This window comes from Scytonema sp. UIC 10036 (assembly GCF_009725235.1).
The window spans coordinates 1-57,419 of record NZ_WJFC01000041.1 but is presented as its reverse complement, the minus strand read 5'-3'; the positions used below and the strand labels follow the sequence as shown (position 1 = coordinate 57,419).

The 57,419-nt window shown below is 41.8% G+C and carries 61 protein-coding genes, 1 tRNA gene, 1 pseudogene and 1 CRISPR repeat array (1 of these 64 running past the window's edge); of the genes and pseudogenes, 26 read left to right on the top strand and 37 right to left on the bottom strand.

Translation table 11 applies throughout. From position 1 onward, the window contains the following. From F7734_RS63650 to dnaA, 4 genes are all read right to left on the bottom strand, one after another. Positions 1–43 carry the 5' portion of a hypothetical protein gene (locus F7734_RS63650; protein ID WP_347566247.1) on the bottom strand. 47 nt of this gene lie to the left of the window's left edge, so 43 of the gene's 90 nt are visible here — the first part of the coding sequence; its start codon is at positions 41–43; its stop codon lies beyond the left edge, outside the window. Continuing rightward, complete coding sequence (locus F7734_RS20405; protein ID WP_243146983.1) at positions 39–203, bottom strand: hypothetical protein; 165 nt, start codon at positions 201–203, stop codon at positions 39–41. Before F7734_RS20405 ends, F7734_RS63650 begins: the two co-directional genes overlap by 5 nt. A gap of 232 nt (positions 204–435) precedes the next feature. After that, positions 436–1,602 (bottom strand): DNA polymerase III subunit beta, encoded by a 1,167-nt coding sequence (gene dnaN / locus F7734_RS20400; protein ID WP_155746387.1) that lies wholly within the window; start codon positions 1,600–1,602, stop codon positions 436–438. 505 nt (positions 1,603–2,107) lie between these two features. Then, positions 2,108–3,469, bottom strand: coding sequence for a chromosomal replication initiator protein DnaA (dnaA, locus tag F7734_RS20395; protein WP_155746406.1), 1,362 nt, complete (start codon positions 3,467–3,469; stop codon positions 2,108–2,110). Between the two features lie 217 nt (positions 3,470–3,686). Between dnaA and F7734_RS20390 the strand changes: the two genes are divergently transcribed. Both F7734_RS20390 and def read left to right on the top strand, forming a co-directional pair. Continuing rightward, complete coding sequence (locus F7734_RS20390; protein WP_166482028.1) at positions 3,687–4,874, top strand: HhoA/HhoB/HtrA family serine endopeptidase; 1,188 nt, start codon at positions 3,687–3,689, stop codon at positions 4,872–4,874. 43 nt (positions 4,875–4,917) lie between these two features. Next, entirely contained in the window at positions 4,918–5,460 is a 543-nt protein-coding gene (def, locus tag F7734_RS20385) for a peptide deformylase (RefSeq protein WP_155746386.1), read from the top strand. A gap of 20 nt (positions 5,461–5,480) precedes the next feature. Here def and F7734_RS20380 read toward each other — a convergent pair whose 3' ends face one another. The 3 genes and pseudogenes from F7734_RS20380 to F7734_RS20370 all read right to left on the bottom strand — a co-directional run bounded on the left by F7734_RS20380 (position 5,481) and on the right by F7734_RS20370 (position 8,557). Next, a complete protein-coding gene (locus tag F7734_RS20380) occupies positions 5,481–6,809 on the bottom strand; it encodes a glycosyltransferase family 4 protein (protein ID WP_155746385.1) in 1,329 nt (442 codons plus the stop codon). 1,025 nt (positions 6,810–7,834) lie between these two features. Continuing rightward, a pseudogene (locus tag F7734_RS20375) lies at positions 7,835–8,279 on the bottom strand (type II toxin-antitoxin system VapC family toxin). Then, the gene (locus F7734_RS20370) at positions 8,276–8,557 is read right to left on the bottom strand and encodes a type II toxin-antitoxin system prevent-host-death family antitoxin (protein ID WP_155746384.1); all 282 of its coding nucleotides are present in this window, start codon (positions 8,555–8,557) and stop codon (positions 8,276–8,278) included. Before F7734_RS20370 ends, F7734_RS20375 begins: the two are co-directional and overlap by 4 nt. A gap of 282 nt (positions 8,558–8,839) precedes the next feature. Here F7734_RS20370 and F7734_RS62140 point away from each other — a divergent pair, with 282 nt between their 5' ends. Beyond that, positions 8,840–8,980: a hypothetical protein gene (locus tag F7734_RS62140; protein ID WP_207714156.1), complete on the top strand. Its 141-nt coding sequence runs from the start codon at positions 8,840–8,842 to the stop codon at positions 8,978–8,980. Between the two features lie 134 nt (positions 8,981–9,114). Here the strand turns inward: F7734_RS62140 and F7734_RS20360 are convergent, their stop codons facing one another. The 3 genes from F7734_RS20360 to F7734_RS65420 all read right to left on the bottom strand — a co-directional run bounded on the left by F7734_RS20360 (position 9,115) and on the right by F7734_RS65420 (position 11,081). Then, on the bottom strand, positions 9,115–9,978 hold the full coding sequence (locus F7734_RS20360; protein WP_155746383.1) for a CPBP family intramembrane glutamic endopeptidase: 864 nt from the start codon (positions 9,976–9,978) through the stop codon (positions 9,115–9,117). A gap of 305 nt (positions 9,979–10,283) precedes the next feature. Then, positions 10,284–10,754: an AbrB family transcriptional regulator gene (locus F7734_RS20355; protein WP_038084075.1), complete on the bottom strand. Its 471-nt coding sequence runs from the start codon at positions 10,752–10,754 to the stop codon at positions 10,284–10,286. 195 nt (positions 10,755–10,949) lie between these two features. Next, the gene (locus F7734_RS65420) at positions 10,950–11,081 is read right to left on the bottom strand and encodes a hypothetical protein (RefSeq protein WP_279239743.1); all 132 of its coding nucleotides are present in this window, start codon (positions 11,079–11,081) and stop codon (positions 10,950–10,952) included. Positions 11,082–11,991: 910 nt separating this feature from the next. On the opposite strand from F7734_RS65420, the gene F7734_RS20350 reads away from it, so the two are divergent. Continuing rightward, entirely contained in the window at positions 11,992–12,996 is a 1,005-nt protein-coding gene (locus tag F7734_RS20350; protein ID WP_155746382.1) for a succinate dehydrogenase/fumarate reductase iron-sulfur subunit, read from the top strand. A gap of 104 nt (positions 12,997–13,100) precedes the next feature. On the opposite strand, the gene F7734_RS20345 is transcribed toward F7734_RS20350, so the two are convergent. The 4 genes from F7734_RS20345 to F7734_RS20330 form a co-directional block, all read right to left on the bottom strand. Then, entirely contained in the window at positions 13,101–13,640 is a 540-nt protein-coding gene (locus tag F7734_RS20345) for a PD40 domain-containing protein (RefSeq protein WP_166482021.1), read from the bottom strand. 104 nt (positions 13,641–13,744) lie between these two features. Beyond that, positions 13,745–14,308 carry a PD40 domain-containing protein gene (locus F7734_RS20340; RefSeq protein ID WP_166482020.1) on the bottom strand — a complete coding sequence of 188 codons (564 nt, stop codon included), beginning with the start codon at positions 14,306–14,308 and terminating at the stop codon, positions 13,745–13,747. 48 nt (positions 14,309–14,356) lie between these two features. Further along, complete coding sequence (locus F7734_RS20335) at positions 14,357–15,286, bottom strand: Ycf66 family protein (RefSeq protein ID WP_155746380.1); 930 nt, start codon at positions 15,284–15,286, stop codon at positions 14,357–14,359. Positions 15,287–15,528: 242 nt separating this feature from the next. Beyond that, positions 15,529–15,648, bottom strand: coding sequence for a photosystem II reaction center X protein (locus tag F7734_RS20330; protein ID WP_155746379.1), 120 nt, complete (start codon positions 15,646–15,648; stop codon positions 15,529–15,531). Positions 15,649–15,881: 233 nt separating this feature from the next. Here F7734_RS20330 and F7734_RS20325 point away from each other — a divergent pair, with 233 nt between their 5' ends. Continuing rightward, the gene (locus F7734_RS20325; RefSeq protein WP_155746378.1) at positions 15,882–16,172 is read left to right on the top strand and encodes a YggT family protein; all 291 of its coding nucleotides are present in this window, start codon (positions 15,882–15,884) and stop codon (positions 16,170–16,172) included. Between the two features lie 99 nt (positions 16,173–16,271). On the opposite strand, the gene accC is transcribed toward F7734_RS20325, so the two are convergent. Beyond that, positions 16,272–17,621, bottom strand: coding sequence for an acetyl-CoA carboxylase biotin carboxylase subunit (gene accC / locus F7734_RS20320; protein WP_155746377.1), 1,350 nt, complete (start codon positions 17,619–17,621; stop codon positions 16,272–16,274). A 336-nt stretch (positions 17,622–17,957) separates the two neighbouring features. Between accC and F7734_RS20315 the strand changes: the two genes are divergently transcribed. From F7734_RS20315 to ccsB, 5 genes are all read left to right on the top strand, one after another. Continuing rightward, positions 17,958–18,038, top strand: a tRNA-Leu gene (locus tag F7734_RS20315). 105 nt (positions 18,039–18,143) lie between these two features. Continuing rightward, positions 18,144–18,835 (top strand): IS1 family transposase gene (locus tag F7734_RS20310; protein WP_155744830.1). Its coding sequence is split into 2 segments (ribosomal slippage): positions 18,144–18,479 and positions 18,482–18,835, totalling 690 coding nucleotides; the frame shifts between segments, so codons are not numbered across the junction. 241 nt (positions 18,836–19,076) lie between these two features. Then, entirely contained in the window at positions 19,077–19,706 is a 630-nt protein-coding gene (locus F7734_RS20305) for a chorismate lyase (protein ID WP_155746376.1), read from the top strand. A 133-nt stretch (positions 19,707–19,839) separates the two neighbouring features. Next, positions 19,840–21,552, top strand: a complete 1,713-nt coding sequence (locus tag F7734_RS20300; protein ID WP_155746375.1) for a DUF3352 domain-containing protein — start codon at positions 19,840–19,842, stop codon at positions 21,550–21,552. 105 nt (positions 21,553–21,657) lie between these two features. Further along, a complete protein-coding gene (ccsB, locus tag F7734_RS20295) occupies positions 21,658–22,707 on the top strand; it encodes a c-type cytochrome biogenesis protein CcsB (RefSeq protein ID WP_155746374.1) in 1,050 nt (349 codons plus the stop codon). A 14-nt stretch (positions 22,708–22,721) separates the two neighbouring features. Here ccsB and F7734_RS20290 read toward each other — a convergent pair whose 3' ends face one another. From F7734_RS20290 to F7734_RS20280, 3 genes are all read right to left on the bottom strand, one after another. Continuing rightward, positions 22,722–22,913 (bottom strand): hypothetical protein, encoded by a 192-nt coding sequence (locus F7734_RS20290; RefSeq protein WP_155746373.1) that lies wholly within the window; start codon positions 22,911–22,913, stop codon positions 22,722–22,724. Positions 22,914–23,176: 263 nt separating this feature from the next. Continuing rightward, positions 23,177–24,457, bottom strand: a complete 1,281-nt coding sequence (cbiE, locus tag F7734_RS20285) for a precorrin-6y C5,15-methyltransferase (decarboxylating) subunit CbiE (RefSeq protein WP_155746372.1) — start codon at positions 24,455–24,457, stop codon at positions 23,177–23,179. Between the two features lie 87 nt (positions 24,458–24,544). Beyond that, positions 24,545–25,669: a geranylgeranyl reductase family protein gene (locus F7734_RS20280; RefSeq protein WP_155746371.1), complete on the bottom strand. Its 1,125-nt coding sequence runs from the start codon at positions 25,667–25,669 to the stop codon at positions 24,545–24,547. Positions 25,670–26,554: 885 nt separating this feature from the next. Here F7734_RS20280 and F7734_RS63645 point away from each other — a divergent pair. The 3 genes from F7734_RS63645 to F7734_RS63635 all read left to right on the top strand — a co-directional run bounded on the left by F7734_RS63645 (position 26,555) and on the right by F7734_RS63635 (position 28,021). Further along, positions 26,555–27,127 carry a protein kinase gene (locus tag F7734_RS63645; RefSeq protein WP_166482018.1) on the top strand — a complete coding sequence of 191 codons (573 nt, stop codon included), beginning with the start codon at positions 26,555–26,557 and terminating at the stop codon, positions 27,125–27,127. Beyond that, positions 27,111–27,572: an AAA family ATPase gene (locus F7734_RS63640; protein ID WP_166482017.1), complete on the top strand. Its 462-nt coding sequence runs from the start codon at positions 27,111–27,113 to the stop codon at positions 27,570–27,572. Before F7734_RS63645 ends, F7734_RS63640 begins: the two co-directional genes overlap by 17 nt. Positions 27,573–27,670: 98 nt before the next feature. Continuing rightward, positions 27,671–28,021 carry an ATP-binding protein gene (locus tag F7734_RS63635; protein ID WP_243146982.1) on the top strand — a complete coding sequence of 117 codons (351 nt, stop codon included), beginning with the start codon at positions 27,671–27,673 and terminating at the stop codon, positions 28,019–28,021. Between the two features lie 43 nt (positions 28,022–28,064). Here F7734_RS63635 and F7734_RS20265 read toward each other — a convergent pair whose 3' ends face one another. The 4 genes from F7734_RS20265 to F7734_RS20250 form a co-directional block, all read right to left on the bottom strand. Next, a complete protein-coding gene (locus F7734_RS20265; protein WP_155746370.1) occupies positions 28,065–29,222 on the bottom strand; it encodes a catalase family protein in 1,158 nt (385 codons plus the stop codon). 19 nt (positions 29,223–29,241) lie between these two features. Continuing rightward, complete coding sequence (locus tag F7734_RS20260; RefSeq protein ID WP_155746369.1) at positions 29,242–30,681, bottom strand: Dyp-type peroxidase; 1,440 nt, start codon at positions 30,679–30,681, stop codon at positions 29,242–29,244. Positions 30,682–30,727: 46 nt separating this feature from the next. Continuing rightward, on the bottom strand, positions 30,728–32,071 hold the full coding sequence (locus F7734_RS20255; RefSeq protein ID WP_155746368.1) for a hypothetical protein: 1,344 nt from the start codon (positions 32,069–32,071) through the stop codon (positions 30,728–30,730). Positions 32,072–32,685: 614 nt separating this feature from the next. Beyond that, the gene (locus F7734_RS20250) at positions 32,686–33,594 is read right to left on the bottom strand and encodes a LysR family transcriptional regulator (RefSeq protein ID WP_155746367.1); all 909 of its coding nucleotides are present in this window, start codon (positions 33,592–33,594) and stop codon (positions 32,686–32,688) included. Between the two features lie 169 nt (positions 33,595–33,763). On the opposite strand from F7734_RS20250, the gene F7734_RS20245 reads away from it, so the two are divergent. Together F7734_RS20245 and F7734_RS20240 are read left to right on the top strand one after the other, a co-directional pair. Beyond that, a complete protein-coding gene (locus tag F7734_RS20245; protein WP_155746366.1) occupies positions 33,764–34,765 on the top strand; it encodes a gluconolaconase in 1,002 nt (333 codons plus the stop codon). 82 nt (positions 34,766–34,847) lie between these two features. After that, positions 34,848–35,864, top strand: a complete 1,017-nt coding sequence (locus F7734_RS20240; protein ID WP_155746365.1) for an NAD(P)-dependent alcohol dehydrogenase — start codon at positions 34,848–34,850, stop codon at positions 35,862–35,864. Between the two features lie 394 nt (positions 35,865–36,258). On the opposite strand, the gene F7734_RS20235 is transcribed toward F7734_RS20240, so the two are convergent. The 8 genes from F7734_RS20235 to F7734_RS20200 form a co-directional block, all read right to left on the bottom strand. Continuing rightward, positions 36,259–36,543 carry an aspartyl protease gene (locus tag F7734_RS20235; protein ID WP_207714152.1) on the bottom strand — a complete coding sequence of 95 codons (285 nt, stop codon included), beginning with the start codon at positions 36,541–36,543 and terminating at the stop codon, positions 36,259–36,261. 5 nt (positions 36,544–36,548) lie between these two features. After that, positions 36,549–36,947, bottom strand: coding sequence for a hypothetical protein (locus F7734_RS20230; RefSeq protein WP_155746364.1), 399 nt, complete (start codon positions 36,945–36,947; stop codon positions 36,549–36,551). An 830-nt stretch (positions 36,948–37,777) separates the two neighbouring features. Then, positions 37,778–38,413: a Uma2 family endonuclease gene (locus F7734_RS20225; RefSeq protein ID WP_155746363.1), complete on the bottom strand. Its 636-nt coding sequence runs from the start codon at positions 38,411–38,413 to the stop codon at positions 37,778–37,780. Positions 38,414–38,548: 135 nt separating this feature from the next. After that, entirely contained in the window at positions 38,549–38,803 is a 255-nt protein-coding gene (locus F7734_RS20220; protein WP_155746362.1) for a hypothetical protein, read from the bottom strand. A gap of 88 nt (positions 38,804–38,891) precedes the next feature. After that, positions 38,892–39,407, bottom strand: coding sequence for a GNAT family N-acetyltransferase (locus F7734_RS20215; RefSeq protein ID WP_155746361.1), 516 nt, complete (start codon positions 39,405–39,407; stop codon positions 38,892–38,894). Positions 39,408–39,608: 201 nt separating this feature from the next. Next, on the bottom strand, positions 39,609–42,575 hold the full coding sequence (locus F7734_RS20210) for a COR domain-containing protein (protein ID WP_155746360.1): 2,967 nt from the start codon (positions 42,573–42,575) through the stop codon (positions 39,609–39,611). A 50-nt stretch (positions 42,576–42,625) separates the two neighbouring features. Beyond that, positions 42,626–42,805, bottom strand: a complete 180-nt coding sequence (locus tag F7734_RS20205) for a hypothetical protein (RefSeq protein ID WP_155746359.1) — start codon at positions 42,803–42,805, stop codon at positions 42,626–42,628. Between the two features lie 99 nt (positions 42,806–42,904). Beyond that, positions 42,905–43,369, bottom strand: coding sequence for a leucine-rich repeat domain-containing protein (locus F7734_RS20200; protein ID WP_243146981.1), 465 nt, complete (start codon positions 43,367–43,369; stop codon positions 42,905–42,907). Between the two features lie 162 nt (positions 43,370–43,531). On the opposite strand from F7734_RS20200, the gene F7734_RS20195 reads away from it, so the two are divergent. Further along, positions 43,532–44,107, top strand: a complete 576-nt coding sequence (locus F7734_RS20195; RefSeq protein WP_166482019.1) for a Uma2 family endonuclease — start codon at positions 43,532–43,534, stop codon at positions 44,105–44,107. Between the two features lie 434 nt (positions 44,108–44,541). Beyond that, the gene (locus F7734_RS20190; RefSeq protein ID WP_155746357.1) at positions 44,542–45,444 is read left to right on the top strand and encodes a TauD/TfdA family dioxygenase; all 903 of its coding nucleotides are present in this window, start codon (positions 44,542–44,544) and stop codon (positions 45,442–45,444) included. Between the two features lie 155 nt (positions 45,445–45,599). Here the strand turns inward: F7734_RS20190 and F7734_RS20185 are convergent, their stop codons facing one another. After that, positions 45,600–45,914, bottom strand: a complete 315-nt coding sequence (locus F7734_RS20185; RefSeq protein WP_155746356.1) for a leucine-rich repeat domain-containing protein — start codon at positions 45,912–45,914, stop codon at positions 45,600–45,602. 119 nt (positions 45,915–46,033) lie between these two features. After that, complete coding sequence (locus F7734_RS20180) at positions 46,034–46,942, bottom strand: LysR family transcriptional regulator (protein ID WP_155746355.1); 909 nt, start codon at positions 46,940–46,942, stop codon at positions 46,034–46,036. A gap of 122 nt (positions 46,943–47,064) precedes the next feature. Between F7734_RS20180 and F7734_RS20175 the strand changes: the two genes are divergently transcribed. The 5 genes from F7734_RS20175 (at position 47,065) to F7734_RS66165 (ending at position 49,453) form a co-directional block, all read left to right on the top strand. Next, entirely contained in the window at positions 47,065–47,838 is a 774-nt protein-coding gene (locus F7734_RS20175) for an enoyl-CoA hydratase/isomerase family protein (protein ID WP_155746354.1), read from the top strand. A gap of 57 nt (positions 47,839–47,895) precedes the next feature. Then, positions 47,896–48,666, top strand: a complete 771-nt coding sequence (locus F7734_RS20170) for an SDR family oxidoreductase (RefSeq protein WP_155746353.1) — start codon at positions 47,896–47,898, stop codon at positions 48,664–48,666. A gap of 96 nt (positions 48,667–48,762) precedes the next feature. Continuing rightward, entirely contained in the window at positions 48,763–48,906 is a 144-nt protein-coding gene (locus tag F7734_RS20165; RefSeq protein ID WP_155746352.1) for a hypothetical protein, read from the top strand. Between the two features lie 54 nt (positions 48,907–48,960). Next, a complete protein-coding gene (locus F7734_RS66170) occupies positions 48,961–49,224 on the top strand; it encodes a Uma2 family endonuclease (RefSeq protein ID WP_347566245.1) in 264 nt (87 codons plus the stop codon). Beyond that, positions 49,187–49,453, top strand: a complete 267-nt coding sequence (locus F7734_RS66165) for a Uma2 family endonuclease (protein WP_347566244.1) — start codon at positions 49,187–49,189, stop codon at positions 49,451–49,453. Before F7734_RS66170 ends, F7734_RS66165 begins: the two co-directional genes overlap by 38 nt. A 130-nt stretch (positions 49,454–49,583) precedes the next feature. Here F7734_RS66165 and F7734_RS20155 read toward each other — a convergent pair whose 3' ends face one another. After that, positions 49,584–50,348 carry a hypothetical protein gene (locus F7734_RS20155; RefSeq protein WP_155746351.1) on the bottom strand — a complete coding sequence of 255 codons (765 nt, stop codon included), beginning with the start codon at positions 50,346–50,348 and terminating at the stop codon, positions 49,584–49,586. Between the two features lie 138 nt (positions 50,349–50,486). Here F7734_RS20155 and F7734_RS20150 point away from each other — a divergent pair, with 138 nt between their 5' ends. Continuing rightward, positions 50,487–50,678, top strand: coding sequence for a hypothetical protein (locus F7734_RS20150; RefSeq protein ID WP_155746401.1), 192 nt, complete (start codon positions 50,487–50,489; stop codon positions 50,676–50,678). 114 nt (positions 50,679–50,792) lie between these two features. Then, the gene (locus F7734_RS20145) at positions 50,793–50,996 is read left to right on the top strand and encodes a hypothetical protein (RefSeq protein WP_155746350.1); all 204 of its coding nucleotides are present in this window, start codon (positions 50,793–50,795) and stop codon (positions 50,994–50,996) included. 266 nt (positions 50,997–51,262) lie between these two features. Here the strand turns inward: F7734_RS20145 and F7734_RS20135 are convergent, their stop codons facing one another. Further along, positions 51,263–51,586, bottom strand: coding sequence for a hypothetical protein (locus F7734_RS20135; RefSeq protein ID WP_155746349.1), 324 nt, complete (start codon positions 51,584–51,586; stop codon positions 51,263–51,265). Then, the gene (locus F7734_RS20130; RefSeq protein WP_155746348.1) at positions 51,583–52,071 is read right to left on the bottom strand and encodes a helix-turn-helix domain-containing protein; all 489 of its coding nucleotides are present in this window, start codon (positions 52,069–52,071) and stop codon (positions 51,583–51,585) included. The genes F7734_RS20135 and F7734_RS20130 overlap by 4 nt, the downstream gene beginning before the upstream one ends. A 217-nt stretch (positions 52,072–52,288) precedes the next feature. On the opposite strand from F7734_RS20130, the gene F7734_RS20125 reads away from it, so the two are divergent. Further along, positions 52,289–52,462: a hypothetical protein gene (locus F7734_RS20125; RefSeq protein ID WP_155746347.1), complete on the top strand. Its 174-nt coding sequence runs from the start codon at positions 52,289–52,291 to the stop codon at positions 52,460–52,462. Between the two features lie 43 nt (positions 52,463–52,505). Here F7734_RS20125 and F7734_RS20120 read toward each other — a convergent pair whose 3' ends face one another. Together F7734_RS20120 and F7734_RS20115 are read right to left on the bottom strand one after the other, a co-directional pair. Further along, entirely contained in the window at positions 52,506–54,653 is a 2,148-nt protein-coding gene (locus F7734_RS20120) for a DNA phosphorothioation-associated putative methyltransferase (RefSeq protein WP_155746346.1), read from the bottom strand. A gap of 195 nt (positions 54,654–54,848) precedes the next feature. Then, positions 54,849–55,013, bottom strand: a complete 165-nt coding sequence (locus F7734_RS20115; protein WP_155746345.1) for a hypothetical protein — start codon at positions 55,011–55,013, stop codon at positions 54,849–54,851. 186 nt (positions 55,014–55,199) lie between these two features. Here F7734_RS20115 and F7734_RS20105 point away from each other — a divergent pair, with 186 nt between their 5' ends. Further along, a complete protein-coding gene (locus tag F7734_RS20105; protein WP_243146980.1) occupies positions 55,200–55,529 on the top strand; it encodes a HigA family addiction module antitoxin in 330 nt (109 codons plus the stop codon). A 131-nt stretch (positions 55,530–55,660) separates the two neighbouring features. Next, a CRISPR array of direct repeats spans positions 55,661–57,305; the repeat unit is 25 nt; unit sequence TTTCCAGGAATCGCTACGTTTCAAG. Between the last annotated feature and the right edge of the window lie 114 nt (positions 57,306–57,419).

The following is a 57,419-nucleotide window of genomic DNA, read 5'->3' as shown; positions in this document are numbered from 1 at the left end:
AATCAGTACGTTGTTCTAGTCGAGAAACATTCCCTCGATCAATTTGAAGTCGTTCTGCGAGCTGCTCTTGAGTAAGTTTGAGTGCAAGTCTTACGTTGTTGTCGTATCATTTCCTCTGCTATCAGTTCGGCTGAACGCTCTTTAATCTCTTTTTGTTGCTCCAATGGTAATTGCTTGATTTTTTCTCTCAAAGTTTTACCCATATTCAATCTCACTTTTCCTCTAGTGTTGCTAAATAACTTTGATGACTTGCAACAAGAATTAAACCGTGGCTGAATATCCTGTAATTAACACTTCCCCACTATAGCAATCCTATATCATTTATAAACAATCTTAGGTACTGTAGGTAGGAGGGCTATGCCACACAATAGACTTGGTGGGCAATGCCCACCCTACTACTACATATATTTTATAAATCAAATAGGATTGTTATACTTAATTCCTAATCTGAACTGGCATAGCTAAATAAGTCATCTTCACACCACTGATAGGTGTAAAAATCACTGGAGTCAGATTTGAGTTCAGTTGCATTTGAATTTCCGTAGAAGGCAATGCTTTTAAACCTTCCATCAGATACTTAATATTAAAAGCAATGTCTATTTCCTCTCCCAATATCTGTGCTGGTAAGGACTCTCTACCACTCCCCACATCTTGCGCTTCACAAGATAAAGTGATTTCTTGCGCTTCACTGTCTATACTAACTTTAACTATATTATTCTTCTGGTCTGCCAACACCGCAATTCGCTCTAAAGTACTCAGAAATTGTTTTCTATCTAAAGTTAGCTCGCGCTCAAATTGTCGGGGAATCAGCTGACGGTAAGATGGATACTGTCCTTCCAAAGTCCGGCTAGTCAACCGTTGATTTTGCCATTCAAAAATAACCTGTCCTTGATCCAGCGACATAACGATCGCTTCATCGGACGAAGCACTATGAGCTAGCATCCGTTCGAGTTCTCGCAAAGCTCTAGCTGGTAGTGTTACCTCAAGGTTGGTTTCACTACTTGTCTCCGTACTGTCATTTGTAGTTTGTACTACAGCTAAACGATGTCCGTCGGTAGCAGCAAATTCGAGGGAGTCTTGTTGAACTGTGAGATGAACTCCGGTGAGTACTTGTTTGGTTTCATCACTACTTGTTGCAAACAAAGAACCCTTCAATCCGTCAATTAATGCACTAGCAGTAATCTGAATCGATGTGTCATTTTCGATCGCAGGTAGTTCTGGAAAATCTTCTGCTCCCATTGCTCGTACTTCATAACGCCCGCTTTTTGGCGTTAGGGATACAATTAAGCCTTCGCCACTGATGTTATCTCCTTTAGCAGCTGACTCTTCTTCTAAAGTGATTTCTCCTTCTGGAAGACGAGCAGTAATATCATTCAACAACTTAGCAGGAATTGCAATTGCTCCCCCCTGCAATACCTCAGCTTTGAAACTGGTACGGATACCCAAATTGAGGTCAAAAGCTGTGAGGCTAACTTGGTTGGTTTCCGCATCTGCTTGTAGAAGCACGTTAGCCAGTACCGGATGAGTCGGACGGGAAGGTACAGCGCGATTTGTGAGTGAGAGGTTAGTACTGAGATCGCTTTGGGTACAAACTAGTTTCATGGTCGAAAGAATGCAAGTGTGTTGGATATGGTAACACCCTTGTTGCAAATGTGAGGAGTGGGAGAAAGCAAAAAGTCTAACATTTTAGATTTTGGATGCTTGGATTCAGAAAGCGTTACATAAAAGGAAATACGACTATGAAAGTACTACTAAAGATAGAGCTATTAAGCAGTTGTCGTGTTTCCTGTGGAAAATGTGGAAAACTTACCTCAAATGTTTGTTTGTGAAAGATAGGCTGTGGATAACTTGTGGAAAAGATGGGGGGTTTTTCCACAGGGTAGTTATACTTAAAATGAAGTTTTCCACCGAAGGTGTGAAGTTTTCCACAGATTTCGTGTTAGTTTTCCACAAAAAATAATAAACTTTCCACAAGCTAATATTAGCTTAAAGAATTTTTATACTTTACTTAACATTTAATATCTCACGCAAAGTCGCAAAGTCGCCAAGAAAAGTTTTGCGACTTTGCGACTTTGCGTGATTTACAAAAATTTATCTACCGGAATTTTCATTTTGAACCACGCAAGCGATCGCTCAATTGACGTAGAGTTTGCACCAAATTTTGGTCGGTTTCCTTAAGTTGAGTAATTTTTTCACAGCTATACATGACTGTTGTATGATCTTTACCGCCAAACTCTTCTCCTATTCTCGGCAAACTCAAATCGGTATGTTGGCGCATGAGATACATCCCAATCTGACGCGCCCAGCTAATTTCTCGCCGTCGGGAATTTCCTTTCAAGTCTTCTATTGATACATCAAAAGTATCCGCAATAACTGATAAGATAATATCTGGTGTCGATTCTACCTTCTCAGTTGGTGGCTCTAAAACGGGAGTAATACTTTCTACTGTCATGGGCAAGCCCCAAATAGAAATATACGCCAATGCACGAATTAATGCTCCTTCTAATTCTCGAATGTTAGAAGTATAGTGTGAGGCAATATATTCAATAACATCTCTTGGGAGGCGAATATTTTCATATTCAGCTTTTTTTTGTAAAATCGCCATCCGCGTTTCTAAGTCAGGAGGTTGAATGTCAGCTATCAATCCCATGGAGAATCGGGAACACAACCGTTCTTGCAAGCGAGGAATTTGGTTGGGAGGGCGATCGGATGCCAAGACAACTTGTTTGCCTGCTTCATGTAAAGTATTAAAGGTGTGGAAAAACTCTTCTTGGGTATACTCTTTCCCTTCAATAAACTGAATGTCATCCACTAAAAGCACATCCGCAGCACGATAATGCTCGCGAAAACTTTGCATACTATCTTTACGGATAGCAGTGATGAGATCGTTTGTAAATTGTTCCGTAGATACATAAAATATGCTGGAATCGGGATGAATCTCCAATCGATAGTGTCCGATCGCTTGCATGAGGTGCGTTTTCCCCAAGCCTACCCCTCCACATAAAAATAAGGGGTTAAATTCTCTCCCCGGAGATTCAGCAACCGCAAGGGAAGCCGCATGCGCCATCCGATTGTTAGCACCAACAACAAATCGCGAAAAGACGTACTTTGGATTTAATTCTGCTGTTTTGGTTCGTCTGGTGACTGTTTCTGACTTTGGAGCTTGAGTTGGTATTTCCCAAGAACCCTCCGTGTCTTCAAAATTGGGAACTTCTTCCCCTTGACCAACCGTTATATATATATCTACGCGATAACCTAGAATATCTTGTACTACATTAGCAATGGTTTTTATGTAATATTTTTGTAACCAATTGCGAGCAAATGGGTTGGGAGTGCGAATCACCAAGCAATTATTTTCAAATTGCTCTGCACTGGCAGTTTTAATCCAGGTTTCAAACGTGGGACGGGATAGCTCTATTTGCAAGCGTTCCAGTACCTGATTCCACAGACTGTCTATGGGCATTTCCATCATTTACCACCAATACGGGTGCGATCGTCACAATAATGAAGATATAAGCAACTTACAAATTTGACCAGTGACCAATGACCAATGACCAGTGACCAATGACCAATTTCTCAGGAGAAAACAACAACAGATGAAGACACCAGACCATGAATTTCAACCCAAATACGGCGACAAGCAACGTTTTTCGCCTCAACTTTCCTCAACCACTAAAATTGTATTTATGCTATTATGTAGTATGGCAGTGGCATCTCTTGGGGGTTGTTCGATACCAGCTGTAACTCTTGAGGCACAAAAGCCTAATGCGGAGTCACAAACTCAAAGTGAAAACACAGCCCAAAGCAATAATGAAACAACTAGCCCAGTTGTCGCACCAATATTTTCGGGGTCTGACGATCCAAACTTTGTAGTGGGAGTGGTCAAAAAAGTAGGACCAGCTGTGGTTCGTATTAATGCAGCTAGGACAATTTCGCAGCAGTTACCAGAAGAATTTGACGATCCATTTTTCCGAAGGTTTTTTGGGGATATAAGACCATCAGAACCAAGACAAAGGGTCGAACAGGGAAGTGGTTCTGGATTTATTATTAACTCCGCAGGGCAAATTCTCACCAATTCCCACGTGGTTAATGGAGCCGATCGCGTCACCGTTAAATTAAAGGATGGTCGTGAATTTGAAGGACGCGTACTGGGTGAAGATCCGGTAACGGATGTGGCGGTTATTAAAATAGATGCTGGTAAATTACCTACAGTCCCTCTTGGTAACTCAGAAAACTTGCAACCGGGAGAAGCGGTGATTGCTATTGGTAATCCTTTGGGATTGGACAACACTGTAACTTCGGGAATTCTCAGTGCTACAGGACGTTCTAGTAGTGATATTGGCGCTACCGATAAGCGAGTGGATTACATTCAAACCGATGCTGCTATTAATCCGGGTAACTCTGGGGGACCATTATTAAATGTTCGCGGTGAAGTCATTGGGATGAACACTGCTATTATTCGAGGTGCTCAAGGGTTAGGATTTGCCATTCCCATCAACACGGCGCGGCGAATAGCTCAAGAATTAATTTCTAAGGGAAAAGTAGACCATCCTTATTTGGGTATTCAGATGGTAACCTTAACACCAGAACTTAGAGACAAAATCAACTCCAGCGCTGAGGTTAATATTACTGCTAGCAAGGGAGTTCTGTTAGTTGATATTGTTCCCCGTTCTCCCGCCGCCTCCGCAGGTTTAAGACAAGGTGATATTATTCAAGGTATTAACAACCAACCTGTTACAAAAATAGAAGACGTCCAAAAAATAGTGGAAGGGAGCAAGATCGGAGAAACAATACAACTACAAGTACAACGGGATGGACAAACCACTCAAATAGGAGTTCGTCCCGCACCATTACCAGTTCGTCGTTATAGTTAATCATCTCTTTTCCCTAACCCCTGACCCCTAACCCCTATTTCCTATGTCTGAAATAGAAACGCTTCCAATTATTCAATTAGGCGATCGCATACTACGTCAAAAAGCTTCAGCAATTGAAAATATCCATGACGATCGCATTCAAAAACTGATAGATGGTTTAATAGCAACAGTTGCTAAAGCGAATGGTGTAGGAATTGCTGCACCCCAAGTTGCAGAATCCTTACGTTTATTTGTTGTTGCTTCTCGTCCCAATCCCAGATATCCAAATGCTCCAGAAATGGAACCAACTGCTATGATAAATCCCAAAATTATTGCACATTCCACCGAGGTTGTGAAAGGTTGGGAAGGTTGTTTGTGCGTTCCGGGAATTCGCGGTTTAGTTCCTAGATATCAAGCAATTGAAGTAGAGTATCTGGATAGAAATGGCAAACTTCACAAAGCAGAACTCACAGATTTTGTAGCTCGAATTTTTCAACACGAGTTCGATCATCTAGATGGTATAGTCTTTCTAGACAGACTCGAAAGCACCCTAGATATTATGAGCGAGCAAGAATATCAAAAGCAAATCGTTCAACATCCTCAATGAGGGTGTACTCTTTAAAATTTTTAACGGGGGATTCCGATGTTTCTGTCACGTCGCTCCAGGAAGTCTGGATTGGCAGATTCATCGGCATTTACTGCGGGCAAAATACTGAAATTCTTTTCTTGGCTTGCAATGACTCTAGAAAACAGGACTTCATAATTTCTTAAAGCTTGCTCAAAAGAATAATGCTCAATAGCAAACTGTCTGCCTTTATTCCCAAGTTGAGTAGCCACGTTAGGATTGTTATACAGGTATAGCACCGCTTTGGCTAAAGCATCTGGTGACTCTGGAGCGACAACTATACCTCCACCACTTTCGGTTACCGATCGCGCTGCTGTACCTGTAGCTGGAACGCTCGCCAATATCGGGCGACCGGAAGCTAGTAAGAGTGGAATTTTAGAAGGCATATTGAAAGAAATGACATTGCTCTTTTGCACGACTAACCCAACATCGGCGGCGGCTAACATTTCTGGCAGTTTTTCCCTGGGCTGTAACGGTACAAGTAAAACATTAGTAGCCTGAGATGCCAAACAGTATTTTTGCAGCCACTGGAGGGCTTTTGATTCACCCGCGATCGCAAAGACAATTTCTGGAATGTGGCGCAAAGAAATTGCTGCTTCGATGACTGTTTCCAAACCTTGCGTCAGTGCAATATTGCCCGAGTACATCACCACAAATTTTCCTTCAAGCTGATGTTCAGCCCGAAAATAGTTCTTCTCTTTTGGTAGAGGGCGGACGAAGTTGACGTTCACCCAATTGGGGATACAAACTATTTTTTGGATAGGAACTCCCTTACTGACTAAATTCTCTAAAAAGCCATGAGCAATGACACTAATGGTATGGGCGCGTCTGTATGCAAACTTCTCTAAAGCTTCTAAAGCGCGAATCATCAACTTGTTTTTCAACAGCCCAACGCGTACAGCCGCCTCTGGAAGAATATCTTGTACGTTCAGTACCACCGGACAGTTATACAGCCAACTCAGTAGGCTAGCGGGTAATGATACCAATAACGGAGGTACTGTCAGAAGAATTACATCGGGTCGCCAGCCGTTTAACGCTTGCGGTATGCTTGTAAACACAAAACTCAATTCTAGTAACAGTCTATCCAGCAAATTTGGTTTGGATTTAATACGTAAGTAGGAACGCTGGATAGTGACACCATTTTTCTGTTCTGTTACGTACCACTTTCCACGATAACCCGGATAGATTTCTCTCTGTGGGTAATTGGGCATACCCGTAATAACCCTGACTTGATGACCTTGCTTGACAAGCCCTTCTGCCAGTTCGGTCATCAATGGAGCTATTCCAATGGGTTCTGGATAGTAGTTGTAGGAGTAAATCAGAATATGCATTATTTATGAGTCAATTCTGTGTGTACTACAAAAAATTCATGTTCCGCTTGATTCATTACAGAGTCACCCTTACTATGAATTAGTGTTTGTTAATTCATTTATGAACTTCAAGAACTGCGGTACGGAATGGTATTAGCACGGTATTCCTTATCTACAATACTACTCAGTACATAGTTGTTAATCTACACAACGGTCTATTTTAAAGATACCTGAGGTTCGGGTTTGCTCCGTAAAGTTTTGCTATAGCTGCGCTACTGCCTAAAGGCAGAACGCTATGGGGAAATTAACTATAAATAGAGCTTAATTTAAATTATTTAACAATTCAGTTTTTTGACCACACTTGGTAGATACACGAGAAATAGTAACATCAGTGTGGTAGTATCTCGTATAATTTAGCGCTTCTTTCATAAAATCTTTATACTATATAGGTATCCTAAATTGTTTATGAAAATTTTGAATAGGTAGGGAAGACAGCCCATCAGATCCAACTTTGCTAGACAATGCCTACCCCATGCATATTTCAAAAATAAAATAGAATACCCAGAATTTTTACTCAACATTAACTACCCCACCGCATGGCGGGTTGGGAATTCCGCGAATGTGTTAAATGCCAAATCAAATAGGTTTTATCAATTAAGATTTTTCTAACTCCCTTCCGCGACAAGATTACCGACCCGATACTGCGTAGGTTTTGCATAAAAACACGCAATTACGTAGGTTGCGTTGAGGAACGAAACCCAACATTTATCGGCATTTGTTGGGTTTCGCACACGGGTTTTCCCCTACTACAATTTCTCTCAGCCCTTGCAGTATTGATTACCGACCTTCTTTTACTCTTTCTTCGTGTCCAATGCGATCGAGTGCGGTTCATTCATGTAGTAATCTTCGGGCGGGAAGGAGTAAACAATACCAGCCACACCACCTAAAGGTTTTTTATTCTTACCTTTACCCTATTCAGATAAACAACTCGTAGGAGGGACGAGTTGCGCTATATCCAAACAATATATTATTTCTTACTATTCCTATTAAACAAACCAATTTTCTATTTGAAGCTCTTGAAAAGAAACATAATCTGATACATTGTTTGTTACTAAAATCAGTCCATTTACTTTTGCGATAAGCTGAGTACAGCTTGCGCTTCGCGAAAGCTGCAATTTGCCCATCTGGATAAGCAGGCGGTTTTCCAATAGCTATCAATCGCGCTCTTTCCAAAGCAAACCATTCAGCAGCAGCTACGTCATAGGGTAAGATAGGAAAATTTGGTTGAACTATTTCCTTAAGATAACGTTCAATTCTCTCTCGTTTCCTAGAAGCAGGCAGACGATAGCAACCAAATAGCAGTTCATGCCAAGTAACTGAAGCAATTGCAAGTTCCCTTTCATGTATTTGAAGCCTTTGAATAACTGTTGGATTTGGGTACAGCCTCAACGATTCAGAAATGATGTTCGTGTCAAGTAAAAACTGACTCACAGAGTAACCTCACGCCCAGGAGACCGATCGCGCACATCCTTCCAGACTTCATCAGGATTAATTTCGATTCCTTCTTCAATCATTTCTTGCCGAAATTGCTGTAAAGATTCCCAAAAATTTGGCTTTTCTGACAATAGACGCTCGTATTCACCTACAGATAGGATCACAGCAACTTGTTGTCCCTGGCGTATAATTTGTACTAATTCACCTTGTTCGACCTCCTGAACAATCCTAGCCAGATTTGTAGAAATTTGTTCAATAGAATACTGTTGAGACATAGTGCTTTTATCTCTCTATATAGAGGATTATCTTGATATTATACTCCATATTGAATTTTAGAGAAAATTTTGAATTAAGATAAACACAGATGTCTCTTTCAATCTTACCTACTAAGACAACCTTGGTATTGTTCTGGCTTTAAGCGTTGTAGATCTGGGCTTTGCCAAGAACTGTCAAGACTGATATTGGTAATTTTGGAGTGACAAGGAAGCATATTAAGAAGCAGCTGGGATACTAAAGCAGTTCAAAATTTGTCAAATTAAAATAAAAGTTGATGTTTTATGCAATTAGAAGACTACTTTGAATTTATTTCGGCTGATGATATCCGGGTTAAAGGAACGCGAATTGGGATTGAGCATATTCTTGATGAATATATTTATAGTGCTAATGGGAGATTGGTTAGATTTCACCCTCAAGGCTGAAGCAGAGTATGACAAAAATCCTTCATCTACAATCATCAGGTTAAAAGAGTTAAAGCCACGGTTAATTTGTACAGTGCGTAATTCCTCATAATCTAATCTTTACCTCTTCGCGCCTTTGCGCCTTTGCGTGAAGCTCAAAAATATCTCAACATCAACAAGAGAACTCCCCCCGTCAGTAGCAAACAAACAACACCCGCCACACCAGCCAAGGGTTTTTTATTCTTACCCGTCACCCACTCAGATACACAACCCGTAGGATTAACAAGTTGTGCTGTATCCAAACATGCGATCGCCCAAACCCATCCCGCATGCAGTCCCCAAGCCAAGCCGATACTACCCCCATCCGTAAACCGTGCTAATACCAACACCATTCCCATTAACCAAAGACCGGGTAATTGCGGAATAGTTTCTTGCTGCTCCCAAACCAGATGTAGCAGGGCAAAAATTAAGCTTCCGGCGATCGCAGCTATCCAAACAGAGCTATCCAAGTCCAGTTCTCTCAAGAGAAAACCGCGAAAAATTAACTCCTCCACACCACCTACCAATAAAGCAACTAACAATACAGGTAGTAAAATAGGTCGCACTTGCTTGAGGTTTGTTTCTTGAAACGCATACCACCCCAACCATATTTGACAAGAAAACACCACTGCAATACCCAACACTCCCAACGCTAAACCTAAGGCTAAAGAATAAAAAGTTGCAAGATTTCCTGAAAATCCATACTCAGAAAAGGAAGTTTTTGTCAACCAACTTGTACCCCAAAGCATGAGGGGGGCTAGGAGGTAGAGAGGAATAAGTAGGGGTAACTTTTGTTCTGGTTGTAGAGGTTGAAAGGGTTTCCATTTCATAGCGATCGCTGATATTACCGCTAATGGTATCCAACAGATAATCCACGAAAGAAAAAAAGCCATCACAACAAATAATGCATCTGCATCTTGTAATGATGGCTCAAATAATACTATGACATCGCGCCAAAAAATACGACAGACTTGTTGCATATCATATCTCTCGCTCAGCAGAACAAAAACTTTCCAATGATAATGTGTGAATTACAAGGTGAAATATAAAGTATTTCATACTTTTCTATCATACTTCATCTTTCTTTTATCTTTCACACTTTACCTTTTTGAGCTTTTGCCTATTCTTAACCAAGCTTTTATCAAAATTTCTTATAGCTGCAACAGTCTCATCGTTTTATTTTGTACGAAGTTTTTTATTTTGTCAGGAAAATTTACATTTTTTCTACATCATCGGCGTCAGTCATCAAGCTTTTGCTCTAAACTTGCCTCTACTATAAAAAAATTTAATCTTCCTCTTCATCCTCATCTTCATCCTCATCAAAGTCCTCTTCGTCTTCGATATCCTCTTCGTCTAAATCCGAATCATCCGACGAGAGCAACTTCTTATCAGCGTCGATTTGAATTAGGTGAATATGCTTGTATCCTAACTTAATTTCAAACTCATCACCTGACTTTAAGCCCATTGCTTTGGTGTAAGTTGCACCAATTACAATCTGACCGTTTTGGTGTACGCTGACTCTGTATGTCGGTTCGCGTCCGCGACCATCTTTTGGTGCTTCTGGGCTTAAGGGAATTCCCCTAGCTGACAGTAAAGCATCATAAAAATCAGTCAGGTTGACGCGGACTTGGTTATTTTTGGTAACTGTGTAGTAACCGCACTGCTTGGCTCTTTCTCGCCGTGGTAAATTGGATAGTTCTTTAACCTTTGCAAGCAGTGCTTTACCGGTTAATGGTGCGGTTGCAGTTTCAGTCATTATGCTCCAAAGATCCTCACTCTCTCCGAATTGATAAATTTTGTCTTTTTGCCAGTATTTGGCTTTTTTACATCTACACAGCGCTACTCAAAACCTTTATACGGGTAGCCTAAGAACCTTTATTATGGTTATCCGCAACACTCCAGATATGTCACGATTGTCACAGGCATTTATTTTGGTAGTTTTACGGCACTTTTAGCCATCATTTGCCATCCGAAATGAAATCAATCTTTCTTTTGGCACTGCTGTAGCGGTGTCACTTCCGACCACCTTTACAAATTGGGGAGCCAGAACGTGGTGAGGAATTTCTTCCAACTTTATTGCCACGCTCGTTTGACCCCTAATAAGTCATGAACCCAAGAAAAAGCGGTCTTTCCACTTTTCTAGCTTTGCTTTTTTGGCTCTGAGACGAAAGGTTTTCCCCATTCGTACTCGCAAGCTTTTGACAGCAAAAGTAGCTTTTGGGAGGTTGTGCAGATGTAAACCCTTTTATCCTACCAGTAGAGATAAGAAATTTCCGCTCTCTACAATATTACTAAGAAACAAAGCAGTAACAGCCGCACATCTATGGCGATTGATACTGGTTTTGTTGCTTTGTAATTTCATATTAAATACTAGCATGGTTTAATAATAGCAAAATACTTGTTTAAGTTTGAATTAAACTTGCCGCACAAACTTTTATCTTAATCCCTACCCTTGGGATGAGTATTCCTGTACGAGTTTTAGAAAAATTCATTGAATTTAGACATACAGTTTTGTGCAATGAGTGCAAACCAAGAGTTTCTTGATTATGAGGTCACAATGTTCATATAATGCCGGTTAACAATTCTATATAACCAAAAAAGTGCTGGTGTGGCATTGCAAAGTAGGTTTTTTGAGGTGAATGGCTCTCACTTGTGTTTACATCAAGATACAGTTATAACCGATAGAGGCATTTCGCAACAAATATTTTTAGTTAGGGGATAGGGTGAGTCATTATCCTTAATATCCCTGTTGTCCCCTTACCCCTCTCCCTATGACCCAATGGATGGTAACCTATTCAGGGAAGTTACAATTCAAATTTTCGCGGCTATCCTTATTATTGTAGAGAGCGGAAATTTCTGGTCTTTACAATCGTCAGTATATTAACAGCTAGCTATGAATGAAGGACACCTTGGTGGATCTCGTTTGTGGAAGGAGCGCCATTAAGTGAGAAAAATTTCATAAGCTAGGTAGAAGTTCTTTATTAATAGTGGTAATGGAAGTTCTTTTTAAGGTCATACGGCAGCAACAAAATTCCTCCCCTATGGTAAAAACCTACGTTTTGGATGTTGAACCAGGAAACACCATCCTCGATTGCCTAAATCGTATTAAGTGGGAGCAAGATGGAACTTTAGCATTTCGCAAAAATTGCCGCAATACAATTTGTGGAAGCTGTGCTATACGAATAAATGGGCGCTCGGCTTTGGCTTGTAAAGAAAATGTTGGTGGTGAAATTTCCCACAAGCAAGCAGCCCAAACACCAGGAAGCCCTACAAATGTTATCCCAGAAATAACAATAGCACCACTGGGTAATATGCCTGTTATCAAGGATTTAGTAGTGGATATGACCAGTTTTTGGGACAACTTAGAAGCGGTGGCTCCCTATGTGAGTACAGCAGGGCGAAGCGTACCAGAAAGAGAGTTCTTACAAACACCACTAGAGCGATCGCGTCTCGATGAAACTGGTAATTGTATCATGTGTGGAGCGTGTTACTCGGAATGTAACGCTCGTGAAGTGAATTCAGATTTTGTCGGTCCCCATGCTCTTGCCAAAGCATACCGCATGGTAGCAGATTCTCGCGATAACAAAACCGAAACTCGATTAGAAGAATATAACGAAGGAACTAAAGGAGTTTGGGGTTGCACTCGCTGTCTTTACTGCAATTCTGTTTGTCCGATGGGTGTTGCACCGTTAGATCAAATTACTAAAATCAAACAAGAAGTTCTCGATCGCAAACAAGCAACTGACAGCCGTTCCATTCGTCACCGCAAAGTGCTAGTGGAGTTAGTCAAAGAAGGCGGTTGGATCGATGAACGTCAGTTTGGTTTACAAGTTGTCGGCAATTACCTGAGGGACTTAAAAGGATTGTTGAGTATTGCCCCTCTCGGTTTGCGAATGCTCGCCCGCAGAAAATTTCCACTATCATTTGAACCTTCCGAAGGCACTGAACAAGTTAGATCTTTGATTGAAGCAGTGCAGAGACTGGAGACTGGGGAGTAGAGAGACAAGGGGGACAAGGGGACAAGGGAGACAAGGGGGACAAGGTAGACAAGGTAGAAGAAGAATTCGTTCCAATTCCCAATCCCTACTCCCCAATCCCCAATCTACTGAGGCTCTTGAGGTATATTTAAACGCTGCCCGGAACGGTTATAAACTAAAATATCCCATTGACCATTTACGCTAGATTCAAAGGCAATCCGACTTCCATCAGCGCTAATCGTTGGATTGCGAACTTCTGCTTGCAAGTTCGCAGTTAAATTGCGTAATTGACGCGTTTCTCGATCGTAGAGGAAAATTCCCGACCGCCCCTGACGGTTAGCACACAAAACAATATAGCGCCCATTTTCAGCCACAGAGGGATGGGATGCGATCGCATCAAAAGAATTTAACCCAGGTAAATCAACCAAATTATTCGTTAGCCTGTCAAACATATACACATCTTGGCTACCCATGCGGTCAGTCGTAAAAACAACATAGCGTTTGGAAATTTGTGGATTTAACTCCGATCCCAAGCTGTTAAGACTGCGCCCTCCAGGATCGACAGGATAGTTCAACAAGCGAGGGTAGCCAACACAACCACCCAACAAACTGGCAATAGTAAATATTATGAATGGCATTGAGCGTTGGGCATTGGCATTGGGCATTGGGCATTAGTATGAATTATTATTCTACCTTGTCTCCATGTCCCCATGTCCCCATGTCCCCCATGTCCCCATGTCCCCCTTGTCCCCCTTGTCCCCTTGTCCCCCTACCCCCCCAATCCCGTTACAGTAGCCCCATTATCAATATCTAACTCAATATCTAGTCCTCGGTCTAGGACTTCAATGTCCCACTGACCGCGACTTGCGGATTCAAAGACAACATAGCGTCCATCGGGGCTGATACTTGGGTTTCTCACCCAACCGCGATAGATTGGTGTGAGGATTTGCGACTGTTGCGTTGCGCGATCGTAAAGCGCGACAACTGGTCTGCCTTGGTCACTGGTAATGTAGGTAATATAACGTCCCGTGTAACTGAGACTGGGGCTTTCTACAATGGTTTCAGGTCGATTTAAGCCCGGTGTATTCATAAACTGTTGTTGTTGCAAGTCATACAACAGCACTTGATGACTGCCATTGCGATTGGATACAAATGCCAAAAAACGACCATTTCCACTCAACGCTGGTTGCTGTTCGGTATAACGGCTGTTGAGAGAAGTTGGTCCTACAGGAAGGTCATTGTAACTGCAGGATACAAGCATACCTGCTAATGTTAAACAAAGACTCCAACGAATTTGTCTTTGGAGCCGAAATCTAGGTGTAATCTTTTTCACCTTAACTGTTTTCTGTTGCTTTTGTTTGCAACTTTTCCTCAGATCTATTTAAACATCATCATCAAAATTTACTGAATTATCTTGTTCGTCACTTGGGCGATTTGGGCGGTCAAGCGGACGTTCAAGAGGTTTGTAATCTACGTAATCCGTGGCGATCGCATCATCATCTTGACCTTCAACTCGATAGGTTGAATCACTGGGGGGACGACGCCTTCTCGATCTGGAAGGAACATCATCTTCTGTCGCTGTTGGTCGAACCGGTCCGTTAGTACTGCGCCGAGAAGGTCTTTTTTCTTCACCCGGAGAGTTATCCCAATCATCGACTGCTGGTTTAGATGAAGTACCCCAATCCTCATCTTCAAACCTTTCAGATGTGCGTGTGGGACGAGAATTGCTCCGACGGCGAGGTTTGTCCATATTCGATCTTTCGTTACTGCTGCTGCGACGTTCTATGCGGCGTGGCGCTTCATCATCGTAGTAATCATCACGAGATGAGCGAGAATCCCTGCTACCTGGAATTCGTCTTGGTGGCGCTTCGTCTTCCTCATAGTAAGGCAGGGGATCTAAATCAGCTTCCATTTCTGCCTTGTATTTTGGTCTTCTAGTGTATGAAGGGCGATCGCTCACCTCTCGTTCATCATCCACAATAGGAGTGTTGCGCTTGGCTTGTTGTGTGGCGATCCCCCGCAAGCGAATACTTTCAACTGCGAAAAATATCGTCGATCCCGCCAAAAGCAACTGACCAAATTGTAGAATTGGGTCGAGACGCCATCCTTGGAATATAAGAATAAAGCCGCACAGCAAACCTACAGCCGCAAAAAAGATATCTTGGTCGCGGGAAAGCTCTGGGCGCACTGAGCGAAGAAAATAGAGTGCTGCCCCAGCCACAGCCAGGAAGATTCCCAGAACACTGGCTGAGTTCGCCCCAAAATTTACCTGAGCCAGAACACTGGCTGAGTTCAGCCCGAACATTAGCATTGCTGTTTACCTAATAACAAATCTATGTTAACGAGTTAAAACTTAAAACTCTACTGTAACTGGTTACTATATATTATTGCTATGTCCAAGCGAAATTAACCCATTCCAAAAAATTTTTCCCGTTTCACATACCCGATACTTTACTGTAATTGGGCATATTTAAAGAAGAGACGCAGTTACCTGCGTCTCCCAAACCATTTTCTCACTTGAACGAGCGAGTGTTTCACACTTGTTGAAATCTTTTATGAACGCTCGATTTTATCTTTTTGGCTAACAAAAATTAATCCTACTGTCACAGGGATAACGACAATAGCAGTACCCCAAACGAGACTCCAAAGAAAATTTGATAAAGAGGGTGTCATAGATTTCAACCTTTTTTTACATAATCTACTTCAATTTTAATACTGTAGCAGATTCTTGAGAAGCTACCTAGCTGTGACTGAGGGCAAGTTTTCGACCTATTCCAGGGAAGCAACAAGTGGAGAAAACTGAAGTCAAAGAATTAGAATAATAGAGAGTGCTTTACAAAGCTTAAAATCTTACCGCTTTTGCTCTCATTTTTTCTCTATTCTGATGGAAGAGTCAAGCTGATATCATGACTGGTGCTACCCTTGCTATTTGGATTCTCGGTCCGGTGTTAGGGCTGATGACGTTTTTGTTTATTATTCGCATTGTTCTGACTTGGTATCCTCAAGCAGAACTGAATCGTTTTCCTTTCAATGTGGTAGCTTGGCCCACTGAACCTTTTTTAGCCCCATTGCGAAAGATAGTACCGCCTTTAGGTGGAGTAGACATTACTCCTATCATTTGGGTTGGGATTTGCAGCTTACTGCGAGAAATTTTGTTAGGTCAGCAAGGGCTGCTGATTATGCTCGATCGCAGTTAGTGGTTAGTTGTTAGTGGTTAGTTGTTAGTTGTTAGTTGTTAGTGGTTAGTTGTTCCACTTCCCACTAACCACTAACTACCAACCACTAACCACTACCGATTATCCAAGCCCTTTCATTTCCTGTATAAAATTGGTATAGACATTTCCCTGTAGAAACTGGGGATATTCCATAATTTTCTGATGGAAACTAATTGTCGTTGGCAAGCCGGTAATGGCGCATTCTCGCAACGCACGCTTCATACGCTTGATAGCTGTGGAACGGTCTGGACCCCAAACAACTAACTTGCCAATGAGGGAGTCGTAGTATGGGGGAATTTGATAATCAGTATATACGTGGGAGTCAATTCGGACTCCGGGACCCCCAGGGGGAAGGTAACCACTGATACGTCCGGCTGCGGGGCGAAAATCGTGTTCTGGATCTTCAGCGTTGATACGGCATTCGATCGCATGACCCCTCAAGATGACCTGGTCTTGCTCGAGCGTCAGTCTTTCTCCTTGAGCAATACGGATTTGTTCGGCTACCAAGTCTATACCCGTAATCATCTCCGTAACGGGATGTTCAACTTGAATCCGGGTATTCATTTCCATAAAGTAAAACTGACCCGATCTATCTAAGAGAAATTCGATAGTCCCCGCCCCACTGTAATTAATAAATTGACATGCTCTAACAGCTGCTTGTCCCATTTTTGAGCGCAATTCTGAATCTAAAGCGGGGCTGGGTGCTTCTTCTAAAAGTTTCTGATTGCGACGCTGAATCGAGCAATCGCGTTCGCCCAAATGAATTACGTTACCGTAGTTATCAGCCAATACTTGAAATTCAATATGGCGGGGACGCTCAATAAATTTTTCTAAATAGACTCCGGAATTACCAAATGCAGCTCCGGCTTCGCCTTGCGCTGCTTGAAAAGATTTGATAAATTCACTCTCAGAACGCACCAAACGCATTCCCCTACCACCGCCACCAGCTGTGGCCTTAATCATAATAGGGTAGCCGATTTTTTGGGCAATAGCTAATCCTTCGTCTTCCGACTCTAGCAAGCCATCACTACCCGGTACTGTAGGGACACCAGCCCTTTGCATGGTATCTTTTGCCGTAGATTTATCACCCATTAGCCGTATTGCTTCGGGAGAAGGACCAATGAAAGCAATGTGATGATCGGCACAAATTTCTGCAAATCGAGCATTTTCTGCCAAAAAGCCGTAACCAGGATGAATAGCACTAGCATTACGTGTCAAAGCAGCAGCAATAATATTAGGAATATTCAAATAACTTTTACTGCTAGCCGCTTCTCCAATACAAACCGCTTCATCAGCTAATTGAACGTGCAGAGCATTTCGGTCTACGGTGGAATGTACCGCAACTGTCGCAATCCCCATTTCCTCACAAGCGCGGAGAATGCGAAGAGCGATTTCTCCCCGATTGGCAATTAATATTTTGTCAAACTTCATCTTCTAGAAATTGATATAAGTTCGTAGATTGACATTAATCTGCCGTCAAAGTTGAAATTACGCAGAGCCTCATCTCACTTGTTCGGCAGGATAGAACCAACTCACATCCCCGTCAGGAGGGCGAGAATTTGGCTTTTTGCCTCTATAGGTTACAAGAGAAGTGCGTTTTCAGCCTCCCAGTATAGTGTTTATAAGTGTAAGAGTATTGTGCGCCATATGGCACTTACACTCAATAACATTAAAATTAGTTCATTCCCTAAGAAAAATTTTCTGTATTTTGGGTGGCATCTCAACCAAATCCGTTTTTGTTATGCTATAGTCAATACGATGAACCTTGCGGATGTGGCGGAATTGGTATACGCGCACGTTTGAGGGGCGTGTGGGCTTCCCTTGCGAGTTCGAGTCTCGCCATCCGCATTAATCAGTGAACAGTAACAAGTGACCAGTAACTGGCTGATGTGGGTCATTGTTATTAAGCAATATGGCGTTGCATAATAGAGGGAGGATTTGAGGTGTTCTACTATGCAATGTCCATACTGCGAGTCTACGGAGATTCTGAAAAACGGCAAGCGAAGAGGTAAACAAAACCACAAGTGTACTAATTGTGGTCGTCAATTTATAGATGTTTACAGTCCGCCGAGAGGGTACTCAGATGAAGTAAAAAAAGAATGTTTAAGATTATACGTAAATGGCATGGGATTCCGAGCTATCGAGCGAGACAAAGGGGTTCATCATACGACCATAATTAACTGGGTTAAACAAGTTGGCTCGCAACTTCCAGACGCACCGGAATTTCAAGAGATACCAGAAGTTGGTGAATTAGATGAGCTAGAAACCTTTGTAGGGTCAAAAAAAACAAAGTTTGGTTATGGACAGCGGTAAATCATTTTCGCCCAGGAATTTTAGCTTGGACTCTTGGCGATCGCAGTAGTGAAACGTTTAAATTTTTGTGGAACATTGTTTCTTGTTGGGAATGTTATTTTTACGTAACAGATGGTTGGGTAGTTTACCCTTGTTTTATTGATCCAGGCGACCATATTGTTAGTAAAACCTATATGACTAGGGTTGAAGGCGAAAATACTCGCCTACGTCATTATCTGGCAAGATTACGGCGAAAAACACTATGTTATTCAAAATCCGTGGATATGCTTAAACACTCAATTAGATTACTACTTCATTACTTAAAGTATAGAGAATTACCCGTATTTACCTAATCATCCCGCATTTATGCAACGCCAGCAATATAATGAGAGATTAATCGATTTCTTTTTTCATAAATGTATTTCTGAGAGAAGTCACGAGGAAGCTTTCCCTGTAGGTAAACTATGCGTGCCCGAACAAGATATTGTAACACTTGACCCTCAGATCAAATGACCAATGAGCAATGACAAATGACAAATGACAAATGACAAATTTTTATGCAATTATATAATAAGTGAAGTTTTGTAAAGAACCTTGACAGCGACTTTTACGCCGATAAACAATTTAACATTACCATCGGGGTGGCATCGTCTCACCCCAATTTGGCAGGGTGGAGAGGAAGTCATTCAACAGGGTTTGCCTCACACTCAACTTGCACCCGCTTGGCAACTCCTTTTGTTAGGTGACGGGTCTCCGACACGACACTTACAATTGCTGACAGGTGAACCCACAGAAGTGGACGTTATTGATATGTCATTGGTTGGCGCGGATTTGGATAATGCACCTGACCTAATCAAAGCTGTTCCAGAACCGCGACTACGACGACAGGTTTGGTTGCGTACCGCCTCCGGTCAGCGATTGGCATATGCTACTTCTTGGTGGGAAGCAACTCAAGTAGATGAGTATTTACAAAACCGTGCATTACCCATTTGGGCTAGTTTGGCACGTCTCCGCACGGAGTTATACCGGGATGTACAGGGAATTTATTACGGGGACTCCACTGCCCTAGAGTCGGGTTTTGATGAGTCAGGACCTTTTTGGGGTCGCCACTACTTGTTTTGGCATCACGGGCAGCCTCTTACCCTCATTTATGAGGTTTTTTCACCTTATTTAACAAAATATTTGGGACCAATGGAATTGCCTTCTCATAATGGGAAAGTTTAGTATAAGAGGGCAGAAGTACGGAGGCAGAGGGGATGAGTTGCAAAAGCTTACCATAAAAGCCTGAACTTACAAAGTGTTATCATTTCGCAAGTAATGTAGGTTTCAATGACACTGCCTGATTGTGTCTTTGTGGATGAAAAAAGATAAGAAACTGTCTTTAATATTGACGCTCTCATCAGCAGGATTGCTGATTGGTGGGGGCGTAGCTGCATATTGGCTGTTGACTCAAGGCAAACCATTCTCTAGAGATTTGCTACCTGGAGCAAATCTTATTCCTCAAGATGCTCTATTTGCAGTTTCTTTTACGACCGACTCCAGTCAATGGCAAAAGTTGCAAGAGTTTGGAACTAAAGAAACGCAAGCAGAATTGGATACCAATATAGTGCAGCTTCAGGAACGCTTTCTGACAAGTAATGGCTACGATTTCCAGAAAGATATCCGTCCTTGGGTAGGTGACCAAATTGCAGTTGCAGTTCTTGCTCCTGAGATGAGCAAAGCCACGTCTAAACCAGTGACAACTAACGCAAGTGTTATTGGCAACGAACAGTCGCTTGTGATGGTTTTGCCTATAAAAAATAAAGAAGCTGCTAAAAGCATACTGTCACAACCAAAAGCGCCCAAAGGCGGTAAATGGATTAACCGTTCCTACGAGAATATTGCCATCAAAGAAACCGAAGGACAAGCTGGGGAAAAATTTTCAGTAGCTGTAGTGGATGAGAATTTTTTAGTTATTACTGATAACCCAAAAGCGACAGAAAAAGCAATTAATGCCTATAAACGTAAGACATCTTTGGCTGATTCTTTAGGTTTTGCAGAACACTATCCCAAAATTGCTACTTACCAGCCTTTTGCTCAGTTTTATGTCAATGTGCCTTTCTCTGCCAAAATAGCCGCATCTGGCGATCGCTCTTTGCCCGCGCCCGTTCTCTCTCAACTTCAAAACAACCAAGGTTTGGCAGGAAGTCTTTCTTTGGAACCGGAAGGAGTCAGGATAAAGGGTGTCTCCTGGTTGAATCCTAACTCCCAGAGAGTTTTGGCAACAGAAAATAATGCAGGCAAAATCCAAAATCGTCTCCCTGCAGAAACTTTATTGATGCTGTCGGGAGGAAATTTAAAGCAATTGTGGACAGATTATGCTTTAACTTCTCAAGGAAATCCGCGCTCGCCAATGACACCAGAACAGTTGCGAGAAGGTGTCAAATCTCTCACCAGTCTCGATCTAGAGCGAGATCTTCTCAGTTGGATGGGAGGAGAATTTTCTGTTGCAATTGTTCCCAATATTACCAAAGAAGGCTCATCAGAAGATTTTAGGGCTGCTTTTGTCTTTATGGTAGAAGCAAGCGATCGCAATCGTGCCGAAATTGCTCTAAAACAGCTAGATGAAGTCATGAAAAATCAATACCAGTTTCAAATTAAGTATACAACAGTAGCAAATAGACCTGTTGTTAACTGGCTGGGACCTTTTGGAACCTTAACGGCTACACACGGTTGGTTGGATGAAAACGTTGCTTTTTTAGCATTGGGTGCTCCTGTCACCGAAAGAATACTGCCCAAACCAAATTACCCCCTCACTAGCACGACAATGTTTCAAACAACTGTACCCAAAGAACCTAACCCTACAAACGGGCAGTTTTTCATAGATGTGGAACGAACGGCTAAAAATTTTCCTTTAACATCCTTTGTGCCTATCAAACAAACTTGGATAGACGCAACACATTCATTGGGTGTGACATCAGCTGTCAGCGATTACCGCAGTATTCGCTATGACATTTTTCTCACACTGAAAAAATTCGAAAAATCAGATCCATTACTAACGCCTACACCTAGCGCAACACCCAGGCAATGAGGGAGAATAACTGTCATTGGTTAGTGGTTAGTAGTTAGTGGTTAGTGAAAAAGATTAGGATCTAAGAAAATAAAATACATATTTAACTTGGAGATAACTTAAGTTATGAATCTGGTTGCACTCCAGAATTGGCTGGATAATGCCTCTTTCGCTGTCTTATTTATAACAATGCTAGTGTATTGGTTTGGGGCTGCGTTTCCAAACATTCCCGCCCTTCCTACTTTGGGAACAACTGGAATGGTTGTTGCTAACTTGTGCATTGCTACCCTTTTAGGAGCAAGATGGCTGGAAGCAGGATATTTTCCCCTAAGTAATTTGTATGAATCGCTATTTTTCCTGGTGTGGGGAATTACCACCGTCCATCTTATTGCAGAAAATACAAGCCGCAGTCATTTGGTTGGAGTTGTTACAGCACCCGTAGCGATGGGCATCACAGCTTTTGCAACTTTGTCACTGCCATCAGAAATGCAATCCTCAGCACCTTTGGTTCCCGCACTTAAGTCCAATTGGCTGATGATGCACGTTAGCGTGATGATGTTGAGTTATTCAGCTTTGATGGTAGGTTCGCTACTGGCGATCGCTTTTCTGTTAGTCACTCGCGGTCAAGATATTCAACTACAGGGTAGTTCTGTAGGATCTGGCGGTTATCGCAGCAATGGTTATCGATTGCACAAAGTTGGTGAAGCAGTCTCTCAAGCACAAGCATTGACTGGTGAGAATAATGGAGCCACCCGTGTTGAGGGCAACAGTAACGGGAAAACTGTGGTCTTAGATTTAGTGACTGTACCTCAGTCATCAACTGTAGCAACAGCCGAACCGCTTTCACCCCAACGCCTTAGCCTTGCTGAAACTCTTGATAACATTAGCTATCGCGTCATTGGATTGGGTTTTCCCTTGCTAACTATTGGTATTATTGCTGGTGGAGTTTGGGCAAATGAAGCGTGGGGTTCTTACTGGAGTTGGGACCCTAAAGAAACTTGGGCACTCATCACTTGGTTAGTGTTTGCTGCTTACCTCCATGCCCGCATCACTCGCGGTTGGCAAGGTCGTCGCCCTGCAATTTTAGCAGCTAGCGGCTTTGTTGTCGTTTGGATTTGTTACTTAGGGGTTAATCTTTTAGGTAAAGGTTTACACTCATACGGTTGGTTCTTTTAGGGATTTGCTAAAAATTATCCCCGATTGTGGGATGGGCATCCTCGCCCGTCCTTTATTACCTCAAGAATCACAGGTGGACAAATCTCTAATATCTTCGATACCTTAGGACAAACTCTTTTCTCGATATTTTCTGGTTCACAAACTCCTCCCATAACTACCAAAGCAACAACTCTGGTGTCACCGAAAAATTGTTGAGATAGTGACATTGGTTAGCAGTACCTACGCTATTGGAGTGTCTAAAGGAATAAATCAGTGTTCAATTCAGATGTAATTATAGATACAAAAGCGATTGAAAGTCGTACTACCTTGGTGGGATCGACGGCATCGAATGTTGCGGCTAAATGTAGCATAGTCTGAAATTACGATTGACTTGAGTTCAAGCATTCTGTGGCTGAGCCTGGAAACGAGGTGGCTGCCCATCAAATTTGTGTGATGGACTACTAAAATAAAATTCAGCCTCATGAAGCTATCAATGGCAAGCTGTAACAATTGTCACAGGATTAAGTGGTGCAAAGCGTGTTAAGTGTCCGATGGGGACAGAACGGGAAAGCTGCACTTGCAATAACTGGTAATGCCAAGAATGAGATTGAAACCAGGATAAAGCAGTGTTGAGATGTTCTAAGGTGGCTAGAGATAGAACTATGATGCCGTCAGAGGTGAGTTTGGTAGCACAAACATTAAGGATTTCAGTTAAATTGCCTCCACTACCACCGATGAAAATACGATCTGGGCTTGGTTCACCACTAGGGGTGTTACACGTTTCTCCTAGAGTTTGCAAAATATCCGGTGCATTGCCATGAATGGAAATGACGTTCTCCACTTGAAAGCGACGGCAATTTTGGGCAATTAAGGCACTACCTGCAGCAGTTTTTTCTATGGCGTAGACTTTGGAAGTAGGAAACAGGCGGGCAATTTCAATGGAAACAGAACCAGTCCCTGCACCAATATCCCAAATGATTTGTCCGGGACGCAAAGCGAGTTCAGCTAACACTAAAGTCCGAACTTCTCGCTTTGTCATCAAACCAGGGCGATCGCTAAAACTAAGAAAGCACTCATCTGGTAAACCAAAATATGGTAACGCTGAAAGCTCTAGCGGTTTTTCTCGATCCTGACGCAGTAGCACTACCACATTCAGAGGGGCAAATGTAGAGCTTGCAACATCTTTACACAATGTTTCTACAGAGAAAGACTCAATGCGCTCCAAATCCCCACCTAAATTCTCACAAACCCACAACTGGTACTGACTGGGTAGATTCAGAGATTCGATCAGTTTCGCGATCGCATTTGGGGTATTTGTTCCATCTGTCAGTACAGCTATTTTCTCCACCCCTTGTTGTAGGGCATGAATTAATTCCTCCACAGAACGCCCGTGTGCGCTGATAACACGCGCATCATGCCAGCTTGCTTTCACGCGATTAAAGGCTAGCTGTACCGAACTGAGATGAGGGTGAAATGTCAGTACATCTTTTGGCAGTTCTGCTAGAAGCAAGCGTCCCAAACCAAAAAAGAGCGGATCTCCAGAAACTATAATAACAACACCATCACAACCCTTATTTATGTAGTCACGTATTATACTAATATTTTCAGTAAAATTTTTGAGAGGCAAACGTTGGCTGTGATGGTTGGGAAAATAACTCAAATGGCGATCGCTACCCACCAGCAATGTCGCACGTTCGATAATTTCCCTAACTTTTTCACTCAATCCAGCGATTCCATCCAGACCAATACCTACTACATTAACTTTAGTCATTTGTCAAGCTTCATTTGTCAAGTCTCATTTGTTGTTTGTCCAGTACCAATGACCAATGACCAATGACCAATGACCAATGACCAATGACTAACCAGCCAATCCAGATGTTAAGCGCTTGATAGCGCGACTGGCAACATCAGCGTAACGCATTTCGCCACACAAGATTTTGCCCATAATTTGGACAGATGAAGGGCGCTTAACTCCCACTTTATAGCCAATACCAGCAAAGTGATAAAATAGTCCAGCTAACTTCTGCGCCCAAGCCATATCACTACCCCATTGTTCGTGGATGGTGTTCGTGTAGTCTTCCAAGGCGTTGATGTCGCCACCAACTGCTTTATCGATCGCTTCTGCTGCTTTTAAACCGCTAAAAATAGAGGGGCGAATGCCTTCTGCTGTGAACGGATCGACAACACAAGCCGCTTCTCCTGCTAAAACTGCATTATCAGTATGCAACTTTTGATTGCCATTCCACAAACACAAAGCATGACCGTACTGTTGGCAGGTTTTAATGTCTACACCAAACTCATGACTATACTCGCTTAAAATGCTTTTGAAATCTTGAGCACCGCCCTTACCAACAAAGGTGCCAATCCCAATAGAATAACCATCTGCTTTAGGGAAGTTCCAGAGGTAACCATTTTTCACCATGCCAAACTCGAAGTGAGCAACGTTACCATTTTTTACATCTGCTTTGGCTTCTGCTTCCAATGCTCCTGCTAGAAGGCGTTTGCGCTCTTTGAATCCAAGCCATTTAGCTATAGGTCCTTTAGCACCATCGGCTGCTATCAAGTAACGACCCGTTACCGAACCACAAGCGGTGTTAACGTGCCAACAATTGCTTTGAAATTCAATACTTATAACTTCAGTATTATCACGTACTTCAGCACCTTGTTTTTGTGCTTGCTGAATCAGAAAATGGTCGAATATATCTCGTCTTACCATCCAAACTGGTTCGGGAGTTCCAATTTCTGCTTCTACTGGATCGTCCATATTCCAGGTACAACGGATTGTATCTGCTTTCATGGAAATTGCGGGGCTAAAGTCAAAGTCAAACCATTGGGCAATTGCAGGTGAAACGCCACCTCCACAGGGTTTGTATCTTGGTAGAGACTCTTTCTCCAAAACCAATACCGAACGCCCGCGCTTGGCTAAATGATAAGCAGCGCATCCACCAGCAGGTCCTGCGCCAACGATAATACAGTCGTACATAGGGGTTAGGGGTTGGGGGTTAGGGACTGGAGATCGGAGGGTAGGAGCTAGTATTCCCGAATGCCTCCAGCAAAGCTGCCCTCTGCCTTTCTGGATAAAGCGATCGCCAAAAGTGTGAGACGACTCATTTTTTCTACATTCAAAAATTATACACATTCTCTTGCTTTTCATACGTAAGTATGACAGACTAGCATCTAACCTTAAAAATACGGTTTATTCATGTATTAACAGTAGCTAAAACTTGAAAAAATATCGGAGTAAGCTGATGGATTCTTTGGTTGTTTAGCTGATGCTGATAGAGAAAAATTGTTGTCGAGTGGGAGGGGAACTTGGGTAAATATAACCCAAACAATTCCAACGAAAAATAGGAACGGAAGTAACAATTTTTTCATCTTTAATTTTCCTCATTCAAGTACATCAATCTGTCTGTACAAAGCCTCATAACCAATTTGATTGTGTTGGGAAAAGCGTTTTACAAAAGGAAGATGCCAGCTAGGTATTTTTAATACAAGCTTTTATCTACCTGTAAAGGTTGCTATTACGACATACTGTAAAACTTTACTATAAATACGGTTATTTAATCAATTTTTAGTAATATATGATTTTCATGAATTTTATAGATGGCTTGTCAAGTCCAATTTTTAACTACTTCCTTCCCGCCAGAAGATTACTTAAGTACGCTCCAGGTAAGAGTAGGTTGGGTTTCACTGTCGTTCAACCCAACAAAGCCGACAAAATGTTGGGTTTCGTTCCTCAACCCAACAAAGCCGAGTATTGCCCTAGTATTCATAAAAATACATAGAAAATATATATTTTTGTTTAAAAAGTTACAGAGCTTTAACTTGCATGGGCATATTAAGAATGCTTATCTTGTGAGAGAAAACAATGGCAGCTATTTTATCAGGTTATCAACTCGAAGGAACTCTTCACTTTGGGAATAAAACCGTTATTTATCGAGGAAGACGAGAAACCGATAACACCTCAGTCATTGTCAAAACTCTTCTTGATGAACATCCCTCTTTGGAAGATATTGCGCGACTGCGCCACGAATATCAAATCATTGAGCCTTTGCAAATTCCTGGGATTGTTAAACCCTACGAGTTAAGGAATTACCAGCATAGTCTGGCTTTGGTTTTGGAAGACATTCCGGGTTGCTTGCTTAAAGAAGTTATTGCGAATCAAACAACCAGCTTGGTGGCGTTCCTCAAGGTGGGAATTAATCTAGCACACACCCTAGGAGAGTTACACGCCCAACAGATTATTCACAAAGATATTAAGCCTGATAATATTCTGATTGACCTCGAATCTGAGAAAGTTAAACTGATTGACTTCAGTATTTCCTCGCGCCTTGATAAAGAAAATCCTACCTTGAACAATCCGAATTTACTAGAAGGTACGCTTGCCTATATGTCGCCGGAACAAACGGGCAGAATGAATCGATGTGATTCCAGAGGTTGAATTAATTATTGGCAAGCAACCACCTGTGACACTACTGGGTGCAACAGAATCTCAAAATCGCTTCAATCGCATCTTTGGGCAATTCATTAGCGTATTTACAAATCAAGACCATCCTCTGGTTGTTTTCTTGGATGACTTACAGTGGGCAGATTCAGCATCTTTAAATTTAATTGAGCTATTGATGACGGATAGCGATCGCAAATATTTATTGTTACTTGCTGCGTATCGAGATAACGAGGTGTCCCCCACCCATCCACTGATGATGAGTTTGAACAAGGTTCAATCTTCTGGTGCGGTGGTGAATAATATTGTTCTGTCACCGCTACAGTTAGCAGATGTGGAAGATTTAGTAGGTGATACGTTACATGACACAGAACACACTCAGCCACTAGCAGAATTGTTGTTCCACAAAACTGGAGGGAACCCGTTCTTTTTAACGCATTAACGCAACTGCTGAAAACCCTGCATCATGAAGATTTGTTAACCTATGACTTCGAGTCAGGAATGTGGTAATGGAATATCCAACATATTCAAGCGATCGGTTTGACTGACCTAAATGTGGTTGAATTGATAGCGAGAAATATTGGCAAACTACCATTAGAAACACAAAAAGTCTTAAAACTGGCTGCTTGTATCGGCAGCACATTTAATTTAGATGTATTGGCAATTGTTAATGAAGCATCTTCTTTAACGACTGCGACGCAATTGTGGTCTGCTCTGCAAGCCGGGTTAATTTTGCGGACGGGTATGGGCTTGTCGATTAGCTACCAAATTGTCACTGAAAAACACGGTGGCTCACTCTCGTGCAAGTCAGAACTAGATCGGGGTGCAGAGTTTATTATCCGCATTCCAATTCGGCTTGAAGCTGACAACAAGGTTGCTACTGCTGTCTAATTAATGTTGTTGCTTTACAGAAGGCTAGTAAACTAGTCGAAACTCAAGGTTTTGGCTCAATTCTTTCATCATGATTCATCTGCTGTCGAAACTTGGATGTTGCCAAATAAATATACTTTCTGGCTCTGTTCTGGTTCCCTAAGGGGCGATGAGCAGGTATACTATGCCAGGGATTGAAAGATAAGTTCCGGGCAAATTTGAGTTGCTCTGGAGAATCAAATTTTTGAGCGGGGATGTGGATTGTGGCTACTTTGATCGATGGAGAGAGTTTTTCAGACCAGATAACGGAAGCATTCTCGATAGGCATTTTATAAGCGTCTGTTTGGAATTGCACCATAAAATCAAAGCAAACTTCTTGCTTATCCAGTACCTTCACCATTGCTTCTCTTAGGTAATCGTAGGATGGATTTTTAGGTATTTCCGTTTTCTCAGCCGTACATGGTTTTATTGAATACTTAATGGCTTTTCCTTCACCGTAGAGATATGGTACACAACTAAAATATGTAACTTCTAATGGGCTGGTATGTGCTTTTGCATACAACGCCTGCATAATAGCATCAAGCAGGTGTGAATCAAAAGGATTCAAGAAATACCATGCGGGAGTATCATTATAAACTTGTTGTTGAAGTTTGAGATTCTCGACAATGTTTGGGGTGGTAAAGGTAGGAGCACTTATACCTGTAAAATCTTGGGTCATTTTCTCATCATCAATTAATTTTTCCCCTTCTACACCCATTAACTTCACACCAATACTCAGGATACCATTGTCATCAAGATCGTGCGTTACAAATGGCCCAGGTCCTGCAAACCTAATCCAAGCTGGATAGGTTCTGGATTCTTTAAAGATACCTTGTCTTAACTCATAAGGTAAATCGGGTAAAATTTCAAAACTACCTTTAACAATGCCGTATGTTTTTGTATTACCTGCTCTTTCTGCTGTTTTTCCAGTATAATACTTGACCAAAAAATCGGTCATTTGTTTAGCAATTTGCTGTTGGATTTCTTCTTCATTGGGAAGAAGTTTTTCTTCAGCAATATTAAGATGTTCATCTTTTCTTGCCAAATTTATCAAAAACTGTGTTATGGTTTCGATTGGCTTTTGAAAGAACCTATCAAACCAGTCTCTCAACTTAGGATTAAGTCGTCGTGTCAATTTGATTAAAGCTTCAACTAAAGTATTAATAATTTTGGGGATATTCATATTACGTAGTTCATGACGATTATTTCATAGATGCCAGATACCGAAATGCGCTGATGCTTGGTAAGAAAAAGTAAGCCCCTCCCCGAACAACGACAAATCTGGGAAGACCTATTATGCGCTTTCTAACTGGCATAGACTGTTCTGTGAAGGTGACTGTTGCTTCGATTCCTTCCAGGTTGCGATCGCCAATCAAAGCATCGGTATCACTGTACAATCCACTGAATTTCGGATTGTTGATCCAGGTCTGCTGAACGAACTCAAACTGGCGACCAATGTTAGCGTTTATACAGATAAAATGCATACCTCGTTCTCCAGAGACTTCGGCGTTTAAAATATCTTGCGGATTCATAGATGCAGCAATTGGGGTTCCATAGCTACGACCTCGGCGTAGAATGCGGTGTCTCTTATTGATAGCAATTGACCTTTGTGTGCCAGGAGCAGGGTCTAGCGAATCACGGGGATTGGAGCGACGAATATGTGCGCTTAAAGGACACTTAAAGCCGTGAGGATCTGTGTGGTGGTAATTAAATTCGTTATCATTTGCTAGCGCTGGTTCATCCCGATCTGGTGTTTTCACCAAAGGTGCGCCGTCAGGCCAACGTCCGACCATTTTCGACGCCAGCTTGAGCCGAGCATCAGGGTTACTTTTACCATGATTTTCTTTGGTTGCGTCATCCAGAAATCGCCAGAATTCCTGAACCTTCTGACTCAGTTGTCGAAAGACAAGGTAACTACCATTTTGACCCAGATCGCGGTCTCCAGAACCCTCGATATCGTTAGGTAGTATATTCTGCGGATCTTGTTGGACTTTCACCATTGGTCTTTCCGTATACAGCCCATATTCATTGGGATAGCCGAGAATAAATTCTCCTGCTTTGATTGTGTTCTCTGGCGAGCCAACTCTGCTGAGTCCTTCAATGATTGGTTGCGAGATACCATCTCGGAAGCCAAAATGTTCCCGACGTACATCCTCTTCATCTTTAGGGGAAAAAGTTTCTAGCTTATTGATTTGCACAGCAGCGCCTGCAAAGTTTTTGGCATGAAATTCGTACAACTTTAAAAGAGCGGCTTCATCACTTGCGTACAGCATCAAGAGAATGTGTACTGTTGCTGTATTTGGACCGCCCCACTCCCACAATTGGGGCGCACTTTCTTCGCGATCGCCAAGAAAACGACTGCGATGGGAAGTGACCATACCTTCTTGAAACTCATTAGAGAATGTACTGAGTGTGTGTTTATCGACACCCAACGCTTTTAATCCTTCATAGGTGAAGGCAATATTCAAGCAAGTCTTTGATGGTCGTTCCTTACCATTTTGAATACTGTTGCTCAATGTTAACAACCATTGTTTTGTAGCTTTAGCATCTTGAATCTCAAGCAAGACAAAACAAGCTGCTCCTAAATTTGAGTAGCCCCGTACAATAATTCCTTGAATATCCTCAAGCTTAAGGGGGTGCATAGTTTGAATAGTCCTTAGAAATAAGTTGACTCAGCTAAGATTTGGCTTACAATCGATGCAGCCACTCCGACCTTTGTTGTTGGTTCAGATTCTTAAAAAGCCCCGCACGAATCTGCGCGTTATTACTCAGGTTAACGGCTGTGAGTTGGGAGTAGGCGGGATACCAAACCTGTGTCACAATTTGGTGCTGGCGTATAAATGCTTTAAACGCTTGTTCGTCCTTCGCGCCATCTAAAATGAGCCAACGCGTTTTGGGATACCCGACTCCATTGCTAAATACGGCATTTAAACCCCAAGCAACTTTGTTAATAAAGTCATCCATATAGCTTTCCAAGCTACCATCATAATTGCTCATAAATAACACGCGCCGCCCCTCATCAATGACGATCCATCGGGCAAAGTGGATGGTGTCTACGCCATCTAAATTCAGTGCATCAACACCAGCAAGATTGCCATTGTTGAAGATGTGACGGGAAGCAAAATTGACAAGCCATAGAAGTACCCTGACTGTGATTTGTCGGAACAGACCGGGTTTGATATAACCAACAGCACTGAATTGGTTTTGCACAACATGGTCTTCACGAATAGCGAGTTCGTTTCTTGGCTGACCTGTGTTGAGCCTTAGATTATCCTGCTGTGCATCTTGTTCTTCCTTGTAGCGCAGAATTGCAAAGAATATGGGAGAGAACGGTAGGAACAAAAGAGATAGGGTGAGGATTAGCACAAGACCGAAGATAAAATGGAGCTTTTCTTTTACCTGCCATAATAAATTGGGTCGTGCTGCTAGGAACTGCGCCCAACTGAGTGAGGTTTCTCCTTTGACAAATTCCTGGATGGCTCTACGGGCTTCGCTAGCATCCCAGTCCAAGAAGCTTTTTGCTTGTTGTCGATCTAGAAAATCTTCGATTTTGTCCCGCAGTTCAGCTTCTTGGTTAATTTGTTGTAAAGTTCGACCAATGGTATTGACATAGAATGCTTGGACTTTTACTTGATGCACCTGGAGAAAATTGAGACGGCTTTGGCGAGTGCGATCGCCCACAGACGGATATCCTTCACAGCAATCGTAAATTCGATCCAGCCCATCAAGAGCGACATCAACAAGTTGGTTGAAATGCTTGTCCAATGGCGCATCAATGCAGCTAGAAAATACCAGACTTGGTTGGATCGTATTGCCATCAAGGTCTTTTGACTCTTCCAAAATGACGAATCGTGCAAAGTGAACCGTGTCAAACTGTCGGAAGGGAATTATTTTATTTCCTAGAATATCTTTGTTAATTGACCCCAACAATTGCTTGAGGTCTTCCATCTTTTCCTGCTTAATTTTGGCAATTACTGTCAGCGCAACTTGATGTGTCATATGTTCGCTCAGCTTGGTTTTAACTTTCGTCATTTGTCATTTGTCATTTGTCATTTGTCATTTGTCATTTGTTATTTGTCATTTGTCATTTGTCATTTGTCAGTCTTCCATTAGCCATTAGCCATTAGCCATTAGCCATTAGCCATTAGAGTCATGTTTCATTACCTCAAGTTTTATTGAGTTTGATTTACATCCCACACAATTTTATATTTTTGCTTGAGCAAGCCTTACCTAGCTTACTCTCACCCAACTATCTTTCACATTCTTTTTTCCAATTTGTATAATTAAACGTTGTCAGCAGACAACAAATAACTAACTCATTGTTTGCTATCTAATGCAAGTATATTATCAAAAAAATGGGTATTTGGGTATGAAAAACTGTTAACTAAAATCTAGGCGGATGATAAAAAATCTCTATAAAGTTGTAGTTGTCTATCTTTTATTATAGAAAAGACCTTTAGACTCTGAAAGTACCCCACGGGGTAATTTTATTAGGTATTTATGTACCGCTAGAGCGCCGATATATGCCCGTACTGAAGAAGAAATCATACTTTGTAAAGTGATGAAATGCAAATGCTACTGGTTGATTTTAGTTTTACTCAGTTTCATTATCTTTTCCTGTAGCGATCGCAAGCCATTTGAAAGCTCTAAAGTTCCCAGTAAGGAACTCCGCGAAACCGTTCTATCAAGAAATCAACAAATACTCGTATCTTAGAAGGTACATATCTTCCTGGGGCAAATACAGCAAAGATATCAGTTTGTGGTGTAGTCCATTCATCAAGAACAGTTAAAAGCCGTCCGCATCTCAAATCTTTACCAACAATGAATGTAGCTAATAATGCTATGCCGCAGCCACTCAAAGCAGCTTGATATAACGCCTCTGCATTATCAGACACGATCCTGCCTTGAACAGGTACATTCACTTGTTTTTCTCCACAAGAGAAATGCCATGTGTTGCCCGTAGCAAGCAACGAAAAAATTAAACAGTTATGCTTTTCCAAGTCTTCCGGCTTCTCTGGACGCCCATAACGGTTCAGGTAATCAAGAGAAGCGCATAGAACTCGGCGGTTGGGAGCTAGCTTGCGTGCAATCAATTGTGAATCTCTGAGTTTTCCGATACGGACAGCGACATCAATGTTTTCCTCAAGCACATCCACAAATCGGTCAGTAAAGAAAAGTTCGAGGTTGATTCGTGGGTAAAGAGCAAGAAACTCTGGTAATGCTGGGGTAATGTGTCTTTGTCCAAAGGCAACAGGCAATGTCAGATGGAGGACACCGCGTGGATCGCCTGACAGACTGGATATTGCGGCATCAGCCTCATCTAATCTTGCCAGAATGTCTAAACAGCGTACTAAATAAATTGCACCTGCTTCTGTAAGTACAACGTGACGGGTATTACGATTAAACAGCCGGACTCCTAATGTTTTTTCTAAACGTCGAATACGTCGGCTTAGGGTAGATGAATCGATACGCAGTGTTTCAGCAGCTTCGACAAAGCTGAGTCTTTGGGCAACGGCTACAAAACTACGAATAGATTCAAAACGGTCTTCAATCATAGCGTCGTTCTATTTCCTAAATACAAGATATATGCTTACCCACTATTAATGCATCTCGTGCAATATTGAAATGCACAAAACCATGATTATCAATTTAAATGCATTAGTTAAGATATTTAAAGACCAGAAAAGAGTATACGTTCTAAACAAACACTGAGTTAGAAACGCGATGACATTTATTCATACAGCTGCACTTGTGGTCTTTACCTTGAGCTCAGTTCAGCTTGTTACAGCCGGAGCACGTGTACTAGCCCCTATCAATCTACCTTCTAATTTCCAATATCCGAACGGAATTACACGTGCTAGCAATGGTACGCTTTATGTTGGTTCGGTAACAAGCGGACGAATACTACGTATTAATCCAAAAGGCAAGATTGAAACCTTCTTTCCTGGAAGCGATGAGGTATTTGCCGCTACTTCTCTGCGGCTTGACGAGCAACGAGGAATTCTCTGGGGAACTTCCCCCGACTTTCTGGGAGTTCGCGATCCAAATGGTAAAACAAGCCGCCGCCCGCATCGGATTTTTGCAATCGATACCCGTACTGGCAAGGTTTTGCGCGTCATTTTGATGCCTGATGGTGGCTTCGGAAACGACATAGCGCTTGATGCGAATGGCGGCGTGTATCTTACGGACAGCGTGCGTCCCCGCATCTACTATCTCGCCCCTGGAGCAGATCGGTTGCGCGTTTGGGCAGAGGATGCACGGTTTACATCTCAGGAGATAGGACTTTCTGGTATTGCCCGCAGATCTGATGGAGTTACTATTGTCGGGCTGTTCTCTACCGGACAGCTGTTTAAAGTGATACAAGAGTCTCAAGGAGAGGTAAAAGTTGAGGCTATACCCCTTGAGCGCAAGCTGGAAAATCCCGATGGGATGCAGTTTGCACCTGATGGCTCTCTACTTGTAACTGAAGGTGCAGTTGCAAGCGGCAATGGTCGCCTTTTACGCATAGATGCACTTTCGACCGGGGCTGGACCAAAGTTGGTAGAAACTATAGCATCAGGCATGGAGTCACCAGTCAACTTGACTGTGGCGGATGGTGAGGTTTGGGTGACTGAGGCACGTATCCGCCATCGCATCTTGCCGGGACAGGAAAAAAAGGTTCCTAATAACTTTTTTATTCGTCGTTTCAAACTGCCAACAAACACAGCCACTGGCTCAACTGTTTGAGTTTTGGTATGGCTCAAAAGAGGTTTTGAGCAAAGTTATTGAAACGACTTCGTAATGAACTTGAAACATTGAGGGGACAAACATGAAAGCAATCGCACTTTGTGATGGATTTGGTATTGAAAATCTCCAAATTGTCGAGCGAGCGCAGCCCAATCCAACTAGAGGGGAAGTGCTGGTCAAAATGAAGGCGGTTTCTCTCAATTATGTAGACTTACTTGTAGTTAAAGGGTTGCTCAATCCAAATCTCCCTTTACCTTACATCCCTATATGTGATGGAGCAGGGGTTGTTGAGCAGGTTGGTGAGGGTGTCACCGCATTTAAAAGAGGTGACTTTGTTGTAACAACTTTTATCCCTGAATGGTTGAATGGCAGACCGACTTATGTAACAACAGACTATTCAGCCCGACAAGGTTTGGGTAACATTCCGGGACAAATTTCGGAGTATAAATGCTTTCACCTCAATCAACTCATTCACGCTCCAACAAATCTTTCAGCCATTGAAGGGTCAACTTTACCAATTGCTGGACTAACTGCTTGGAATGCACTGCAATATAGCAATTTGCAAGCAGGTGAAACAGTATTACTGCACGGAACTGGTGGTGTATCCATCTTTGCACTCCAATTTGCTCTAGCACGAGGCGCACGGGTGATTATCACCTCGAGCAGCGATGAAAAACTCAACCGGGCGCAACAGTTGGGTGCTGACTTGTTGATTAACTATAAAACAACGCCTGATTGGGAAGCGAGCGTACATCAGTTTACCGAAGGTAACGGAGCTGATGTGGTTGTTGAGACGGTAGGCGGTCAGAACTTGCAGCGATCGCTCAATGCACTGCGTATAGGGGGATACATTGCGATTGTAGGTTTGTTGGATGGGTTTGATAGCAATATCAATACTTTAACGTTAATGCATCAACAAGCAACAATTAAAGGTATGGAAGTAGGGGGAAAACAGGATTTTGAAGCAATGAACCAATTCATTGAAGCCAATAAAATTTCTCCCGTCATTGATAAGATTTTCCCCTTTCAGCAAACTCAAAAAGCATTTGAATATCTGGAGGCTGGCTTGCACTTTGGGAAAATTGTCATTACTCTCTAAAATAGGTTGTTAAGAAAATTTCTGTACAACAAACGGCTGATGAGGCGATAAGCCGGGTACGGCTTGCGTCTTGGCGGTGGAATAAAGCTTGGGTTTTTCCTTGGGCTTGAGTCATAAGCTACCACCTCCACATAATATTTGACTTTACCATCTCTCAAAACTGGGTTTAGCCTAATGTCAACAGATTGTCTGGAATATCAACTACTAGCCTTCGCGTAAATAACCAGGGTAAACCTAACAATACTTCTGCTATTTCTTCTCCCCCGATAACAGGAATATTAAATTCTTGTCCATCTCAATACTGCTCGGTTAAGCATAAAAATACGAAATTACGTAGGTTGGGTTGAGGAACGAAACCCAACATTTATCAGCATTTGTTGGGTTTCGCTGTCGCTCAACCCAACCTACTATTTCCCTTAACCGAGTAGTATTGTTGTCCATCTAATCTAACAGTTCCAGCATAAATATTGAATTGTGCTTCTCCTCGAGCAGTCAGTCGTGTTTCTTCGCTATCAACTAGTTGCCAACCTAAAGAGACAGCATCTTGGGTATTGATTGCTAACCAGTCAGTAAAACCTGTATCAAGTAGGGCATCAACAGTAATAATTAATCCGTCTGCTGCTACAAAGTCTATTTCAAAGAAAAGCTCGCCCTTATTGCTAAATTTTCCTTCAATCAATTTTTTTAAGAGTCTCCTACTATATTTAACTGAAAAGTACAAATTAACCTGGATGGATGTTTGGATCGAGCCTGATTTTGGGCAACTTCTTTATTAGCATCAAGAAAATAATCACCACTGTCAGGTTCAATCGCTACATACCAGCCAGGATAACGATCGCTTAATTCACTTTTACAATTATCATAAATTACACGTGCGCGTGCAACATATCCTGGGTTGGCTTTATTTGGCGACAATTGGTTTGTATACTGTCGAATGCCCACCCAAGGACAAATGTTGGGATTCTGCAACTGATACTTTTTCGAGTCATGGGAATCAGCGCCATTAATTGTGGAGTGGGAATTCTCAGAAGAAACAGTATTTTTAGCTTCAGTTGATTGCCGTTCGGGGTAAGTGTTGCTCATAATGTTATTGCTTTACTGAAGGCGAGTAGACGAGAAATTGTAATTGAGTTTAGCAAAGAATTTCATTATATAACAAAAAAACATCAGTGTAAAAAATGTTAATTTTAACTGTAAAGATAAGTTGTCTTTATAAGATTGAACACTTAAGGATTTTGCCAATTTCTATGGTTTCTAATTCTAAGTTTTATGGGTTCGATTTTAGCACTGTCAAGCAACTATTTCTGTGTATTGTTAAGATTGTTTATTGTCTCTGGAAAAATATTTAGCTGAAAATTCCGCCTCTTCCGTACTTAGTGGGCTAATCCAATTTGATACACCAGGGGGTCTTGAGCCGCGAAGTGGGGAATCAGTAATATATGGAGTTGCTTTGATTTTTGCATTTCCATTTTAGACTTAGCTCATACTAAAAAAATCTGGCAGGTTTTTCAAGCATTAGTAAGTTATTGTGGCTTAATTATACCTTTTGAGGAAAGAGTTATAATTTGCGATCGCCCTACTAAAATGTCTTTCGATAATCAACAAAAGCTTCATGCTGAGGGTGAACCTGCCGTGCAATTCGCTGATGGATATAGCCTATACGCTTCTCATGGTGTAATAGATGAAAGTTCGATCGTTTATTTTTGAAGATTTTGAAGACAGAGAAAAATTCATGTGACTATTCTCGCCTATAATTAACACCAATACGACGAGCAATCAGCGAATTATCTTGCAGATCGCCAATGCGGATGGCTAAATCTACACCCTCTTCAACTAAATCGCTGAAGTGGTCGGACATGGTTAAGTCGAAAAATCCAGTAATGCTTCTGCTAATTCTTCTTTATTTTCCTCATTTACAAAGCCAAATTAAAAATTTGTTTTGCGGTGAGGTTAAATTGTGGGAATGTAGGAGAGATAATTACATCACTGTCTCTAAACGTTGTTTTTACATATTCCTCGTCAATTAGCTCGTACACAAAAATCGTGGGTTGTTTGGGATAGCCGATAAATTCACGCCCTCCCAAGGCAGCATAATCTACAATCCAGTATTCGGGAATGCCCATAGCTTCATAATCACGACGTTTGTCGTAGTAATCGTCCTGCCAGTTGGTACTCACAACTTCTACTATCAATTTGACCGAAGTCGCGTTTTGAATAACTGATTCACTTTCCCAGCGCGTCTCAGTACCGATAGTTTCTTGATTCAAAACAATGATGTCTGGTTCGTACCCAGATTTGTCCCGGTACGGTTTTACAATCGATTCTCTGGGTATTGTCCAAATGTCGGTTTTACCAATTTTATCAATCGTTGTCATTAACCTTCCACTGAGAGAACCCGTTAAATTTGAATGCTTACCCCTAGGCTTAGGCATCTCAATAATGACTCCATCATGCAATTCGTACCGGAATTCTGAATTTTCTGGATACCATTCGATAAACTCATCAAAGGTGTATAATTTTACTTCTGTTTGTCCTTGGGCTTGGGTCATAAGTTACCATCTCCACATATATTTGACCTTACCATCTCTCAAAACCTGTATCGAGTAGAGTACCAACAGTTATTAATGCCATATTTTTCCCTTTAGTTTGTAGGCTTGCACCAGATTTTCCTCATGACTCTGTGTCTAGCCTATCTCGTGCTGCCCAAGTTGTAGAGACTTATCCTTCACATTCAGTTGGGGCTGATTCTTATTTTTCCGACTTTTTAGGAATAGAGAAGACAAGCACAGAACTCCCAATCCGCCCAAAGAACAGACCGAACACTGCTGAGTCTTGGTTTGGTCAGTTCCCGATGCAACTGAGTTTCGGTTGGCTTCTATGCTGGCGAATATTAAGGTAACACCCAGAGCGGCAATTGCTAGTTTTTGATTGAATTTCACTTAGAATGTCCCAACGGTTTTCATGTATAATTTTAACACAAACACCTAACGACTGAAGCCCTATCGCACCCCTACTTTGTGCCTATTGTTACGACTGAAGCGATTTAAGCTGTAAAGACATAGATTCCACATCAAAATATCGATCGTTGAATTTATATGCCATTTTCTCTATTCCATATATTTGAAACCCAAGTGATAGATAAAGTTGTTTTGCTGAGAGGTTATTTGTCACCACATCTAGTAATAATATTTCTATCTCGTCAATAGCCTTAGCTCTTTCAATTAATTCATTGAGTAATAGTTTACCTATACCTTTTTTTCGATATTCTGGTTGAACATACATAGAACGAATATATGCTTTATGCCTGACTTTTATTCTCTCTCCTTGATGAAGTGCGATAATTCCAATTATCTCTTTATCCTCATAACAGCCCAAGATAAAGTTATTGTTGTCTACTGGTATTCTCTCCCTAAATTGATCTATCGTCATAAGAACTTCTTCTTGATACATTGTGCCAAAAGAATCTGGAGCGTTATATAAAGCTTCTAATCTGATATTCCTATAATCTTCTGCATCATCTTTTGTTAATTTTTTAATTCTCATTGAATGAATAAATAATAAACAACTTACAGCAAATTTCAACCTAGTGAGGTACAAAAATTACCCCCCTCTGTCCCCCCTTACTAAGGGGGGATGAAAGGGGGGTGTACCTCATGAGACTGAGAAAGGCTATAAGACGCAAAGAAGTCTGCCGAGGTATCATGATAACTAGTTTGCCGGATATGAGAACAGATGGTAAAACGGTTAAGGAGCATGGTTGAGCAACAACTCTTGAGCAATAGCTTTTAACTCTGAGTTTCCAGGATTTGCTTTATAAGCAACCCGAACCAAGTCAAAAAGCCATCCCTGAGATTCAGCTGTTTGTATTAATTTAAAGATAATTGTATTGAGATTACTTTTCTGAGTGATTTCGTTTAAGTTTTGATCGAGCTCGTAATATAACAATTGTTCGAGCAATGACTGTTCTGGAAAGGCACTGATGAAAGCAGAGTGTAATTTTTTACGTTGTTGGCGAGTCACTTCTTGATTTTGGTTTGTGCTCGGAACTTCAGATATCGATAACTGTGAGTTTTGATATGTTAAATCAACTTTACTTTGCTCTAGTTCCTGTAGCAAAGTTGTGATGAATTGGCGGTTGTTAGGTTTGCGCTCTTCTCCAGGCAGTTGTAAGTTGATATCGTCAATTAAGCTGCGAACATCTGCCATTTGACGGCTTTTTCGGCATTGAATCTGGTAAGCACCAGCGTCGAGAAACTCACGCAGTTCCTTGAGAGGATAACTATAGGGAGTTTGGGTTCCTTCACATTTTTTGCAATTACAAGGAACAAGAGTGTCATACTGCAAACGTTCAAAACATTGATGAATTTTGTCGAATTCGTGAGTGACTACTGCCAGCAATTCTTTCTTGCGATTTCCTGTGACACGGATTTTTATTTCTCTTTGATTGTATCGTTCAATGATTTCGGCACGTGTTTGGTTTTTATTGAGAACAACGCCACTTCTCCAAACTAGTTTTTGTTCTTCAATCCAAGGGTGTATCTCCACAATGAAGCGAGTCAGCATACCTTTGGGCATGAACTCGTATTCATAGCGTAAAATCAGATTGTTGGTATCGTCCCAGGTGTAATCGGGTTGGTTGATATCGAGTAATTGCGGTGCAAGATAGTTGTCGGGACGATGGGCAATTGGGTAGCAAAGTTTGAACCGCATCATCAGATGCAGCAGTTCATCTCGCATATCCGCGTATTCTGTATCTCCCCAGATATGTTCGAGATCTTCGTGTGTAAAACAGCCCAGATTTTTCTTGACTGTTTGATTATCTAATACTTTGTAGACAGCAGTTGTCCCCCATTCTGGTTTTAAAATGACGTAGTGTTTTAATGTTGGATCGTCTTGAAAGTGCAGGCATACACCCAAGTCGTGTAGATACCGACTCAACCGCAGCATATCTTCACGATCGCTTAAACCATTGAATCGGCAAAGTTGTCGATATTCTTCACAACTGATGTAGTTACGGGAATCGTTTTCTAAGGCAAAACGAACTCTTACCCAAACTTTAGGCAAAGGTGTACCAACATGAGGTAACCTGCTGATGTATTGCTCAATGGCATCTTTGATCTGTGTTAAACCGCGATTATCAGCTAAGTTAGTTGCCAAAACCTCTTTGAGATTGGTAAATTCTCCTCGCAAAGAGCGCTCGTTGACTTCACACTGACGGTCTTGTTTTTCATTTTTGATAATCAGAACGGGGCTGTTGTCACTCAACAGCTCAACAATCTTCAACCACCAGTAAAAGTCAGTGTTGTCTTTGCGAGTATCGGCAACTAAGGCATAGAGAGAGCGTTTTGTGAGAAAAAACTGGTGGGTTTGGTGATAAATTTCTTGACCGCCAAAGTCCCAAATATTGACGCGAAAATCGTGACCGTTATGTTGAAAACGCCACTGAATTACCTCAATGCCTTCGGTTGATTTTTCATCGGATTGAAGTTCATAGTTTTCGTCTTCAATTTTTTTAGCGAGGGAGGTTTTGCCAGCACCGCCTTCACCAACAATCAAGAATTTGGCTTCATAAAGGGGTTCGGTTTCGTTGGGATTTTCTTGTACGCGGAAATAGAAATTAAGAATTTCATTGGCATCACCAGGTTCTTCCCAGCTTTCCTTTCGCCCCAAAATCTCAGGGGGGATCGGAAGTGGGTTGCCACGCAAATCGAGTTTTTCCAGGTTTGACAGTTGTCGAATTTCTGGTGGAAGCGCACTCAGTTGATTGGAAATGAGGTCTAGCAATTGCAAGTTTGTGAGACGCCCAAATTCTGGTGGCAACGCATTCAGTTGATTGTAACAGAGGTATAGCGATTCCAAGTTGGTGAGGCGTCCGAATTCTGATGGCAGCGCACTCAGTTGATTGCTCCAAAGATTGAGCGATCGCAAGTTGGTGAGGCGTCCGAATTCTGATGGCAGCGCTCTCAGTTGATTATTATAGAGGTTGAGCGATTGCAAGTTGGCGAGGCGTCCGAATTCTGGTGGCAGCTCGCTCAGTTGATTGGTACTGAGCTCTAGCGATTGCAAGTTTGTGAGACATCCGAATTTTGGTGGTAGCGTTCTCAGTCTGTTAAAACTAAGGTCTAGCGATCGCAAGTTGGTGAGGAATCCGAATTCTGGTGGCAGTTCCCTCAGTTGATTACCACCAAGGTACAGCGATTGCAAGTTGGTGAGTTGGACTATTTCTAGTGGCAGTTCCCTCAGTTGATTACCACCAAGGTACAGCGATTGCAAATTGGTAAGTTGGACTATTTCTGGTGGTAGCCCACTCAGTTGATTATTCCAAAGGTCTAGCGATTGCAAGTTAGTCAGTTGGACTATTTCTAGTGGTAGTTCACTGAGTTGATTACCTTCGAGATTGAGCGATCGCAGGTTGGTGAGTTGTCCGAATTCGGGTGGCAAACTTTCGAGACGATTGCCAACTATCTGAAGTTCTTCAAGTTGACAAAGCTGTCCAATTTCCCCTGGTAAAGTACACAAATTGTTACTAATGATACCAACTTGCCCACCCTCTTCTCTATACCGATATTTGCCGAGAATCAGTTTTTTGAGTTGAGTCAGTTTGCCTATCTCAGATGGTAAAACCGACAACCCTCTGCCACAGAGGTCAAGTTCTGTCACTCCTTCTGTTGCAGCTTGTTCGATTACCTCTAGTAGTTCTGCCTCAGTCATAAACACGCTCTCTACTCAATTTGGTGACTTTGGGTTTTTGGCGGTAACTGCTAGTTTGATGATTTACCCACTGATATCAGGTTCGGTGAAACACTCATAATATAGGTAGGTTGGGTTGAGGAACGAAACCCAACATCCATTTTTAGCTTATGTTGGGTTTCTCCACGGGGAAAGCCCAACCAGCGTTGATAAATTTTATTATAAGTAATCACCCGAACTTGATATGACATAGTAGATACAATCTGAAACTACCAGAAAGTTAGCAAAAGACCTTCCATATTAAATAGGTAACCCAGAAGTACACTTATGCAAAATAAATCTAGTTTGTTCTATTTGACTGGGTTTCCACTCAGATCTAGTTCTTTCAAGTTTGGCAGTTGTTGAATTTCCGCAGGTAGCCAACTTAATTGGTTAGATCTGAGGTCTAGCGATCGCAAGTTGATGAGGAGTCCGAATTCTGGTGGCAGTACATTCAGTTGATTATTACTTAGATCGAGGGATTGCAAGTTATGGAGTTGACCGAATTCTGGTGGTAGCGCATTCAATTGATTGGATCTGAGACTAAGAAATCGTAAGTTATGGAGTTGCCCCAATTCTGGTGGTAGGGTTTCGAGGCGATTACCAACTATTAGAAGTTCTTCAAGTTGATGCAGTTGTTCGATTTCTCTAGGTAAAGCACTCAAATGATTTCTCAAAATACCAATAAACTCACCCTTATCGTTGTATTGATATTTGCCGAGAATCAGTTTTTTGAGTTGAGTGAGTTTCCCTATCTCAGATGGAACAACTGTCAACCCTTTGCCACTGAGGTCGAGTTCTGTCGCGCCTTCTGTTGCCTGTTTTCCGTTCAGAGTTCCTTCTCCCGATTAGATAATTTATTTTGCATGACTACTTACTTAATAGGTTTTATGTAAAATGGGATATAACTAGAGCAATCGCGTTTATGGAGCTTCTGTGTGAGTATCTTGACGCTAGATTTATCTCCTGTTGGGAACTTAACGGAGGATGCTTTTTACGAATTGGTGAAAGCGAATCCAGAAATGAAGTTTGAATGTACAGCATCTGGAGAACTCGTCATCGTGTCGCCAACAGGTGGAGAAACAGGAAATCAAAATTTTGAGCTTTATCTTGACTTAGGAATTTGGAACCGTCAGCAAAATTTAGGGAAAGCGTTTGATTCATCGACTTGTTTCAAACTCCCCAATGGAGCAAATCGCTCTCCAGATGTCACTTGGATTAAGTTAGAAAGGTGGGAATCTCTGAGTTCCGAGCAACGACAAAAATTCCCACCGATTGCTCCAGATTTTGTGGTTGAGTTGCGTTCTGCAACTGATGATTTGAAAACCTTGCAGGCTAAGATGCAGGAGTACATGGACAATGGAGTTCGTTTGGGTTGGCTGATCGATCCACAGAGCAAGCAGGTAGAAATTTATCGCCAAGGACGAGAGGTGGAAGTTATAAAATCTCCTACGACTTTATCTGGTGAAGATGTGTTGCCCGGTTTTGTTTTAGATTTGCGTGGTATTCTGTAAATGGAATTCAGATGAGCTATGTAAAGTTATGTGTGGGTCTTCGGAGCGCACACATAACTTTACAACATATCTCTTTTTGCACGTATCTCGTCTGGCATCCAACAAGTGCCGTGTTGAAAAATTCAGGCTTAATGCCTGAAATCCATATCCTATATTTGGTTTTTGCTATCAATACGTAAGTCCTCAATGTTATGATTATAATTATATTAAAAAATGTATGATTTTTTGAGTGAAGAGAAGCTCAAGACAGCTATCACCGAACTAAGCACTTTTGACCACACCCAATTAGCGGTGCCGTCGTAAAACCTAAAATAAATTGGGTGAAAACAGAAACCCGATTTTCTGCGTAAGTTATAATCACGATAAGTTTTTAATGACAAGCTTGAGGTTGAATTCGATTATAGCTATTTTAGTCTCTAGCAATAGGAACTCTTATGATGCTTAAAAATTCCTTAAAAAAGGCACCATATAATTCAAGACTAGGATTGGAAGTACTTCCTGGAAGTAACTTACTTAATCTGACAGATTTACAAAGACATCAATTAAAACAATCTCTATGGTCACATGGTGTGATTGTTGTCAAAAATCAACAGATGACTGCATTCGAGTTAGAAGAATTTGCCAGAAAAACTTTTGGAGATTTGATGTTTGGAGGTAATTCTTTTTCTTTAGCTCCAGATCTCTCGCCAGATATCCAGAGCCAATACACAGCTATTTTAGGTAATCCTAAAGGATTGGATCAAGAACCTCCTGAAAAGATTTTTGGAGCCAGGGTGTGGCATCAAGATAAAGATGGAGTACCCAGAATAGAAGAATTGGATATGAATGCACTGTATGTTGTCATGCTCTACAGTATAAAAGTTCCTGAACAGGGAGAAAATGGACAACCTCACACCACAGAATATTTAGATTTAATAGAAGCTTATAACAATCTTGCTCCCAGTCATCAAAAGGAATTAAAACAAATATCAATGTATCAAATGTCACCGATCTATGCGCGGAAAAATCTTAACTGGGATGATGTTCCCAAAAAAGTTCATCCCATTGTTTCAACTCACAAAGTTACGGGTCAAAAAGGTTTATATCTAGGTTCTTGGAATACAGCAATTCCTTTAGGTATGGAAGATAAACCAGAACAAGCACAACAATACTGGCAAGATTTATTTGAGACTGTTTTAAAACACACTCCTGTATATTCCCATGTTTGGGAGCCTGGAGATATTATTTTTTGGGATAACTCACAAGTAATGCATCGAGGAACTTTCTATGATTCCACCCAATACCAGCGTATTGCATTACGGTTAGGAGTGGTGGATTGTCATTCAGGCAATCCATAACGACTAGGGCGTGTTTTCAAACTCTTTATATCCTAAGAAATAGGCGATCGCTTCGCTACTGTGCGGAGTGCAGATTGCTAGGTTGGAATGATGAACTAAGGAAACTTCCATAATTTCCTTCGTCGCCTTGACAAAAGGCGCTTTATCTTAACCTCTCACGGATGTTCAAACCCAGTCCAAAAGTTAGTGAGGCGTCCAAATTCTGGTGGTAACTCGCTCAGTCGGTTCTCATTGAGGTCTAGCAATTGCAAGTTTGTGAGACGCCCAAATTCTGGTGGCAACGCATTCAGTTGATTGTAACAGAGGTATAGCGATTTCAAGTTGCTGAGATGTCCAAATTCTGATGGCAGCGCACTCAGTCGATTAAATTTGAGGTCAAGGAATTTCAAATTGGTGAGTTGGACTATTTCTGATGGCAGCATAGATAATAGCATCGTCAATGTTGGCTCTGTCGTTGGATTAATTGCCATTCGCACAGGCGTTCAAAAGAATTACTAGCGATCGCGATGCGATTATAACCAGCAATATAAACATATTGTCTGACAATTTATTGACAAAGTTCATCTGTCATGAATGCTTTGCTCGAGAGCTAATGTTCATAATCTGATAGCCAGGAATCGCTCCTAAACTCATCAGCTAAAAAATCAATGAAACAACGCACTTTCGCAGGTTGAAACCGTCCTCTTCTGAAAACGGCATAAATCGGCAAAGGAGTGGGTTGATAGTCCTTTAGCACAACTTTGAGCGTTCCTTGAGGCAAGATATCGCCAAATAACCATATTGGCGACACTGCAATGCCCAAGCCTGACAAAACTGCCTCACGCACAGCAGTTGAGTTATTTGCCTGAAAATTCCCGCTTACAGTCACTTTTACGTCTCCGTGCGTTCCCTGAAAGTGCCACTCATTTACGGTGGAAAGTTGCGTGTAAACAATGCAGTTATGGTGGGTGAGATCTTCCGGTACTTCAGGTTCTTGCGCTTGCTGGAAATAAGATAACGCACCGACTGTAATCCGTCTCGTTACACCAAGGCGACGTGTAATCAGTGAATTGTCCTGTATATTGCCAATTCGGATGGCTAAATCTACGCCCTCTTCAATGAGATCGCTAAAGCGATCGGACATAGTTAAATCGATTTTGATATCCGGATATCGATCGAAAAATAGTTTGAGGCGAGGCACAATTTGAAACTGTCCGAATGCCACTGGACAACTGACGCGCAGCAAACCCGATGGTGTTTGTCTCGATCCAACACTGGCTTCTGCTTCTGCGATCGCTTCTAACACCTGTTGGCAGTGTTCGTAAAAGCAAGTTCCTTCATCTGTCAAGTTTAGGCTTCTAGTCGATCGCATCAGCAGTTGTACGCCTAGGTATTCTTCTAGAGCAGCAATTTGCTTGCTAATTGTGGGTTGTGTGGTATCCAGTTCTCGTGCAACTGCCGAAAAGCTTCCTGTCTCCACCACGCGAACAAAACTCTTGATGCAGTCAATCCGATCCATCGTGATTCAATTGATTCTTGTTTGGAATAAATCATATTCCTTTTTGCCATCTTCTCAAAGCTTTAAAGATAAATCACCATAGTTTGTAGAAGCTCAATTGAAAGCAAACGGGAGATAAAACTATGCAATCTACAATCGAACAACCAGCTTACTTCAATCGGTATGAAAACTTGCACTTCTACCGAGACGAAAACGGGATTTTGGAAGTACGGATGCACACTAATGGAGGACCTTTGGTATTCACAGGTAAAACCCACCGGGAATTTCCTGATGCCTTCTACGATATTAGTCGCGATCGCGATAATCGAGTGGTGATTTTAACAGGCACAGGCGACTCCTGGATGGCACAAATTGACTTCCAAAGTTTGGGTGATGTCACTAATCCCCGTGAATGGGACAAGACGTATTGGGAAGGCAAGAAAGTTCTGCAAAACCTGCTGGATATTGAAGTGCCTGTCATCAGTGCCGTCAACGGTCCTGCCTTGCTGCACACCGAATATATCCTCACGACTGACATCGTTCTGGCTTCTGAGAATGCAGTATTCCAGGATATGCCCCACCTGAATGCAGGTATTGTACCGGGCGATGGCGTGCATATCCTGTGGCCTTTGGTACTAGGACCATCTCGCGGACGTTATTTCTTGTTGACTCAAGAGATGCTAACCGCCCAACAAGCCTACGAACTGGGTGTTGTGAACGAAGTGTTGCCCTCAGATCGCCTTTTGGAACGAGCTTGGGAACTGGCAAGACAGCTTGCTAAACAACCCACTCTCAATTTGCGCTACACTCGCGTTGCTCTAACCCAACGGCTCAAACGATTGGTTAGCGAAGGAATCGGCTATGGGCTGGCGCTGGAGGGGATTACCGCAACGGATCTTCGTAATGCTGGCTCGTAGGATTATTCAACAGTTTGAGAAAATTGTACAATCTGTTTATACGGGAAGAAGAAAACCATGAGCGATCGCTGGACACTGGTAGGAAAGAAAGCTTTAATTACCGGAGCAACAAAAGGAATTGGGCGAGCGATTGCCGAAGAGTTCCTGGCTTTGGGTGCTGAGGTAACGATTGTAGCCCGCAATGGAGTAACAATGGAGCAGGTATTAGAATCTTGGCGATCGCAGAATTGGAAAGCAAGCGGTGTTGCGGCAGATGTAGCTACTACAGAAGGTCGCCAAACCGTTCTCAGCCACATTAAATCTGCATTTGGGGAAGAACTCGATATTCTCGTCAATAACGTTGGCACTAACATTCGGAAGAAAGCAGTGGACTATTCATCACAAGAATACGCATCGATCTTCCAAACCAATCTCGATTCGGTCTTTGAACTTTGTCAACTCACTTATCCTTTGCTGAAAGCCAGCATGAATAGTAGCATTGTCAATGTTGGCTCTGTCGCCGGATTAACTGCTATTCGTACAGGTGCTCCTTACGGTATGACAAAAGCCGCCCTCGTGCAACTGACTCGTTCATTAGCGGTGGAATGGGCAGGCGATGGAATTCGGGTTAACACCGTTGCGCCTTGGTTTATCCAAACTCCTTTAACAGAGACTTTGCTAAGCGATCCGACCTTTTTGAAATCCGTGCTAGCAAAAACTCCTATGAGTCGTATTGGCAAACCCGAAGATATTGCTGGATTGGTTGCATTTTTATGTATGCCAGGAGCAGCTTACATCACCGGACAATGCATTGCTGTCGATGGTGGTTTTACCGCCTTCGGGTTTTAGGAGTTAAAATGTTGGTGTTTTACTGAAGTCTCACCTGTCAACCTTTTACGAATGATGTGGGCTTGACCACGATGTAGCCTGACACTACATAATACAGTGCTTATTTTTCGTTTGAGTTGTAGCACGAAAATACACCACTGGTCTGCCTACGAATGTGCCAGCTCGCTACATATAAATGATGCGATCGCCGCTCTAGAAGATGAGTTGGGAGTTATTTTAGTCACAATTCTTCAGCAATAGCTTGTAACTCTGGGTTTCCAGGCTTTTTACGAATTGGTGAAAGCGAATCCAGAAATGAAGTTTGAATGTACAGCATCTGGAGAACTCGTCATCGTGTCGCCAACAGGTGGGGAAACAGGAAATCAAAATTTTGAGCTTTATCTTGACTTAGGGATTTGGAACCGTCAGCAAAATTTAGGGAAAGCGTTTGATTCATCAACGTGTTTCAAACTCCCCAATGGAGCAAATCGCTCTCCAGATGTCACTTGGATTAAGTTAGAAAGGTGGGAATCTTTGAGTTTTGAGCAACGACAAAAATTTCCACCAATTGCTCGGTGATTTTGTGATTGAGTTGCGTTCTGTAACTGATGAAGTGAAGACTTTGCAGGCTAAGATGCAGGAGTACATGGACAATGGAGTTCGTTTGGGTTGGCTCATCGATCCACAGAATCAGCAGGTGGAAATTTATCGCCAAGGACGAGAGGTGGAAGTTCTAAAATCTCCTACGACTTTATCTGGTGAAGATGTGTTGCCCGGTTTTGTTTTAGATTTGCGTAGTATTCTGTAAATTGAATTCTTTTTCAACCCGTGCGATTATTCCCAAAATTGACCATTAATGGACAAATTTGAGGTATTGAAGAGGGTGAAGAGTTGATATTACCATTCTCTACCAATGTACATAAGGGTGAATCGTTTTTCTAAGCTTCATCATTTGTACTAGTTACCATTGCCATCAAGATTCCTAAAATTTTATCTACAGGTGGAAACAAATATATGGTAGGGTCAATGGTTACTGCATTATTTCTTAGACTCAAAAAAGTCCATTGTGTTGCTGTAGTCACTACACCAAAAACTTGTTGCATATCTTTATTAAACTTATTGGCAGCCACCATTTCAGCAATACATTGAGGTAAGCCTAAAGCTAGATCTGACTTTTTGGCTTCAACTACGGTTATTACGGGTTTAACGATTGTAATACTGATCGGACTTTTTGATATTAAGAAGTCGCACACACCGGTTAAACCACTTGATTTGTCTACATTAAACGTTTCTCCTGAAAACACGTTAATAGGGGTACTGGAAATTTCTTGCAGTTCTGTTAATATAGGACTGATGATTCGTTCGCTTTTTTCTTTTTCACTTCTTAATTCTAGAACAACTCTTGTCGCGTTTCGTTTGAGAATTTCATTAAGTAAATTGCTGGGTTGTATTGGTGGAGCATCTGAAAATAACTGTGGTGTTTCTTGAATTAACTCTAGTTTAAATTGATTGATTACACTGGGTAAATCGTTGAAGTCTGAGTAAGCCATAATTTTTGTTTTATAAAGAACGGCACGCTGTTGGATGGATTCTTCCGCAACAGCAAGAGTTATATGGATAGTCCCCGATATTTTGGGTGGTGTTGTCTCTACTGCCAATTCTAAAGCATTGACTAAAGAGCGAGCATCAAGAGCGAACAACATTCACTCTTATGTGCTCTAGCTTCATAGCCAATTTGAATTTTCTTTTGCCCATCACCGAGTTCTCTATCGGTGAGTGCTTGTTGGAAATGACAACTCGATAGAAGCCGAAGTTACACCAACAGGAGAGGATATTTGGTCCTGACGAAACCAAATTTTCAAGAAATGACACTAAAAGAACTAAAAGCTTACGTTTTAGCAAATCGCTATGACGATGAAGCGTTCTATACTTACATGGACAAAAGACGTGCTGGTAATCCTAACCCGGTTATGATAACAATTGAAGAAGCAGACGCCAAATTAAAAAGGCGATTTGGTCAGCGAGCAATCTAATTTATGGTTATATAATATAATATAATCAATTTTGTCGGTTAAATACAAGTCAACAGTTAATGGAAAAAGTTTTAGGAACTAATTTTGGTATTAAATTTGATTAAGGATATAAAAATGAAAACCACAACCAAAAGACAAGCATTGTTAAAAGTAATCTACGAAAAATTAGAACAGGCTTATGAAGACACTTTAGAAGATGTCATAGAACTGTTAAACATTCGCAAGGCTGAAGATGAAGAAGATATTCAAGCTATTAAAGAAGCTAGAAATGATACTAGCATTAGTTGGGAAGAGTATCAGCGAGAATTAGAATCGTGACCTATCAAATCAAAATTAAAAGTAAGGTGGCAAAGCAATTAAAAAAGCTACCGAATGATATTAGAGATAGGATCAACGAAAAAATTCTAAAACTAGCTGAAAATCCTCGTCCTAGTGGAGTACGTCTTGGGTATTAAGTGCTAACCAGTCGGTAAAACCTGTATCGAGTAGGGCATCAACAGTAATAATTAATCCGTCTGCCGCTACAAAGTCTATTTCAAAGAACATCTCGCCCTTTCTGCTAAATTTTCCTTCAATCAATTGTTTTAATAATTTCCTACTATATTTAACTGAAAAGTACAAATTAATCTAGATGGATGTTTGGCGCGAGCCTGATTCTGGGCAACTTCTTTATTAGCATCAAGAAAATAATCACCACTGTCAGGTTCAATCGCTACATACCAACCAGGATAACGATCGCTTAATTCGCTTTTGTGGTTATCACAAATTACACGTGCGCGTGCAACATATCCAGGGTTGGCTTTCTTTGGCGACAATTGGTTTGTATACTGTCGAATGCCTACCCAAGGACAAGTGTTTTGATTGTGCAAACGAGACTTCATCAAGTCATGGGAATCAGCGCTATTCATTCTAATCCAATACGTTTGCCTGTTAGCCAATCTATCGTATCATTATTTTCGCTTACCTTAGAACTATGCCTTGCCGCTAGCTCCCGCACACTAGGCTTGCTCTGTTTTTTTGGTGAACTTTTACCTTGGCTAATATCTTCTGAGAGTAATTGGAGATGATTATGTATCTCCTTTTCATCTAGAACATCATCAGAAAGTAAATCAAAAAGAGATTTCCCATTGTTATAAGATTGTCGTACAAAATTTCCAACTGGTAAAGAAGATAGTGTGTCCCAATACTTTGCTATCGAATGTATTTTGTTAAGACGACTTTGATTAGACGGATGTGGTTCAAAACTACCTCCAATCCAGGCGTAAATAGTTTGTCTCTCAACTCTAAGTATTTTTGCCATCTCTGTTACAGTGAGTGAAAGAGATGAACGAATAGAGGAAATCTCACCCACATTATAAACAAATTCACTTTTCCTATTTTTTGCTTCATCCAAAGGAAATTGAACTCCGTATTTTTATTTAAAAGCTTACACTTACTTTATTATGACATTAAACATACAGGACTTACGCAACATCAACGCTATTTTAAGGATTTCACGCGTTGTAGCTCCCCCCATTTCCTCCCAACCCCAGAGGGGACCCCAAGCCCCCCGATACATTGGGGGCTTTGCGTAAGTCCTAACGTAACTGCAATAGTTCCAGTGCGACATTTTGTTTTATATCAAATCCGTTCATATCGGAATTATTTCTCTTTCCTCTCTGGTGCGCTCTCTGCGTCTGGAGCGGTTTTTTAATCATTCATATGCTACCGGATTTGATATTAGCGATCGCGAAGCTCAAACCGTACCCAACCGATCGCATCCTATAATGGTATCTAAGAATTAGACTAAAAAACCCCGGTCACTGGTCACTGGTTACTGCTCACTGTTCACTGATTCCGCCTTTTCTCCTGACGGTTGCGAACAGCAGAGCGCAGCACCTTAAGCTTATAAGGATCGGCATCTTTGCGCCAGTGCAGTTGATAACCATTGAGAGTCGCACAGTGGTCTGCCAAACATTTAAGCCAACCGGAATAATGACTGATACTGCGCCAATCATCCAATAGTCCCCAGTCTTCTTCTTGGCGAGTCAGTTTAGCAAATTTCTCGTAAAGCGGATAATCGGATGTCACTAAAGCTTCTTTATAATGAAGCACGGGGGGATTATCATCTGTATCGTAATCTCGATAACTAACGTGCAAGTCTTGTAAGTTAATAATCATACAAGTCTTGAGTGTCGGATGGGGATCTGAGTCAAAGTTGGGATAATAAAGATAAGAAATTTTTGCACTTTTGGTGTGAAATTTGATAACATTTGCTTCTTCCAAACGACCAATAATACGACTTGCACAACCTTCATAAAGGCGCAAGAGGGGATCGAGTGATTGTAGGGCTGAGATATGAACCCATAGAGAATTTGGCAGTTTTTTCCCTACGGAGCTGTTTTGGCAACATTCCTGAAGAATTTCTAGATTCCCTACGCTGAGAAGCATGATGTCAGCATTGACACAGGCTTGCTTGTAAGTGCCAAATAAACCTTTAATGTCTTCTTGAACTTCGGGGGCTAAATCTCTCAGTTTTGGGCGGTAGCTAAACTGGCTCAAAGCCAAATAAACCATCAAATCTTGACGGCGTTTTTCAGAAATTTCTTCCCATTCTTCCAGGTTGGTTGCTTGCAAAATGACTTGAAAAGCACGTCGCAGGGTGCCAAATTCTGAATTGATATCATCTTCTTGTGGTAGTTCACCTTTACTGGGAAAACGACCCCGTTCTGTAAAAAACGCCATCAGAGGTGCAAGCAGTTCCTGATAATCTTCAAATCGTTTAATGCGAGAACGAACTCTGGGGGTTGTGGCGCGAGAACGGTAGCGGGAAGCTCGAAACAACTGTGCTTGAGCTTCATCCCGGAAAACAAAATAAACGCCTAAAGCAACGGGAATGGCATCAACACCAAGAACTTGGTCAATGTAACGTTTGAGTTCTTCTTGCTCGTAGTACTTCTGAAAAGTATTGCGGGTTGTGATGACTCCATCTTCATAAGCAACAACACCCCTGGTGGATGCTATCAAAACTTGGGCTGAGACAAGCAGAACTTTACGGGTAAGTTCCCAAGCTTTTACCAGCGCCTCTCGCCGTTCGCTTGGGGTTTCTATAACGTTTATTACGTACCCAAGATTGACGATATCGGCAGGGGTTCGGGGAGTATCCGGTGAATAGTAGGGGTCCCATCCCATACTGTTATAACCTTTTTGGGCAATTCGGGTGATATCTCCGCCATGTCCGCAACCATAGTCAAAAAAGGTGGTTTCTGAAGTAAATAAGTTGGCATCTAATGCTAGGCGCACGGGACGGGATAAATCATTGCGGTAAATTGCTGCTCTATGACGATCTATGCGGGGTGCTAATGGTTCGTTGGCTGGTTTTGTCTGTTGTGTTGTGTTGGTTGTGTTGTGTTGTATGAGATGGTGTCCCTGAATTTCTACCCCAAATGCTTGCAAGCGTCTTTGCCATCCTTCTCGCGTACCGATGTTTCTTGAATTGTCTAGCAAACCTAATTTTTCTTGAGCGTTTGTTAGTTCGGCAAACTGTTGGTATTGGGGATAGTCTGGTGTAACAAAGGTTTCTTTGCGATGGAGTATGGGAGGATTTTCTGTAGTACTGTAGTCTCGATATGTGGTTTCTAGGGTTTCTGTGTCAACTTGGATACTGGCTTTTAGGGCTGGATGGGGGTCTGTGTCAAAATCTGGATAGAATAGGTAGGAAATTTTGGGTTTGCTAGTGCTAAATTTTACAAGCGTTGCTTCCTGGGCTTGGGGAACTACACTTCTGGCACGGCTTTCATATTGCTGGAGTAAGGGGTCAAGGGTGGATAGTGCTGTTATGTGGACGTAAAGAGCTTCTGGCAATAGTTTACCAACTTGACTTCGCTGACAGCAGGATGCGATCGCCTGTAAAGACTCAACTCCCAGTTCCGCTCTAACCTGAGATTTCTCAGTTATTGCCTCAAATTTGTTCAAGCTATCATTATCTAGAGCCATTGGGCTTATTTGTGGAGAACTGCTACTGGCAAAATCGCTGAATGCCTGACTGTAATGTTAATCTTCGCACAATCAATCGCATTTGAATCACTTTTTCCAGATTTTTTACCAATACAAGTATTTTATATTACATATTTCTTACGCAAAGCCCCCCTTTTTAAGGGGGGTTGGGGGGATCTGCAAAGCGTGAAATCCTCAGACATCTGGAATACATAACTCAGCAGACAGTGGCTGTTTTAATGCTTGGAAATAAACCTCACGATGTTTGTTAGAAATATTTCTTAGCAGAAGAGATAGCGATCGCTCTGCCAAAAAAATCACGGAAAAATCTTTAAGGAATTTCCCAATTTCAAGTTTCATAAATTGGAAGGTGATTTAAAAGATCACTACTCAATTTCGGTTATTGGAAATTGGCGATTGACCTTTAAGTGGGAAGAGGAAAACAAGAATGTTGAAGTCCTGGACTACGTTGACTACCATTAGATAGTAGTGGTCAACGGGAAAAATGAATAATCTCTTTGGCTTAAAAATTAATTGTAAAAACCTATGGCAAAAGAAAGAATACAAATGTACGAGCCGCCACACATCGGCGAAGTCTTAAAGGAGGAGTTTTTAAAGCCTTATGGTCTTAGTATCTCAAAGTTTGCCGACATGATTGGAGTGAACAGGGCTTATATGTCCAAGATCATCAATGGCAAGGCTGGAGTAAGTCCTGCTATGGCTTTAAGACTTTCTAAGGCACTAAATACCAGTGTTGGTCTATGGTTAAATATGCAACAGCAGTACGATCTTTGGCAAGCTAAGCAATCTACTGATTTGTCTAAGGTAAAGGTCATTAATCTGGAAATGAAAGTCTCTTTGAACAAAATGGCTTAGCCATCGGGGTTGTTAAGGGGCTGCAAGCCTGCAACTATAATCACAGATTTGGTGGCAGATTGAAAGCTCCTTAGTTGACAAGTTGTACTTATTGTTGCCTATGTGTTTCAGTCCCGTTGCCGAGAATCACTACGTTTCCAGGAATCGCTACGTTTCAAGAATGTTTAGCGGCTGATTGATACAATCTTCGACTTGTTTCAGTCCCGTTTCCAGGAATCGCTACGTTTCAAGCAAAGAGTACAACATTTAAGCTTTGTGCTCTTTGGCGGTTTCAGTCCCGTTTCCAGGAATCGCTACGTTTCAAGATTCTCGAATTTTATCTCTAATTAGCTGATATAGGAAGTTTCAGTCCCGTTTCCAGGAATCGCTACGTTTCAAGAAACAAAAGTGGTGTCAAAAGGGTCTGAAGCTTATACGTTTCAGTCCCGTTTCCAGGAATCGCTACGTTTCAAGTCTAATAAACTTTCTATAGAACTAAATTGAGATAATAGTTTCAGTCCGTTTCCAGGAATCGCTACGTTTCAAGTGTAAAATTAATTTGTTTGCGATGCGCGTCTAGATCGTTTCAGTCCCGTTTCCAGGAATCGCTACGTTTCAAGTAAGCGTGTACGGTCTTACCGCTCTGACTTAAAGTTTCAGTCCCGTTTCCAGGAATCGCTACGTTTCAAGTCTTGCATCTTCGGCAGTTCTAGGATGCCGATTCGCATCATGTTTCAGTCCGTTTCCAGGAATCGCTACGTTTCAAGCATCGAAAGAACGAGCGATGAGGCTGATAAAGATTGTTTCAGTCCCGTTTCCAGGAATCGCTACGTTTCAAGTAGGTGGGTGGGCAAGAAAGATGCGAAATTTCCTTGTTTCAGTCCCGTTTCCAGGAATCGCTACGTTTCAAGTTAGAGTGTTAAGCGCTTAACAGTAACAGTAAATTTGGTTTCAGTCCCGTTTCCAGGAATCGCTACGTTTCAGCTGGAAGCGTCCCTGTGAAAAAGTAGAAATCCCCAGGTTTAGTTTCAGTCCCGTTTCCAGGAATCGCTACGTTTCAAGCTTAAATTAAAAAGGTAACAGGTAGGTGTAAAAGCCGTTTCAGTCCCGTTTCCAGGAATCGCTACGTTTCAAGTCGCCGTAATATTGAATGTGACGCTTGATATGTTCTTTGGTTTCAGTCCCGTTTCCAGGAATCGCCTACGTTTCAAGTCCTTTGGCAAAGACTTCCACTCCCTACGGATAGGAGGTTTCAGTCCCGTTTCCAGGAATCGCTACGTTTCAAGCAAGCAGAGTCTGTTCTAGCTGTAAAGTCAGCTTTTGAGTTTCAGTCCCGTTTCCAGGAATCGCTACGTTTCAAGCAGACTCTTCTTGATTGATTCTGCTCCCGTAGCGTTTCAGTCCCGTTTCCAGGAATCGCTACGTTTCAAGGCATTGATTTGTTGTTGTAAATCATTACAACAATTAGTTTCAGTCCCGTTTCCAGGAATCGCTACGTTTCAAGTTACAAGCTTGTTTTGATTCGTATGCGTACCACTCAATGTTTCAGTCCGTTTCCAGGAATCGCTACGTTTCAAGCTATAGATGAGGTATGTATAGTGTTGAATGGTGAAGAATGTTTCAGTCCGTTTCAGGAATCGCTACGTTTCAAGGAAAAAGCAGTTGGTCGTCAGCTTGAATGGTCAGAAGGTTTCAGTCCCGTTTCCAGGAATCGCTACGTTTCAAGTGGCAAGATATACGATCGCGATGATGCAGGTGCGGGTTTCAGTCCCGTTTCAGGAATCGCTACGTTTCAAGCTTAGTGATGCTAACTGGGCTGTACCTGCTGTCTGTATATTATACAGTTCTCCAATCCCACGAGAAAAAGGCGAATATAGTATTAAGTATTATGGTAGAAAAATAAATTGTTTT

Excerpts from the sequence above, each read along its gene's own strand:
- F7734_RS20405 (WP_243146983.1), bottom strand. The coding sequence starts at position 203 with ATGGGTAAAACTTTGAGAGAAAAAATCAAGCAATTACCATTGGAGCAA.
- dnaN (WP_155746387.1), bottom strand. The coding sequence starts at position 1,602 with ATGAAACTAGTTTGTACCCAAAGCGATCTCAGTACTAACCTCTCACTC.
- dnaA (WP_155746406.1), bottom strand. The coding sequence starts at position 3,469 with ATGGAAATGCCCATAGACAGTCTGTGGAATCAGGTACTGGAACGCTTG.
- F7734_RS20390 (WP_166482028.1), top strand. The coding sequence starts at position 3,687 with ATGCTATTATGTAGTATGGCAGTGGCATCTCTTGGGGGTTGTTCGATA.
- def (WP_155746386.1), top strand. The coding sequence starts at position 4,918 with ATGTCTGAAATAGAAACGCTTCCAATTATTCAATTAGGCGATCGCATA.
- F7734_RS20380 (WP_155746385.1), bottom strand. The coding sequence starts at position 6,809 with ATGCATATTCTGATTTACTCCTACAACTACTATCCAGAACCCATTGGA.
- F7734_RS20370 (WP_155746384.1), bottom strand. The coding sequence starts at position 8,557 with ATGTCTCAACAGTATTCTATTGAACAAATTTCTACAAATCTGGCTAGG.
- F7734_RS62140 (WP_207714156.1), top strand. The coding sequence starts at position 8,840 with ATGCAATTAGAAGACTACTTTGAATTTATTTCGGCTGATGATATCCGG.
- F7734_RS20360 (WP_155746383.1), bottom strand. The coding sequence starts at position 9,978 with ATGCAACAAGTCTGTCGTATTTTTTGGCGCGATGTCATAGTATTATTT.
- F7734_RS20355 (WP_038084075.1), bottom strand. The coding sequence starts at position 10,754 with ATGACTGAAACTGCAACCGCACCATTAACCGGTAAAGCACTGCTTGCA.
- F7734_RS20350 (WP_155746382.1), top strand. The coding sequence starts at position 11,992 with ATGGAAGTTCTTTTTAAGGTCATACGGCAGCAACAAAATTCCTCCCCT.
- F7734_RS20345 (WP_166482021.1), bottom strand. The coding sequence starts at position 13,640 with ATGCCCAATGCCAATGCCCAACGCTCAATGCCATTCATAATATTTACT.
- F7734_RS20335 (WP_155746380.1), bottom strand. The coding sequence starts at position 15,286 with ATGCTAATGTTCGGGCTGAACTCAGCCAGTGTTCTGGCTCAGGTAAAT.
- F7734_RS20330 (WP_155746379.1), bottom strand. The coding sequence starts at position 15,648 with ATGACACCCTCTTTATCAAATTTTCTTTGGAGTCTCGTTTGGGGTACT.
- F7734_RS20325 (WP_155746378.1), top strand. The coding sequence starts at position 15,882 with ATGACTGGTGCTACCCTTGCTATTTGGATTCTCGGTCCGGTGTTAGGG.
- accC (WP_155746377.1), bottom strand. The coding sequence starts at position 17,621 with ATGAAGTTTGACAAAATATTAATTGCCAATCGGGGAGAAATCGCTCTT.
- F7734_RS20300 (WP_155746375.1), top strand. The coding sequence starts at position 19,840 with ATGAAAAAAGATAAGAAACTGTCTTTAATATTGACGCTCTCATCAGCA.
- ccsB (WP_155746374.1), top strand. The coding sequence starts at position 21,658 with ATGAATCTGGTTGCACTCCAGAATTGGCTGGATAATGCCTCTTTCGCT.
- F7734_RS20290 (WP_155746373.1), bottom strand. The coding sequence starts at position 22,913 with ATGTCACTATCTCAACAATTTTTCGGTGACACCAGAGTTGTTGCTTTG.
- cbiE (WP_155746372.1), bottom strand. The coding sequence starts at position 24,457 with ATGACTAAAGTTAATGTAGTAGGTATTGGTCTGGATGGAATCGCTGGA.
- F7734_RS20280 (WP_155746371.1), bottom strand. The coding sequence starts at position 25,669 with ATGTACGACTGTATTATCGTTGGCGCAGGACCTGCTGGTGGATGCGCT.
- F7734_RS63645 (WP_166482018.1), top strand. The coding sequence starts at position 26,555 with ATGGCAGCTATTTTATCAGGTTATCAACTCGAAGGAACTCTTCACTTT.
- F7734_RS20265 (WP_155746370.1), bottom strand. The coding sequence starts at position 29,222 with ATGAATATCCCCAAAATTATTAATACTTTAGTTGAAGCTTTAATCAAA.
- F7734_RS20260 (WP_155746369.1), bottom strand. The coding sequence starts at position 30,681 with ATGCACCCCCTTAAGCTTGAGGATATTCAAGGAATTATTGTACGGGGC.
- F7734_RS20255 (WP_155746368.1), bottom strand. The coding sequence starts at position 32,071 with ATGACGAAAGTTAAAACCAAGCTGAGCGAACATATGACACATCAAGTT.
- F7734_RS20250 (WP_155746367.1), bottom strand. The coding sequence starts at position 33,594 with ATGATTGAAGACCGTTTTGAATCTATTCGTAGTTTTGTAGCCGTTGCC.
- F7734_RS20245 (WP_155746366.1), top strand. The coding sequence starts at position 33,764 with ATGACATTTATTCATACAGCTGCACTTGTGGTCTTTACCTTGAGCTCA.
- F7734_RS20240 (WP_155746365.1), top strand. The coding sequence starts at position 34,848 with ATGAAAGCAATCGCACTTTGTGATGGATTTGGTATTGAAAATCTCCAA.
- F7734_RS20230 (WP_155746364.1), bottom strand. The coding sequence starts at position 36,947 with ATGAGCAACACTTACCCCGAACGGCAATCAACTGAAGCTAAAAATACT.
- F7734_RS20225 (WP_155746363.1), bottom strand. The coding sequence starts at position 38,413 with ATGACCCAAGCCCAAGGACAAACAGAAGTAAAATTATACACCTTTGAT.
- F7734_RS20215 (WP_155746361.1), bottom strand. The coding sequence starts at position 39,407 with ATGAGAATTAAAAAATTAACAAAAGATGATGCAGAAGATTATAGGAAT.
- F7734_RS20210 (WP_155746360.1), bottom strand. The coding sequence starts at position 42,575 with ATGACTGAGGCAGAACTACTAGAGGTAATCGAACAAGCTGCAACAGAA.
- F7734_RS20205 (WP_155746359.1), bottom strand. The coding sequence starts at position 42,805 with ATGTCATATCAAGTTCGGGTGATTACTTATAATAAAATTTATCAACGC.
- F7734_RS20190 (WP_155746357.1), top strand. The coding sequence starts at position 44,542 with ATGATGCTTAAAAATTCCTTAAAAAAGGCACCATATAATTCAAGACTA.
- F7734_RS20185 (WP_155746356.1), bottom strand. The coding sequence starts at position 45,914 with ATGGCAATTAATCCAACGACAGAGCCAACATTGACGATGCTATTATCT.
- F7734_RS20180 (WP_155746355.1), bottom strand. The coding sequence starts at position 46,942 with ATGGATCGGATTGACTGCATCAAGAGTTTTGTTCGCGTGGTGGAGACA.
- F7734_RS20175 (WP_155746354.1), top strand. The coding sequence starts at position 47,065 with ATGCAATCTACAATCGAACAACCAGCTTACTTCAATCGGTATGAAAAC.
- F7734_RS20170 (WP_155746353.1), top strand. The coding sequence starts at position 47,896 with ATGAGCGATCGCTGGACACTGGTAGGAAAGAAAGCTTTAATTACCGGA.
- F7734_RS66170 (WP_347566245.1), top strand. The coding sequence starts at position 48,961 with ATGAAGTTTGAATGTACAGCATCTGGAGAACTCGTCATCGTGTCGCCA.
- F7734_RS20155 (WP_155746351.1), bottom strand. The coding sequence starts at position 50,348 with ATGTTGTTCGCTCTTGATGCTCGCTCTTTAGTCAATGCTTTAGAATTG.
- F7734_RS20145 (WP_155746350.1), top strand. The coding sequence starts at position 50,793 with ATGAAAACCACAACCAAAAGACAAGCATTGTTAAAAGTAATCTACGAA.
- F7734_RS20135 (WP_155746349.1), bottom strand. The coding sequence starts at position 51,586 with ATGAATAGCGCTGATTCCCATGACTTGATGAAGTCTCGTTTGCACAAT.
- F7734_RS20120 (WP_155746346.1), bottom strand. The coding sequence starts at position 54,653 with ATGGCTCTAGATAATGATAGCTTGAACAAATTTGAGGCAATAACTGAG.
- F7734_RS20115 (WP_155746345.1), bottom strand. The coding sequence starts at position 55,013 with ATGAAACTTGAAATTGGGAAATTCCTTAAAGATTTTTCCGTGATTTTT.
- F7734_RS20105 (WP_243146980.1), top strand. The coding sequence starts at position 55,200 with ATGGCAAAAGAAAGAATACAAATGTACGAGCCGCCACACATCGGCGAA.